The organism is Paenibacillus sp. NPDC056579, from assembly GCF_042793215.1.
Lineage (GTDB): Bacteria > Bacillota > Bacilli > Paenibacillales > NBRC-103111 > Paenibacillus_S.
On the sequence record NZ_JBHTVD010000002.1, the window covers coordinates 229,507 to 287,177 of the forward strand.

53 protein-coding genes (1 of these 53 running past the window's edge) are annotated in these 57,671 nt (G+C 51.8%); 31 read left to right on the forward strand and 22 right to left on the reverse strand.

All coding sequences use genetic code 11. The annotated features are described in order from the left end of the window. The coding region (locus ACFQ88_RS08555; protein ID WP_379453820.1) for a hypothetical protein at positions 1-246 on the reverse strand (246 nt) is incomplete at its 3' end. Between the two features lie 808 nt (positions 247-1,054). Here ACFQ88_RS08555 and ACFQ88_RS08560 point away from each other — a divergent pair. The 7 genes from ACFQ88_RS08560 (at position 1,055) to ACFQ88_RS08590 (ending at position 6,976) form a co-directional block, all read left to right on the forward strand. Beyond that, positions 1,055-1,813 (forward strand): IclR family transcriptional regulator, encoded by a 759-nt coding sequence (locus ACFQ88_RS08560; RefSeq protein WP_239632784.1) that lies wholly within the window; start codon positions 1,055-1,057, stop codon positions 1,811-1,813. A 24-nt stretch (positions 1,814-1,837) separates the two neighbouring features. Next, positions 1,838-2,611 carry an SDR family NAD(P)-dependent oxidoreductase gene (locus ACFQ88_RS08565; RefSeq protein ID WP_239632786.1) on the forward strand — a complete coding sequence of 258 codons (774 nt, stop codon included), beginning with the start codon at positions 1,838-1,840 and terminating at the stop codon, positions 2,609-2,611. A gap of 94 nt (positions 2,612-2,705) precedes the next feature. Further along, the gene (locus tag ACFQ88_RS08570; RefSeq protein ID WP_379453821.1) at positions 2,706-3,623 is read left to right on the forward strand and encodes a fumarylacetoacetate hydrolase family protein; all 918 of its coding nucleotides are present in this window, start codon (positions 2,706-2,708) and stop codon (positions 3,621-3,623) included. Between the two features lie 185 nt (positions 3,624-3,808). After that, positions 3,809-4,129, forward strand: coding sequence for a UxaA family hydrolase (locus ACFQ88_RS08575; protein ID WP_239632789.1), 321 nt, complete (start codon positions 3,809-3,811; stop codon positions 4,127-4,129). Positions 4,130-4,155: 26 nt separating this feature from the next. Next, positions 4,156-5,316: a UxaA family hydrolase gene (locus ACFQ88_RS08580; RefSeq protein WP_239632791.1), complete on the forward strand. Its 1,161-nt coding sequence runs from the start codon at positions 4,156-4,158 to the stop codon at positions 5,314-5,316. A gap of 48 nt (positions 5,317-5,364) precedes the next feature. Further along, positions 5,365-6,159 carry an SDR family NAD(P)-dependent oxidoreductase gene (locus ACFQ88_RS08585; RefSeq protein ID WP_239632793.1) on the forward strand — a complete coding sequence of 265 codons (795 nt, stop codon included), beginning with the start codon at positions 5,365-5,367 and terminating at the stop codon, positions 6,157-6,159. 223 nt (positions 6,160-6,382) lie between these two features. Further along, positions 6,383-6,976, forward strand: a complete 594-nt coding sequence (locus tag ACFQ88_RS08590; protein WP_379453822.1) for a hypothetical protein — start codon at positions 6,383-6,385, stop codon at positions 6,974-6,976. 52 nt (positions 6,977-7,028) lie between these two features. Here the strand turns inward: ACFQ88_RS08590 and ACFQ88_RS08595 are convergent, their stop codons facing one another. After that, entirely contained in the window at positions 7,029-7,865 is an 837-nt protein-coding gene (locus ACFQ88_RS08595; protein ID WP_379453823.1) for a hypothetical protein, read from the reverse strand. Between the two features lie 137 nt (positions 7,866-8,002). On the opposite strand from ACFQ88_RS08595, the gene ACFQ88_RS08600 reads away from it, so the two are divergent. Continuing rightward, positions 8,003-9,061 (forward strand): LacI family DNA-binding transcriptional regulator, encoded by a 1,059-nt coding sequence (locus tag ACFQ88_RS08600; RefSeq protein WP_379453824.1) that lies wholly within the window; start codon positions 8,003-8,005, stop codon positions 9,059-9,061. A 62-nt stretch (positions 9,062-9,123) separates the two neighbouring features. Continuing rightward, entirely contained in the window at positions 9,124-12,306 is a 3,183-nt protein-coding gene (locus ACFQ88_RS08605; protein ID WP_379453825.1) for an alpha-mannosidase, read from the forward strand. A gap of 103 nt (positions 12,307-12,409) precedes the next feature. Here the strand turns inward: ACFQ88_RS08605 and ACFQ88_RS08610 are convergent, their stop codons facing one another. The 6 genes from ACFQ88_RS08610 to mtnK form a co-directional block, all read right to left on the reverse strand. Continuing rightward, positions 12,410-14,716: a hypothetical protein gene (locus ACFQ88_RS08610; RefSeq protein WP_379453826.1), complete on the reverse strand. Its 2,307-nt coding sequence runs from the start codon at positions 14,714-14,716 to the stop codon at positions 12,410-12,412. Positions 14,717-14,744: 28 nt separating this feature from the next. Next, the gene (locus tag ACFQ88_RS08615) at positions 14,745-15,926 is read right to left on the reverse strand and encodes an ABC transporter permease (RefSeq protein WP_379453827.1); all 1,182 of its coding nucleotides are present in this window, start codon (positions 15,924-15,926) and stop codon (positions 14,745-14,747) included. Then, positions 15,923-16,657: an ABC transporter ATP-binding protein gene (locus ACFQ88_RS08620; protein WP_275590458.1), complete on the reverse strand. Its 735-nt coding sequence runs from the start codon at positions 16,655-16,657 to the stop codon at positions 15,923-15,925. The genes ACFQ88_RS08615 and ACFQ88_RS08620 overlap by 4 nt, the downstream gene beginning before the upstream one ends. Positions 16,658-16,684: 27 nt before the next feature. Then, on the reverse strand, positions 16,685-18,391 hold the full coding sequence (locus ACFQ88_RS08625; protein WP_379453828.1) for an efflux RND transporter periplasmic adaptor subunit: 1,707 nt from the start codon (positions 18,389-18,391) through the stop codon (positions 16,685-16,687). Positions 18,392-18,787: 396 nt separating this feature from the next. Continuing rightward, positions 18,788-19,873 carry an S-methyl-5-thioribose-1-phosphate isomerase gene (mtnA, locus tag ACFQ88_RS08630; protein WP_239632811.1) on the reverse strand — a complete coding sequence of 362 codons (1,086 nt, stop codon included), beginning with the start codon at positions 19,871-19,873 and terminating at the stop codon, positions 18,788-18,790. A 121-nt stretch (positions 19,874-19,994) separates the two neighbouring features. After that, positions 19,995-21,200 carry an S-methyl-5-thioribose kinase gene (gene mtnK, locus ACFQ88_RS08635; protein ID WP_379453829.1) on the reverse strand — a complete coding sequence of 402 codons (1,206 nt, stop codon included), beginning with the start codon at positions 21,198-21,200 and terminating at the stop codon, positions 19,995-19,997. A 266-nt stretch (positions 21,201-21,466) separates the two neighbouring features. Between mtnK and ACFQ88_RS08640 the strand changes: the two genes are divergently transcribed. Continuing rightward, complete coding sequence (locus ACFQ88_RS08640; RefSeq protein WP_379453830.1) at positions 21,467-21,658, forward strand: hypothetical protein; 192 nt, start codon at positions 21,467-21,469, stop codon at positions 21,656-21,658. 157 nt (positions 21,659-21,815) lie between these two features. Next, the gene (locus ACFQ88_RS08645) at positions 21,816-23,459 is read left to right on the forward strand and encodes an S-layer homology domain-containing protein (protein WP_379453831.1); all 1,644 of its coding nucleotides are present in this window, start codon (positions 21,816-21,818) and stop codon (positions 23,457-23,459) included. A gap of 65 nt (positions 23,460-23,524) precedes the next feature. Here ACFQ88_RS08645 and ACFQ88_RS08650 read toward each other — a convergent pair whose 3' ends face one another. Then, a complete protein-coding gene (locus ACFQ88_RS08650) occupies positions 23,525-23,698 on the reverse strand; it encodes an asparagine synthase (RefSeq protein WP_239632826.1) in 174 nt (57 codons plus the stop codon). A gap of 155 nt (positions 23,699-23,853) precedes the next feature. Between ACFQ88_RS08650 and ACFQ88_RS08655 the strand changes: the two genes are divergently transcribed. The 7 genes from ACFQ88_RS08655 to ACFQ88_RS08685 all read left to right on the forward strand — a co-directional run bounded on the left by ACFQ88_RS08655 (position 23,854) and on the right by ACFQ88_RS08685 (position 31,182). Beyond that, complete coding sequence (locus tag ACFQ88_RS08655) at positions 23,854-24,438, forward strand: DUF1802 family protein (RefSeq protein WP_239632828.1); 585 nt, start codon at positions 23,854-23,856, stop codon at positions 24,436-24,438. 178 nt (positions 24,439-24,616) lie between these two features. Next, complete coding sequence (gene sufC / locus ACFQ88_RS08660; protein WP_239632830.1) at positions 24,617-25,447, forward strand: Fe-S cluster assembly ATPase SufC; 831 nt, start codon at positions 24,617-24,619, stop codon at positions 25,445-25,447. Positions 25,448-25,476: 29 nt separating this feature from the next. Then, a complete protein-coding gene (sufD, locus tag ACFQ88_RS08665) occupies positions 25,477-26,781 on the forward strand; it encodes a Fe-S cluster assembly protein SufD (protein ID WP_239632832.1) in 1,305 nt (434 codons plus the stop codon). Continuing rightward, a complete protein-coding gene (locus tag ACFQ88_RS08670; protein WP_379453832.1) occupies positions 26,778-28,004 on the forward strand; it encodes a cysteine desulfurase in 1,227 nt (408 codons plus the stop codon). The genes sufD and ACFQ88_RS08670 overlap by 4 nt, the downstream gene beginning before the upstream one ends. Next, positions 27,991-28,419 (forward strand): Fe-S cluster assembly sulfur transfer protein SufU, encoded by a 429-nt coding sequence (sufU, locus tag ACFQ88_RS08675; RefSeq protein WP_239632836.1) that lies wholly within the window; start codon positions 27,991-27,993, stop codon positions 28,417-28,419. Before ACFQ88_RS08670 ends, sufU begins: the two co-directional genes overlap by 14 nt. Before the next feature lie 73 nt (positions 28,420-28,492). Then, positions 28,493-29,890 carry a Fe-S cluster assembly protein SufB gene (gene sufB, locus ACFQ88_RS08680; RefSeq protein WP_239632838.1) on the forward strand — a complete coding sequence of 466 codons (1,398 nt, stop codon included), beginning with the start codon at positions 28,493-28,495 and terminating at the stop codon, positions 29,888-29,890. Positions 29,891-30,039: 149 nt separating this feature from the next. Beyond that, positions 30,040-31,182, forward strand: a complete 1,143-nt coding sequence (locus ACFQ88_RS08685; protein WP_379453833.1) for a C40 family peptidase — start codon at positions 30,040-30,042, stop codon at positions 31,180-31,182. A 49-nt stretch (positions 31,183-31,231) separates the two neighbouring features. Here the strand turns inward: ACFQ88_RS08685 and ACFQ88_RS08690 are convergent, their stop codons facing one another. The 3 genes from ACFQ88_RS08690 to ACFQ88_RS08700 form a co-directional block, all read right to left on the reverse strand. Beyond that, positions 31,232-32,284, reverse strand: a complete 1,053-nt coding sequence (locus tag ACFQ88_RS08690) for an HD-GYP domain-containing protein (RefSeq protein WP_379453834.1) — start codon at positions 32,282-32,284, stop codon at positions 31,232-31,234. A 164-nt stretch (positions 32,285-32,448) separates the two neighbouring features. After that, positions 32,449-33,519, reverse strand: a complete 1,071-nt coding sequence (locus ACFQ88_RS08695; RefSeq protein WP_379453835.1) for a ThiF family adenylyltransferase — start codon at positions 33,517-33,519, stop codon at positions 32,449-32,451. A gap of 16 nt (positions 33,520-33,535) precedes the next feature. After that, a complete protein-coding gene (locus ACFQ88_RS08700) occupies positions 33,536-34,225 on the reverse strand; it encodes a molybdenum cofactor biosynthesis protein MoaE (protein ID WP_379453836.1) in 690 nt (229 codons plus the stop codon). Between the two features lie 115 nt (positions 34,226-34,340). On the opposite strand from ACFQ88_RS08700, the gene ACFQ88_RS08705 reads away from it, so the two are divergent. Next, complete coding sequence (locus tag ACFQ88_RS08705) at positions 34,341-34,796, forward strand: molybdopterin-binding protein (RefSeq protein WP_379453837.1); 456 nt, start codon at positions 34,341-34,343, stop codon at positions 34,794-34,796. Positions 34,797-34,826: 30 nt separating this feature from the next. Then, complete coding sequence (locus tag ACFQ88_RS08710; protein WP_379453838.1) at positions 34,827-36,278, forward strand: bifunctional metallophosphatase/5'-nucleotidase; 1,452 nt, start codon at positions 34,827-34,829, stop codon at positions 36,276-36,278. A 302-nt stretch (positions 36,279-36,580) separates the two neighbouring features. On the opposite strand, the gene ACFQ88_RS08715 is transcribed toward ACFQ88_RS08710, so the two are convergent. After that, positions 36,581-37,393 (reverse strand): undecaprenyl-diphosphate phosphatase, encoded by an 813-nt coding sequence (locus ACFQ88_RS08715; protein WP_239632850.1) that lies wholly within the window; start codon positions 37,391-37,393, stop codon positions 36,581-36,583. 216 nt (positions 37,394-37,609) lie between these two features. Between ACFQ88_RS08715 and ACFQ88_RS08720 the strand changes: the two genes are divergently transcribed. From ACFQ88_RS08720 to ytvI, 4 genes are all read left to right on the forward strand, one after another. Then, positions 37,610-38,701, forward strand: a complete 1,092-nt coding sequence (locus tag ACFQ88_RS08720) for an HD-GYP domain-containing protein (protein ID WP_239632852.1) — start codon at positions 37,610-37,612, stop codon at positions 38,699-38,701. Between the two features lie 151 nt (positions 38,702-38,852). Then, complete coding sequence (yfkAB, locus tag ACFQ88_RS08725) at positions 38,853-39,977, forward strand: radical SAM/CxCxxxxC motif protein YfkAB (protein WP_379453839.1); 1,125 nt, start codon at positions 38,853-38,855, stop codon at positions 39,975-39,977. A gap of 106 nt (positions 39,978-40,083) precedes the next feature. Next, positions 40,084-41,421 carry a hemolysin family protein gene (locus ACFQ88_RS08730; RefSeq protein ID WP_379453840.1) on the forward strand — a complete coding sequence of 446 codons (1,338 nt, stop codon included), beginning with the start codon at positions 40,084-40,086 and terminating at the stop codon, positions 41,419-41,421. A 24-nt stretch (positions 41,422-41,445) separates the two neighbouring features. Beyond that, a complete protein-coding gene (ytvI, locus tag ACFQ88_RS08735; RefSeq protein WP_239632858.1) occupies positions 41,446-42,492 on the forward strand; it encodes a sporulation integral membrane protein YtvI in 1,047 nt (348 codons plus the stop codon). 150 nt (positions 42,493-42,642) lie between these two features. On the opposite strand, the gene ACFQ88_RS08740 is transcribed toward ytvI, so the two are convergent. Next, the gene (locus tag ACFQ88_RS08740; protein WP_379453841.1) at positions 42,643-43,332 is read right to left on the reverse strand and encodes a C40 family peptidase; all 690 of its coding nucleotides are present in this window, start codon (positions 43,330-43,332) and stop codon (positions 42,643-42,645) included. Positions 43,333-43,460: 128 nt separating this feature from the next. Between ACFQ88_RS08740 and ACFQ88_RS08745 the strand changes: the two genes are divergently transcribed. From ACFQ88_RS08745 to ACFQ88_RS08755, 3 genes are read left to right on the forward strand one after another with little or no spacing between them, the layout of a single operon-like run. After that, a complete protein-coding gene (locus tag ACFQ88_RS08745; protein WP_239632862.1) occupies positions 43,461-43,667 on the forward strand; it encodes a spore coat associated protein CotJA in 207 nt (68 codons plus the stop codon). Between the two features lie 20 nt (positions 43,668-43,687). Further along, a complete protein-coding gene (locus ACFQ88_RS08750) occupies positions 43,688-43,957 on the forward strand; it encodes a spore coat protein CotJB (protein WP_275590460.1) in 270 nt (89 codons plus the stop codon). 42 nt (positions 43,958-43,999) lie between these two features. Then, a complete protein-coding gene (locus tag ACFQ88_RS08755; RefSeq protein ID WP_379453842.1) occupies positions 44,000-44,569 on the forward strand; it encodes a manganese catalase family protein in 570 nt (189 codons plus the stop codon). A gap of 272 nt (positions 44,570-44,841) precedes the next feature. On the opposite strand, the gene ACFQ88_RS08760 is transcribed toward ACFQ88_RS08755, so the two are convergent. Further along, complete coding sequence (locus ACFQ88_RS08760; RefSeq protein ID WP_379453843.1) at positions 44,842-45,018, reverse strand: hypothetical protein; 177 nt, start codon at positions 45,016-45,018, stop codon at positions 44,842-44,844. Positions 45,019-45,316: 298 nt separating this feature from the next. On the opposite strand from ACFQ88_RS08760, the gene ACFQ88_RS08765 reads away from it, so the two are divergent. Beyond that, a complete protein-coding gene (locus ACFQ88_RS08765; RefSeq protein WP_239635310.1) occupies positions 45,317-45,955 on the forward strand; it encodes an HAD family hydrolase in 639 nt (212 codons plus the stop codon). 344 nt (positions 45,956-46,299) lie between these two features. Continuing rightward, complete coding sequence (locus tag ACFQ88_RS08770) at positions 46,300-46,818, forward strand: C40 family peptidase (RefSeq protein WP_239632980.1); 519 nt, start codon at positions 46,300-46,302, stop codon at positions 46,816-46,818. 95 nt (positions 46,819-46,913) lie between these two features. On the opposite strand, the gene ACFQ88_RS08775 is transcribed toward ACFQ88_RS08770, so the two are convergent. Further along, positions 46,914-47,987 (reverse strand): CapA family protein, encoded by a 1,074-nt coding sequence (locus ACFQ88_RS08775; RefSeq protein ID WP_239632982.1) that lies wholly within the window; start codon positions 47,985-47,987, stop codon positions 46,914-46,916. A 261-nt stretch (positions 47,988-48,248) separates the two neighbouring features. Between ACFQ88_RS08775 and ACFQ88_RS08780 the strand changes: the two genes are divergently transcribed. Then, complete coding sequence (locus ACFQ88_RS08780; RefSeq protein WP_379453844.1) at positions 48,249-49,019, forward strand: YheC/YheD family protein; 771 nt, start codon at positions 48,249-48,251, stop codon at positions 49,017-49,019. 135 nt (positions 49,020-49,154) lie between these two features. On the opposite strand, the gene ACFQ88_RS08785 is transcribed toward ACFQ88_RS08780, so the two are convergent. Both ACFQ88_RS08785 and ACFQ88_RS08790 read right to left on the reverse strand, forming a co-directional pair. Further along, positions 49,155-50,189 carry a C40 family peptidase gene (locus ACFQ88_RS08785; RefSeq protein WP_379453845.1) on the reverse strand — a complete coding sequence of 345 codons (1,035 nt, stop codon included), beginning with the start codon at positions 50,187-50,189 and terminating at the stop codon, positions 49,155-49,157. A gap of 347 nt (positions 50,190-50,536) precedes the next feature. Continuing rightward, complete coding sequence (locus tag ACFQ88_RS08790) at positions 50,537-51,583, reverse strand: YheC/YheD family endospore coat-associated protein (RefSeq protein ID WP_379453846.1); 1,047 nt, start codon at positions 51,581-51,583, stop codon at positions 50,537-50,539. A 270-nt stretch (positions 51,584-51,853) separates the two neighbouring features. On the opposite strand from ACFQ88_RS08790, the gene ACFQ88_RS08795 reads away from it, so the two are divergent. Continuing rightward, the gene (locus tag ACFQ88_RS08795; protein WP_239632986.1) at positions 51,854-52,636 is read left to right on the forward strand and encodes a YheC/YheD family protein; all 783 of its coding nucleotides are present in this window, start codon (positions 51,854-51,856) and stop codon (positions 52,634-52,636) included. A 156-nt stretch (positions 52,637-52,792) separates the two neighbouring features. Here ACFQ88_RS08795 and ACFQ88_RS08800 read toward each other — a convergent pair whose 3' ends face one another. The 4 genes from ACFQ88_RS08800 to ACFQ88_RS08815 form a co-directional block, all read right to left on the reverse strand. Continuing rightward, positions 52,793-53,977: a YheC/YheD family endospore coat-associated protein gene (locus tag ACFQ88_RS08800; protein ID WP_379454356.1), complete on the reverse strand. Its 1,185-nt coding sequence runs from the start codon at positions 53,975-53,977 to the stop codon at positions 52,793-52,795. Between the two features lie 6 nt (positions 53,978-53,983). Next, positions 53,984-55,348: a YheC/YheD family endospore coat-associated protein gene (locus ACFQ88_RS08805; protein WP_379453847.1), complete on the reverse strand. Its 1,365-nt coding sequence runs from the start codon at positions 55,346-55,348 to the stop codon at positions 53,984-53,986. A gap of 117 nt (positions 55,349-55,465) precedes the next feature. Beyond that, positions 55,466-56,695 carry a YheC/YheD family endospore coat-associated protein gene (locus tag ACFQ88_RS08810; RefSeq protein WP_379453848.1) on the reverse strand — a complete coding sequence of 410 codons (1,230 nt, stop codon included), beginning with the start codon at positions 56,693-56,695 and terminating at the stop codon, positions 55,466-55,468. Positions 56,696-56,713: 18 nt separating this feature from the next. Then, positions 56,714-57,671 carry the 3' portion of a YheC/YheD family endospore coat-associated protein gene (locus ACFQ88_RS08815; protein WP_379453849.1) on the reverse strand. It continues 419 nt past the right edge of the window, so the window shows 958 of its 1,377 coding nt (coding positions 420-1,377); its start codon lies beyond the right edge, outside the window; the stop codon is at positions 56,714-56,716.

A 57,671-nucleotide genomic window follows, 5' to 3' on the forward strand; every position in this document is an offset into this window, starting at 1 on the left:
CGCCTCGAGCCCAGCTGTAAGAAGGAAAAACCGTGTTACAGAGTCTCGGAGAAGCAGCATCGTGCCTGAGCCACCGCTGTAACGCGGAAAATCCGCTTTACAGTGACGGTCGAGCGCCTCAAGCCCGACTGTAACACGGAAAAACCGCGTTACAGAAAAGAAGCAGCGTCGTGCCTGAGCCATCGCTGTAACGCGGAAAATCCGCTCTACAGTGGCGGTCGAGCGCCCCAAACCCGATTGTAACACGGAAAAACCGCGTTACATAGTCTCGGAGAAGCAGCATCGTGCCTGAGCCTAGCTGTAATACGGAAAAACCGCTTTACAGCGGCGGTCGCACGCCTCAAGCCCAGCTGCAAGACGGAAAAACCGCGTTACAGAAGCCCGGCATAGCAGCATCGTGCCTCAGCCTTAGCTGTGTAATCCGGAAAATCCGCTCTACAGCGGCAGTCGCACGCCTCAAGCCCGACTGTAACAAGGAAAAACCGCGTTACAGAGTCTCGGAGAAGGAGCATCGTGCCTGAGCCATCGCTGTAACGCGGAAAAACCGCTTTACAGCGGCGGTCGAGCGCCCCAAGCCCGACTGTAACACGGAAAAACCGCTCTACAGCGGCGGTCGCATGCCTCAAGCCCAGCTGTAAGACGGAAAAACCGCGTTGCAGAAGCCCGGCATAGCAGAATTGTGCCTCAGCCTTAGCTGTAACGCGGAAAATCCGCTTTACAGCGGCACGACTCCCTGCACACAAGCTCTGCCTGTAACACACCGCGTTACAGCCCCGTCTTCAACCACCTCTAACGCCACAAACCTGCGCCACATCAGGCTTCCCGCCCTCACTGCCACAGCACCGTGATCCGGCTTAAAATTCCGTTGACATATACGTTGACGCGTTGTACGATGAAGTTGTCAAATATACAAAACTGTGGTTTTGTATATTAAACCGCGGCGACAATACATTCGATAATTTACTGCAGTGGTCGTTGCAGATCGTACTATTTCATAGAGGCAATGCTAGACTAGCACCGCTAGTTTTGGTTTTTGGACCCGCCAGGAGGACGCATGGACAAGAAATATTGGGTACCCGCCTTAGAGAAGGCGGACGTTATTCTTCAAGCGATTTCCGGGCAGCCTTCCAAGCTGAAGCTGATGGATTTGTCGAAGCTGTCGGGTATTAACAAGAGCTCCATGTTTTCGCTGCTGAATACGCTCGAAGCGCTGGAATGGGTCGTCCGCGAAGCGGAAGGCACGTACTCGCTCGGCTCGAAGCTCGGCTTTCTCGGAAACGTATACTTCAAGCAGTTCAGCTTGATCGACCGGTTCCGCAAGGAAGCATCAATTACGAAGCATACGATTCAAGAGACGATTCAGCTGGCGAGACTCGAGCAAAGCGATGTGCTCTATTTGGCCAAGGAGGAGATGCCTTCTCCGGTAAGACTGGCCTCCGAGCCCGGGATGAAGCTTCCTGCTCATGCAACGGCGCTTGGCAAGGTAATGCTCGCGGCGCTTGATTCTGACAAGGTGAAAGCCATGTATCCCGACGAGCAGCTTCACAACGGATTGACCCAGCATACAATCAAATCGAGAGACGAGCTGCTAGGGCAGCTGACTCAAATTCGTGCGGAGGGCTTCGCCTGCGATTTGCAGGAAGCGGTGATGGGCTTTTGCTGCGTAGCCGCTCCTGTGCTGGACGCCCAGGGGAACACCGTGGCGGCAATCAGCTGCTCGATGTTCCAGCATGAATGGGAGCAAAAGCGAAGTCAGGCGCAGAAGGAAATTTGCGCTTTGGCCGCGAGGCTGTCCCAAGGCACTTGTAATTAAACATTTTGGAAGGGTGTGTAGGCAATGAGATTGCAAGATAAGGTGACATTGATTACCGGTTCCGGTTCGGGTATCGGCAAAAGCTCCGCTTTGCTGTTCGCGAAAGAAGGAGCGACGGTTATCGTCAACGATTTGCTTGAGGAGAAAGGCCAGGAAACGGTGGAGGAAATCAAGCAAGCCGGCGGTAACGCTATGTTCCTTCAAGCGGATGTAACGAATCCGGATTCCGTAAAAGCCATGGTCGATCAAGCGATCGCCGCTTACGGCCGCATCGACGTACTGTTCAATAACGCAGGAGTCAGCGGCGTAGGCGCCATCCACGAAGTGGAGCCTGACGCTTGGGACCGCGTTATCAACATCAACATCCGCGGCGTGTTCCTGCCTTGTAAATACGTGCTTCCTCACATGATGGAGCGCCGCAACGGTTCGATTATCAACATGTCCTCCTGCATCGCCGAAATCGGTCTCGCTCGCCGCGCATCGTATTCCGCTACGAAAGGCGCCGTCCTTTCTTTGACCAAATCGATGCAAGTCGACTACGCTCCTTACCAAATCCGCGTGAACGCATTGCTTCCGGGCACAATTTTGACGCCGTTCGTAGAGGATTACTTGAAAAAATCGTACACGAACCAGGAAGAAGCCTACGCTTCGCTGAAAACGCGCCAGCTGAGCGGCGACCTCGGCAGACCGGAGGACGTTGCGAAAGCGGCATTGTTCCTGGCATCCGACGATTCGAAGTTTATGATGGGCTCCCCGCTCTATATCGATGGCGGCGTTGTATTCGGCAAGAACGCCTAATATAAAAGAAGACTTTCGATTAGGGCCGGTTAACGTCCGCCGGTCTTAGCAATCCGCAATAAAATCCAACAATTTTAATTGGAGGTATGAACTTATGAAGCTTCTTACTTTTATCGAAAACGGCCAGCAAAAGCTTGGCGTAAAAACCGAACAAGGCGTAGTACATATTGCCGCTGCGCTGCAGGCTGTTCCTGCTGCTGCCGGTCAATCCGTGCCGCAAAATGTACATGAGGTGATCGAAGGCGGAGCAGCATCCGTAGCCGCGCTTCAAGCTTATGTCGACCAGGCGATTGCTGCTGCGGGCGGCGCATCCGGATACATTTTGAACGAATCCGATCTGACTCTCGGACCTGCCGTTACTCACCCTAACAAAATCATTTGCGTGGGGCTGAACTACCGCAAGCATGCGGAAGAAACGAACGCTCCGATTCCGCAATATCCGATTCTTTTCAACAAATTCAACAATACGCTGACGGGCCACGGTGCGGACGTTCCTTTGCCGGTGAAAGTATCGAGCAAGGTCGATTACGAAGCGGAGCTTGTTATCGTTATCGGTAAAACCGCGAAATACGTTTCCAAGGAGAATGCTTTGGATCACGTATTCGGCTATTGCAACGTGAATGACTTGTCCGCACGCGATCTGCAGATGCGCACGCAGCAATGGCTGCTCGGCAAGAGCTGCGACGGCTTCAGCCCGCTCGGACCTTACCTGGTTACAGCCGATGAAGTCGGCAACCCGAACGATTTGTCCATCCGCTGCATCGTGAACGGAGAAGTACGCCAAAACTCCAACACGGCGGACATGATTTTCCATTGCGATGAGATCGTAAGCTACATTTCCCAGCACATGACGCTGGTTCCTGGCGACATTATTTTGACAGGTACACCGGAAGGCGTTGTGCTCGGTTTGCCTGAGGACAAGCAAGTGTATTTGAAGGACGGCGACGTTGTAACGATCGAGATCGAGAAGCTGGGCTCCTTGACGAACAAAATGGTAGCGGAGCAGGCTTAACCGGAAGCCGGTGCATGCTCGTTAAGATATTGGAACCGACCGGTACCGGATTAAAGGGGAGAAAGCGTACAAGCTTGTGGCTTACAAAAAGCCGCTCCCCAGCCGGCCGGAGGATGAGGTTCAACGGAACGTTTTAAACAGCAAGTGAGCTTCGCTCATGCATTACTTTTAGGAGGTCTAGGAGAATGGCAGCACATCAAATCGAAGCAGGTGCCGACGCATTGGTTATGGATGCACGGGATCATGTAGCAACGGCAATCAAGGATTTGCAGCAAGGTCAGAAAATTACGTATCGCGTTCAAGATCAGGTTCAGGAAGTCGAGCTGCTCGACAATGTACCATTCGGCCATAAAATCGCGATTGTAACCGTTCCGGAAGGTACGGATATTCGCAAATACGGTGAAGTTATCGGACGCACAACATCCGAGATCAAAGCGGGCCAGCATGTGCACGTTCACAATGTCGAAGGCATCCGCGGCCGCGGCGATCAAGCGGTAAAAGCATAAGCGTCAACTTAAGGGAGGATATAATCATGGATCACATGATGGGATATAGAAGACCGAACGGCGATGTTGGAATCCGCAATCATTTGCTCATTATTCCAACCGTTATTTGCGCCAACCAGGTGTGCAGCCGTATTAACCAAATGGTGCCGGACACGGTGGCCATCCCGCATCAGCACGGATGCAGCCAGATCGGCGCGGATAAAGAGCGTACGTTCGAAGTTTTGGCAGGTACGGGTAAAAACCCTAACGTAGGCGGAGTTATTATTATCAGCTTGGGCTGCGAGGTTATCGACCCTAACGAATTGGCCGACGCTATTCGCCCTACAGGCAAGCCGGTCGAAGTATTCGACATTCAATCGGTCGGCGGTTCCGTAAAAGCGATTCAATACGGTGCCGAGCTGGCTAGAAAAATGCGCGCCGAACTCGATGCCATGACACCGGAGCCGATTCCTTTCAACGAGCTGATCATCGGTGTAAAATGCGGCGGTTCCGACGCGACGTCCGGCTTGGCTTCCAACCCGGCTCTCGGTGCGGCTGCCGATACGCTCATTCAACAAGGCGGCGGCGTCGTTATCGGCGAAACTACGGAAATTATCGGGGCCGAGCATGTATTGGCATCCCGCTGCGCAACGCCTGAAACGGAAAAGCAGCTGTACCATATCGTTGACCGTTTCGAGAAAGAGGTTGAACGGATGGGCGCCGACATGCGTGGAGGAAACCCTAGCCCGGGCAACATCGCAGGCGGCTTGACGACGATCGAGGAGAAATCGCTTGGCTGTATCAGCAAATGCGGTAACGCTCCGATCCAAGGCATCGTCGAGTATGCGGAGCAGCTTCCTAAGCACGGCTTGTACTTCATGGACTCCCCTGGTAACGACATTGAATGCGTATCCGGTATGGCAGCAGGCGGTGCTCATCTCGTATGCTTCACAACCGGCCGCGGTACGCCTACGGGCTCCGCAGTTATTCCGGTTATCAAAATTACCGGCAACAAACGGATGTTCGAGCGCATGAGCGACAATATGGACGTGGATGTCAGCGACATGCTCGAAGGCACTTTGAGCCTCGAAGACGCGGGCGATAAGATTTGGCAGGAAATTCAAGAGGTTGCGAACGGAAAGCTGACCAAAGCGGAAGTACTTGGACATACCGAATTCAGTATTAACCGGATCGGACCGAGCCTGTAAGACAAATATCGTAAGCGCAAGCGTTTATAGCAGCAGGAGGATTCACAGATGGCTAGACTACAAGGCAAGGTTGCCCTGGTAACAGGCGCAAGCCGCGGGATCGGAGAAGCAATTGCGATTCGTCTTGCGGAAGAAGGCGCTCATGTAGCGGTAAATTACACTTCCGACCGTTCCAAGGAGCTGGCGGAGAAGGTGAAGGAGCAGGTCGAAGCTCTGGGCTGCAAAGCGATCACCGTTCAAGCCGACGTTGGAAACAAAGCGCAAGTGGAAGCAATGTTCAAGCAAGTCGAGGAGCAGCTCGGGGACGTGGAAATTTTGGTCAACAATGCCGGAATTGCTCCGTTCGAGCCATTTATGAAAGTGACGGAAGAAACATGGGACCGAACTTTCAATACGAACGTGAAGTCGATTTTCGTCGCCTCCCAGCTGGCTGCGATGAAAATGATTCCGAAGCGTTACGGTAAAATCATCAACGTATTGTCAACGGCAAGTCTTGTCGTTACCAGTCCGGTCATTCCGCACTATCAATCGTCCAAAGCGGCAGCCAACATGCTGACCAAAGGGATGGCCATCGAGCTTGGCAAATATAACATCAACGTCAACGCGGTAGGGCCAAGCACAGTGGATACCGACATGTGCACGGACTTCCTGGCCGATCCGGGCATTCGCGCCAAGGAAATCGAAGCGAATCCGATGAAACGCCTTGGCACAGCCCGCCAAATCGGCGACGCGGTGGTTTTCCTGGCTTCCGACGAAGCTATGCAGATCAACGGTCATTTGCTGATGGTAGACGGCGGCCTGACAGTCAAAGCGGCGCAGCCGGAAGATCATATGGAGCATTAATAGTAAGGATGCTTACTAAAAAACTACAGCAAGTCCTTCGATTGTCGAAGGGCTTGTTTTTATTTCCCAATATACGGTTAATAGGTTTGACAACGAATCGACACAATCGACATGGTTCGACTTATTTAGACATAAAATCTAATAGTCTCCTAATATTTGCCTCAAACTTTCTAAAAGTTTATCTCCTATAGTAGAACTATGATCAGCAAACGAGGTGATTTTTATGAAAGACATTCAATTATTGCACAAAGGCAAAGTATACCACGGGCAAGTAGGCTATGATCAGCCGGAACTGATGGAAGTAACCGTAATGGAGGAGCCTCATCTTCCGGACGGTGATTCGGTTTTGTGCTTTGATTTTAAACGGCGCCAAACGATGCGAGTTTTGCATAACTTCCAATCGAAGGTAATACTTGCTCCTGCGGATTCGGAGCTATTCCATATAAAGGCAAGCTCAGGCAGCAAGGCGGAGGAATGGCTTGTCGAGGAGAGTGCTACGTTCACGAATTTTAAACTCAACACCTATGGAACGATTACGGACGATTTTAAAATTTCCGCCGTACGGATTTCCGATGTCAGCCGGTTTGGTATTGGGTTTGAGGTGAATGATTTTTCCATTAAAATGCACCACGTTTATAACAGCATGATCATTTGCGACGAAGAATGCATTTATCCCAAGCTTATTGTGCGCTATGCCCACATTTTAGAGAAGACGATCCGCTACGGTGCGGAAATTCACAGCATTTCGTCCGGAGATCTTAACAAATTACGCTACTACGTAGCCATGCAGCAGTTCAAGCATACGATGCTGGTGTAAATAGATGATGCCGAAACCCAGGCAGCCTTTACGAAGGCGCCTGGTTTTTTTCTTAGGGGGCTTTCGTAATATCAGCTTTCATCAGCGTCCATTGATGGTACCGCCACTTCCACAAGGAGAAGGCGCTTGCGATAGTATCGTCTGGAGAGATGCCTCCGATGCTTTGGATGCCGTGCAGCTCGAAGGCTCCATCGTTATCAACGTCCATGGGCATAAGCTCGCTATATGAGCCTGCGACAATGCTTTTAGGCTTTAGCAGCCTGCCGTTCCGGTAAAAGCCCGCTGCATTGTAACGAGCCTTGTGCTGCTGAATATCGAGCATATACGATTGCATCGTATCTCTGATCGTCAGCTGCAATTTGTACGTATCCTTGAGCGAGCCGGTGACGTTCAATGGAGATGGGAGCGGCAGACGAACCGGTAACCCGCTGCTTAAGGAATATAGTGAGACAGACGCAGCTGTCCGATCCATGCTCACTGTGCTCACAAAGAGGTCGTTCACTTTGTCGGCATTGAAATCTGCGAGCAGAAACCGCGGATCATAGCCTCCTTCCGTCATGACGGAGGTGAGGGCGGATTCAGATTCGGCACCACCGCGCAATATCCGGACTGTCAGACGATGATAATAAAGGCTGTCAGCATCATGCCTGGATCCTATCAATGTGATCGTATCGGCAAGTCCGTCTCCCGTTACGTCGTTCTGCTCCGTTTGCAAAACGATCGTACTGCCTCCGGAGGCGGATAACGGCTCTATTCCCGTCATGCGGAGATCAGCGGGCGGCGGAAAGGCTCCAGCTATCGGCAGGGAAACAGCGCACATTCCTGAACCGGCCAAAAGAAGCAGGCTGATAACCTGCAGAAGTCCTGCAGCCGTCTTGAATCGTTGCAATTGAGAGCAGCTCCTTCAAATGATGTTAAGATCTCCTCTCTAGTATGGATAATGTTGCTAACAATATTAGCATCTCGTAAAGTTATTATTGCATCTGGTTATAACACGTGTTATGTTGTTCCTAGAGGTGGATGGATATGGCAAAAAGAGTAACCAGCTTCGACGTCGCCAAGCTCGCCGGAGTATCGCGAAGCGTCGTTTCTGCGGTACTGAACGGAACGCCGGGTATCGGGGTTAGCGAGGAGAAGCGGCAGGCGGTATTGGATGCGATCCGGGAATTAAATTACCAGGTCGACGCGCAGGCTCGGGGAATGAAGACCGGCCGCAGCTACAGTCTCGCGGCTTATGGGAATGTGACGAATCCGATGTTTTTGCAGGTGCTGGAAGGAATGCAGGCGGCGTGCGCCGCACATGGCTATCACGTGCTGCTGTACCCGTCAGGGACCGCGCCTGGGCAGCGGATCGAAGGGATGCTGGACTTGTTTTTGCAGCGTCGTATTGATGGGATTGTGGCGCTGGATCGGCCCCATTTGGTCAATGAGGAATGGGTGAAGGCCGTGCGGGAATATCGGCTGCCTTATATCTCCGTAGAAGGGTATCCCGACGAGACGGACATTCCTTCGGTACTGATGGATTACGAAGAAAGCGTCAGACGCGCACTGGATTATATGTGGAGCCGGACCGGGCTTGCCCCCGTCTATTTGGAGCTCCATCACGGGACGCCGCTCGGCTATGGCGATCGCCAAAGAAGACAAGCTTACGTGGCGTGGATGACATCGCACGGGCTGCTGCCTCAAGTATTTTCCGAAATCGACGGCTCCTGGAACGAGCGGGCGGACTTTTGGCGGCAATGGGTCAAGGAACGACGGCTCGGCTCTGCAGCTGTATTGACGAACTGGTCGCGTGGTGCGGTATATGTAAGCCGTGCCGCTCAGCTGGAGGGCATCGGGGTAGGACGTCAGCTGCATGTCATGGCTTGCGACAATACGGAGCGGATCAACCAGCATATGTTTCCGGCAATCACGTCGATGGAGGTTCCTTACCGCGAGATGGGGGAGCTGGCGGCGGCCCGGCTGCTGGAATATATCGACGGACGAAGGCCGGTGCAGGACAAAAACGGGATTTGGGTTACCGCCCAATTCGCAGAAAGAGATAGCGTCGGGAGTAATTCGGACAGTTTGGAAGCAGACGTTTAAGAGGAAAATAATAATTTTTTTTCAGTGATTATAACACGTGTTATAAAAGGGGGATTGCGACGATGTTATTTACGTTGGAGAAGCTGGCCGCACGTTTGCAGGAGCTGGCGGAGTTTAGATATAGGGATAAAGTGCGGATTCCCGTGTTTGAAAGCTTGGAGGATCCCACAGGGACGGTTGGAGAACAGCCTGTGCTGCCTTTGTCATTGAATGAAGCAGCGGGAACGATGCGCCTTGGGGACCGCTGGGAAGGAAGCGACCGCTATGTATGGCTCGCGGCTGAAGCGGCGGTTCCTGTGGAATGGAGCGGCCGCCAGCCCGTAGGCCGGTTTGACTTCGGAAAGACCGGCGGGGGCAACAATTCCGGCTTCGAATCCTTGTTGTACGTCGACGGCAAGCCGTACCAAGGCGTAGATACGAACCATCAGGAAGTGTTTCTTGATAAGGGAACCATCGGGAGAACCGTCCAGCTATGCTTCCGGCTATGGTCCGGCATGGGCGGGTATCGGCCGGGCGCGGTGCAGGAGCACCAGCTGAAGCGGGCGGAGCTGTGCTGGCTGGACGCGGATGCTGACGATTTGTACTATACAGCCCGTGCCGCTTTGGACATCGTTCAACTGCTGAATGAGCACGCAGCCGAACGCGCGATGCTGCTGTCTGCCGTTAACGAAGCGTTCCTGCTGATCGATTGGTCCGCACCGGGATCGGAGCCGTTCTATGCATCGTTAGCGTCCGCTTCCGCTTCCCTGCGTGCCTCCGTTGCGGTACTGCCGAAGTATCATCCGGTAGCGGTCCGCTGCATCGGGCACACGCATATTGACGTAGCTTGGCTCTGGAGGCTCAAGCATACGAGGGAAAAAGCGGCCCGCTCCTTTTCGACCGTGCTGCGTTTGATGGAGCGGTTTCCGGATTATATCTTTTTGCAGACGATGCCGCAGCTATACGACTATATCAAAACGGACTATCCCCAAATCTATGAACAGATTAAGGAACGTGTACAGGAAGGCCGCTGGGAAGCGGGCGGCGGGATGTGGCTCGAGGCGGACTGCAACTTGACCTCGGGAGAGTCGCTTGTACGGCAGCTCTTGTACGGCACCCGTTTTTTGCGGGCGGAATTCGGTGTGGAATGCACCTACTTATGGCTTCCGGACGTCTTCGGCTACAGCTGGGCGCTGCCGCAAATTTTGCGCAAGTCGGGCATCGATACGTTCATGACGACCAAAATAAGCTGGAATCAGTACAACCGGATGCCTCATGACACGTTCCGTTGGAGAGGCATTGACGGCACGGAGATTTTGACGCATTTTATTACAACGCCCGATACGGCAGGGGGATGGCTGTACACTTATAACGGCGACGTAACCGCCCGATCGGTGGCCGGCATTTGGGAGTCGTATCGCGACAAGTCTTTGAATCGCGAGCTGCTCCTGTCCTACGGGTATGGCGACGGCGGAGGCGGCGTCAATCGTGACATGCTGGAGCTGCGCAGAAGGCTGAACGAGCTGCCGGGCGTCCCTCATGTAACGACAGGACGTGTCGACGAATATTTTGTCCAGCTGCAGCAGACAGTGGCCGAATCCAAGGAATATGTGCATACATGGGACGGGGAGCTGTATTTGGAGCTTCACAGAGGCACTTACACGAGCCAAGCTTACAATAAACGAATGAACCGCAAGCTGGAGCTGCTTGCCCGTGAAGCGGAATGGATGGGATTATGGGGCGGCATTCAGCGGGCGGACTGGTCTGTCGTTGCCAATATGGAGCTGGAGGAATCCTGGAAAATCATCCTGCGCAACCAGTTTCATGATATTATTCCCGGCTCCTCGATTCACGAAGTGTATGAGGATTCAAGACTCGAATATGAGGAAGCGGAACGGTTATTGCAAAGAGCATGGCGTCAGGCTGAAAAAGCGTTGACCGGGGCGCCGGCGGCGGAGCCGGAGCCGGGAGTATACACGGTCTGGAACAGCGCAGGCTGGCAGCGGGACAGTCTCGTATATGTGAGCGATATGGATCTGCCCGGAAACGTGCAGCAAGGAAGCTGGGAAGACGGGGACGGTCAAGCGATTGCGAGTCAACGCGATGGTTCCGGCTCAGGATGGTGGGTTCGGGCAGCCGGCGTGCCTTCCTTGGGGAATGCGGCTATCCGGTTCGTGAATCAAGGCGATGCCCAAGCCGTGCAGGAGCCAAACAGTCCGTTCCGGAAGCTGGATAACGGCAGCGGGATCGAAACGCCGTATTACAAGCTGCATTGGAACGGGGACGGGCAGCTGACGTCGATTTGGGATGTGTCGGCGGGGCGCGAAGTGTTGGCGGAGGGAGCTTGCGGCAACATGTTGCAGGTGTTCGAAGATAAGCCGAAAGGCCGTCACGAGGCTTGGGATATCGATATTTTTTATCAGGAGAAAATGGAGGAAATCCGTGAGCTGCGATCGGTTGAGATGGTAGAAACCGGTGCGGTTCGCGCCGTAGTACGGTTTGTATGGGGATATAAAGCGTCCGAGGTGCGGCAGGACATGATCGTGTACGCAAACTCCCGGCGCATTGACTTTCATACGACCGTAGATTGGCACGAGCAGCGCAAGCTGCTGAAAGCCGCGTTCCCGGTAGAGGTACGTTCAACGGAAGCAACCTACGATATTCAATTCGGCAATGTGAAACGGCCTACTCACTGGAATACGAGCTGGGATTACGCGCGCTTCGAGGTTGTCGGTCATCAGTGGGCCGACTTGTCGGAGCGCGGATACGGAGTCAGTCTGATGAACGATTGCAAATACGGCTATGACATCAAGGACAACCAAATGCGCCTGACGCTGCTGAAATCGGCTATGGTGCCCGATCCGCAGGCGGATCAAGGGCTTCACGAGTTTACATACTCGCTGCTTCCGCACACGGGGGATTGGCTTGATGGGGGTACGGTGCAGGAGGCATGGGACTTAAATGCCCCGTTAAACGTCTGTATCGGAAGCACGGAAGCGCTCGATTCATTATTCCGGATCGAAGGCGGCTATGTGCAAGTTGACGCGGTGAAGAAGGCGGAGGATGAGGAGCGGATTGTGCTCCGGTTCCACGAATACGGCGGGCAGCGGGGAACGGTCGAGCTGACTAGCGCCTATCCGATTGTGAGCTGGCAGGAGTGCGATCTGATGGAGCGTCCGATCACGGAGCCGTCCAGTGAGCCGATCATCAAGCTCCATATCAAGCCGTACGAAATTAAAACGGTTTTGATCGACTTGAAGCCTTAAAACCTTACCTAATAAAAAAACCACCCTCCGAGGAAAGGCGCTACTGCCATAAAAGCAGCGCGCTGTTCCTGGATAAGGTGGTTTTTTCGTTTTGCATAGTAAATTAACTAGGTTTATCCGTCAATTGCTTCACCAGTCGTTTGGCAGGCCCATTCGCTGTTTCGATGGTTTCGTATACGTTGATCACCATGTTGTTATCGAACTGCTCGGTCTTGATATCCGAGAAAGTAACCTTTTGGCTGCCGGTAATAAGCTTGCTCGTTCCGGTGAAGGTCATGGACTGAGATCCGAGCACACGTCCTAGCGAATCCACCAGCTCGAACTCCATTTTCGAGAAGTTTTGGTCCACGACGACCGTCTCTTTGCGGTTCACTTCCAGATCCAGGTTCAGCTCATAGACATAGCCGGATTTGTACATTGTCGCTATGCTGAAGGCATGGAACGTAACTTCGAACGGATAGAAGCTGATCACTTTATCGGACGATTCATTCTGCACGGCAACCTGGTACGATCCGATCGTCAGTTTGTTCGGCGCCGCCGACTTCGGATCGATAACGTTCAGAGCGAGGTTGGCTCCGGTTTCGTTCGTAGGCAGCAAATAAGAATAGCTTACGATGTAGCTGGTATTCGGCATAATCGTCGTTGCGGTGGACGTTTGCTTGACTCCCGCAAAGGACTGCCCGCTGCTGTTCACCAGCTCGGTGCCGATATTCGGCATGGCGAGCGTTCCGGAACCGCGGTTCGTAATTTTATATTTGCCGATGGCCGTTTTATATCCGAGATCCTCGTTTTCGTGCATATGCAGCTCGACTAACGAGATTTCCAGATTCTTGTCAATCAGGCCGTTAGACGATAGCGTAAAAGGGGAACCCAGTGTATAAGGGCTTGCCTGCTGAGAGGCGCTGACGGATTGCTGAATGCCCTTCAGCTCCACCATCATGACCGGATAGCTGCTTACGCTAACGGTACTGCTTGTCTTATTGGTGCTGGCAGTATTGCTGCTCCCCGTCGTGCTGCTGTTAGCGGATGTATTGGAGCCGCTCGTATTGCTGGAAGAGCCCGATGCTCCGGATGCATTACTGTTGGAGCTGTTGGAGCTATTCGAGTTGCTCGAGCTGCCGGAATTGTTGGAATTGCTTGAACCGGAGCTGGAGCCTGAGCTGGATCCCGAGCCGGATGAACCGCTCGCTTCCATCAGCGCAAGCTTCACCGAGTTCGGATCGATTCCTTCCGGAATGACGACGGAATACGTATAGGCAGCGGTCTGGCCGGGAGAGATGTAGCCGCTTGCGACGGACAAATCCTGCACAGCCGCTCCCAGGCTTTCGTCGCCTATTTGATACGCCGCATCCAGATCAGGAATAGCTAAGATAGCCGAGCCGTCATTACGAACATTGACGGTAGTCTGGATCATCGTGCCGTCCGTTTGCTTGACGGCAATCGCTTTGGCTGCATTAAGCTTCAGCCCGTTGTCCGTGCCGTACATCGAATACGGCTGCTCCGAGCCGAGCGGTACAGCCGCCGTCATTCCGGACAAAGGCACGCTGCCCAGCACACGTTCTTCAGCGCTGTTGGAATAGTAGGCTTCGAGAGTCATAGACTCCGATTCGGCATTGCTCGGAACCGCCGTGCGGATCTTCAGCTTCGTCAGCTTATTCGGCAGCAGCGTCTCCTGGGAGCCGCTCACCAAGGCTCCGCTGTAGGTCATCGAATCCGTACCCTTCAGGCGGAATAACAGACTGGAAGGAAGCTGGAAATTCGATGAGCCCGTATTTCTTACGTATAAATCCGTATACAGATAGGTCGTGCCGTTCTGCGTCACTTTGTAGCTTTGGCCGAGACGCATGGCGACGAAAGCGTCCTGACTGTAATCCGAATCCACGTCCTTCATGGAGAGAAGCATCAGCTTGGAAGGGTCAAGCCCTCCGGATACGGCGGTGGAAACCGGCAGGTCCCCGATCGTTTGCATAAAGGAAGGGGCGTCCGAGTCCCATGAGAATAGGCGGACCTTCAGGTCCGATGCCGACAGGCCGGCAGCCGTCTGCGCGATGAAGCTGAAGGACTGGTCTTTCCCCGCATCGACGCGTGCGCTTTGCTTGCTTGTTAATTTGGCCGGGAAGCTGTTTCCTTGCCCGTCCACAACTTGTACGCCATAGCCGTTGAAGTCAACGGAGCCGCTGCTGCCGTTATGCATTTTCAGCGTAAACTGCAGGGCGGAGGAAGCCGATCCTGCGGTAAACACGGCGTTGTCGAGCGTAAAGTAAGTATCGGCGGCTACGAAGATGCCGGGCTGTCCGGCGGATGCGAGCGGCGCATGAACGAGAAGCGTGGTGCATACGGCAAGCGTTGCGAGCAGCGACGCCTTTTTTGTTTTTCTATTGTTGTGTTTCGATAATTTCCACGAGTTCAAAAAGGATCTCCTCCTATTTCGTTGTTGGTTAATCGGTGCGAAGAGCGTCGATAGGCCGGAGCTTGGAAGCTTTGTTAGCCGGATACAGGCCGAAGATCATGCCGACGCCGACGGAGAATAAAAACGAGTATACTCCTACTTCCAGCGACAGGACGGTCGGCTGCTTCGGATTGAAGTAAGGCCATGCCAGCGCCAAGCCGCATCCGAGCAAAAGGCCAATGATTCCGCCGAGACCGCTAATAACGGTGGCTTCAATAAGGAACTGCATGAGAATGTTCCTCCGTTTGGCTCCGATCGATTTGCGTATGCCGATTTCTCTCGTTCTCTCGCTGACCGTGACCAGCATGATGTTCATGATCCCGATGCCTCCGACCAGCAAGGAGATGCAGGCAACGCTGATCAGCTGGTTCGTCAGAGAGCTGGAAGCCTCGACTCTTGCTTTCATCAGCTCATCCTGGTTTGAAATCGTAAAGCCGGATTCGCTCTTGAATTTGTAGGTCAAATATTGCTTCATCGTCGCCTGAGCTTGGGACAGCTGGTCCTTCGTCGGCGCCTCCAAATAAGTGGTACGGATGTTGCCGAGCTTAAACGCTCTGCGGGCGGTCTCGAGCGGTACAAAGACCGAGTTGTCGAGAGAGATGCCTCCGCCCAGATTGGAGCCTTTCTCCTTGATGACGCCGATGATGGTAAATACGACGCCGTCGATATTAATGTCTTCTCCGATCGGATCGAGCGAGCCGAAATAGTCTGTCGCGACCGTGCTGCCAAGGACGGCTACGGGATTGCGGAATTCCATATCCGGATCGGATATGAACCGGCCGGCATTCATCTCGCCCTTCATCAGCGGCAAATAATTCGCGTTCGTGCCGACGACGGTGTATTTCTCCTGGCGCCGGTCGTATTTGATATTGGAGCCGCTCTTGACCATCGTCGGAGCGATCGTCTCTATCTCGGGGAGCAGCTCCAGCTCCATCAATTCTTTATAGTCGAGCTGGGTGGCACGGCCATTGCCCAGTGTGTTGACGACGAGCAGGTTCGTACCGAGACTCTCGTACTGCTTCTCGATCTGGGCGGATGTGCCCTGACCGATAGCGACCAGCGTGACGACCGAGCTGACGCCGATGATGACGCCGAGCATGGTAAGCATCGTACGCATCGGATTGTTGACGACGGTACGCATCGCCATGAGTAACAGTTCATACAGCTTCATACGGTCACCTCGGCTGGCTGCAGCTTCGGAGGTTCCTGGAGCAGAGGTCGCAGCCTCTCGTCTTTGACGATGATGCCGTCACGAACCGAAATGACACGGCGGGCATTTTCCGCAATGTGATTGTCATGGGTAATCAGCACGATGGTGTTCCCTTGATCGTTCAGCTTGATCATGAGCTCTAGCACTTCATTGCCCGTTCTCGAATCGAGCGCTCCGGTCGGCTCGTCGGCGAGAAGCAGCGACGGGGAGAGCGATAGAGCTCTTGCGATGGCGACCCGCTGCTGCTGACCGCCTGACAGCTCGCTCGGCTTGTGATGCCCGCGCTGGCCCATACCGAGCAGCTCCAGCATTTCCTGTGCTTTTTCTCTGCGCGCTTTTTTGCTGACGCCGGCATAAATCATTGGCAGCTCGACGTTTTCCAGCGCGTTTAATCTTGGAAGCAGGTTGAACTGCTGAAATATAAATCCGATCTTTTTATTGCGAAATTCAGCCAACTGGTTGTCGCTCATTTTCTCGGTAGCTACTCCATCCAGCAAATAGGTGCCGGACGTGGGAACGTCCAGCAGGCCGATGGTATTCATCAGGGTCGATTTGCCCGAGCCGCTCGGCCCGACGATAGCGACAAAATCGCCGGTGGTCACGGTCAGCGAAATATCGTTCAAAATACGCAGCTTCTCTACCCCTCGCTCGTATTCTTTGCAAATTTGTTGTAAGTCGATGATGGGTTTCATTCCGGGTCCTCCTTTCCGCAACAGCCTCTAGCGGTTACCGCCGCCGCCGGCACCTCCGCCACCGCCTTGGAAGCCTCCGCCCCCGCCGCCGCTTGGCATTATGATCATACCGCCGCCTGCGCCGCCACCTGCACCTCCGCCATTTTGGAATTGCTGGCGAATCCGGTCGATGTCGGCTTGGGTTCCGTTTTGCTGGGATCTGCGGACAGGTACCGAGACCTTGTCGCCTTCCTTCAAGCCTTCGGTAACTTCGATAAAGGTTTTGTTGCGAATGCCGATCTTGATCTCATGCTTCACTTCCTTCGTTCCGTCCGGGTTGACCAGCGTCACGTACCGTTTGCCTTGCTGCTGCTGCAGCGCTTCGATAGGAAGGAGCACGATGTCTTTTTTATCCTGAATGATGATTTCGGCGGTAGCCGTCATCCCGTTGCGAAGCTGTCCGTCATTCTTGACCGAGATGCCGACATCGAAGAACGTAACGCCGTTCGTAGTCGTACCGACGGTGGACACCTGATTAACCTCGCCTTGGTATACTTTGTTCGAAATCGAGTCTACTTTGACCGTTGCCTTCATGCCGACCTTGACATTGGTCAAGTCAAGCTCGTCGACCTGGATAGGCAGCTGCATATAGTCGAGGCTGGCTACGGCGCCAAGCTGTGTTTGGCCTTCGATCTTGGAGCCGGCCGGGTAGCTTGCCAGCACATTCGTTCTCTTATTGGCGAAATCGGTAGAGAAGACGCCGTCGAACGGAGCGGTAACGGTCAGCTGCTTCAGCTTATCCTGAAGATCGTTAATATTGATTTTTTGTCTTTCGATGGCCGCTTGCTTGTTCAAAATATCGTTTTGCAGCGAATCGTTAGTAATCGAGAGGAGGAGATCGCCTTTGTTTATGTAATTTCCCGTTTTGACAGGGAGTTCCCTGACAACGCCGCTTGCTCCCGATAACACGTTCTCAACCTTGATGAAGTCCAATGTCCCTTTGTCGTACGATTGAGCTGTTCTTCCTCCGAGAACGACGCTGCCCTTTACTTTCATCCCTGTGTTCAGCGTGCCGTCGTTTTTCACGGTTACTTCGACATCCAGCAGCTTCGAGCCTGAGGAATCGCCTTTAGGCTGTTGGCCGACGGACTGCACGACAGCGGTTTTGGTCAAGTTAAATCCGTCTACGGCCAGATCGATCTGGTCACCTGTCTTGAGCTGAACCGCATCCTCCAGCAGGAAAGGAAGCTTGGTCGTCATCGAGGAAAGATCGGAGATCGTACCGACTCGTCCGTTCTTGCTAATATTGGAGCCGACATCGGTATTGGCAGGCAAAGTCAGCGTACCGCTGATCGGTGCATAAACTTTAAGATGATTCGTTTGCTCCTGCAGATCCGATAGATCCTTTTCCAGCTGCTGCAAATTCACCTGAGCCTCCTGCAGGTTGGCTTCCAGGCTAAGGTCGGACATTTCGAACAAAACGTCGCCTTTTTTGACCTGCTGGTTTCTTGTCAAATTCATCGTACGGATCGTTCCATCAACTGGGGCAATAATATTTTGCACATCCCGCGCTTCAAACTGTGACGTACCTGATACGGAAGAGGTAATGGCTCCTTTTTTAATTTCCGATACCTTTTCTTGGGCGGCAGCCGCGGGCTTTTTTGTCTCTTTGGACAAGTAATAGTAGGTGCCGCCTCCGGCCAAAGCTAGTCCGATAATGACGGCTATCCATTTTTTGCTGCTCAGTAAAGCCATTTCTTACTTCTCCTTTCATACGGTTCAGCGTATGCTTGCTGTTTTATTCACTTTAGCAACGGTTTGTGAAAGAAGTGTGAATCCAAGCTTAAAACAAGATTAATTGTTAAAAATAGCGAAGAAATCGCATACATGAACCAATAAAGGAAAAAACGGGCAAATGTGCCCGTATTTCATTCATGGAGTGCAAAAATAGAAAACCTGACTCTCCTGTTGGAGAAGAGAATCAGGTTGTTCGTTTTTACTACATAGGAAAGTTTAAGCTCGGTAAAGCGATAAAGCGTACCGAAGATCTTTCCTATCGGCGATAAAACTTGCCATGCTTACGAAGCGAGTTTTGCTAAAGCAAAACTTAAGGTCGCTCATCCTCAAAGTACTCCGATAGGAGTGTTTTTCTCATTGCTCAGCGAACAGCTTCTGCAAATTTTCCTTAAAAGGCGCCCGTACGATGCCTTTCTCCGTGATGATTGCCGTCACGTACTCGTTAGGCGTCACGTCGAAAGCCGGGTTGTACACCTTGACTCCTTGCGGAGCCGTCCGTTTGCCGAAGCCTTGCGTAATCTCGTCTTCATGCCGCTCCTCGATCGGAATATCCGCTCCCGTAGGCGTGTTCAGGTCGATTGTGGAGATCGGGCAGGCGACGTAGAAAGGAATGCCGTGCGCTTTGGCCAGCACAGCGACGCTGTAGGTGCCGATCTTGTTGGCGACGTCGCCGTTCGCGGAGACGCGGTCCGTGCCGACGATGACGGCCTGCACCCAGCCCTTGCTCATGATCGCGCCGGCCATGTTGTCGCAGATCAGCGTCACGTCGACGCCGGCCTGCTGCAGCTCCAGCGCCGTCAACCGCGCGCCCTGCAGCACCGGGCGCGTCTCATCGGCATACACCTTAAGGTGTATGCCGCGCTCCTGCGCCAAGTACATCGGCGCTGTCGCCGTGCCGTAGCGGGCGGTGGCCAGTCCGCCCGCGTTGCAGTGCGTGAGGACGCCCATGCCGTCCTCGAACAAGGTCAGCGCGTGCTCGCCGATGAGGCGGCACGTCTCTTCATCCTCGCTCTGGATGAGCTTCGCTTCATCCAGGAGCGCCTGCTTCATCGCTTCCGGCTCGACAGCCGAGGAAGCGAGATCCTGGGCGCGCTGCTTCATCCGATCCAGCGCCCAGAACAAATTGACCGCCGTCGGGCGCGACGTCGCGAGATAATCGCACTGCTTGACCGTTTCGGCAAGCAGCTGCTCGAGGCCTCCGCTCACGTGGCGGATGCCGAGGTACACCCCATAGGCCGCCGAGATGCCGATCGCCGGCGCCCCGCGTACCGCCATTTGCTTAATGGCGTCCCAAACCTGCTCCGAGGTGGTCAGCTCGAGGTAGACGATTTGGTCCGGCAGCAGGCGCTGATCCAGAAGATCCAGTTGGTTGTCCGCAGAATTCCAGCGGACCGACTGCAGCCAATCGGCTTGGGTCGGTTTGTTCTCCGATGTGCTCATGATTGTTGTCTCCTTTGGATATAGCATGAAAAATGCGTAAAACTTCAAATCGTAAAAGCAGGAACAGCAGGATCAAGAAGCTGAAGCCGACAGTCCCCGCTTGAAGGTGTCATTGGGTTGCTTAGCGAACGGCTTTCCAGGCGATATCGATCAGCTCGTCGATAGACTTCGCTTTGCGGTGGTGCTTAATAAGCGACGTGCCGATCTGCAGGGCGATGCGCTGTGCGCGTTCTCTTGCAGCGGCATCCTCCAGCTTGTTAATGTCCGCCACCTGAGCGAGTCCGTGAACGCGGCGAACCGTCTTGCTGCCTGTATAGCCGAAGGTGTCTTGGAGCAGCTGCTGCATGTACCAGTCCTGGTAGCCCGGTGTTTTGGACACGCGGTCAACTCCATGCTGATCCCACAAGCTGCGGAATTCGCGTTCGAACACTTGCCATGTGTCGCGGATCGTTCCCGTCAAATATTCACGGTAGTCGGTTCGGGAGGCTTCGTCCTTGCTCCAGCCTTCTTGAGCGGCGAAGTTCAGCAGCAGGTTGGCGAACACGGCGCCGATATCGAAGCCCATAGGTCCGTAATAGGCGAACTCCGGATCGATCACCTTAGTGGAGTCCGGCTTGATGAAGATGCTTCCCGTATGCAAATCGCCATGCAGAAGCGCCTGCGCTTTGGTCAAAAAGCCGTTGCGCAAAATAGCCACTTCCAGGTGCAGCTCATGGTCGTTCCAGACCGCTTCCACCGCATCCTGAATAGCCGGAGGCACGTCATTCGTATCCGCGTTGCGGTACGGATCGTCAAATATAAGATCCTCCGTAATTTTGCACAAATCCGGGTTAATGAACTGCTGAACGCGGAGCTTTTTGTCCTGCTGGTTCATGCCCAAATCGGAAGTGTAGAACAGCGTATGGGCAAGAAAATGCCCGATATGTCCGGCGAACAGAGGATAGCGGTTGCCTTCGATCAATCCGCGGCGCATGATGACGTGATCGCTCAAATCTTCCATAACGGTCAGCGCCAAATCCTTTTCAAAGGTGAAAACATGCGGAACGAGATCAGGGCAGAGCGACTCCTGGATCATTAAAGCTTCACTTTCGATTCTGGCGCGGTCGAGCGAGAGCGGCCATGATTCCCCAACCACTTTGGCGTAAGGAAGCGCCTGTTTCAGGATAATGCTTTTGCCGGTGGACGGCTCTGTAATATGAAATACAAGGTTCAGGTTGCCGTCGCCGATTTCACGGCTCGTCAGCTCGCTTCCGGCTGTGAACAAATTCGGAATGCCTCTTGCGTATTCCACCGCTTCAGCTTCGGTCAATGCGTGATATGAAGACATGGATGGATTTCCTCCTTAGAATAGAATGAAGCAAAACTCGGCTTTCTCAGCCATTGTACATAGTCCGTTAAACTATCACCCCATAGTATAGCAAATTGTAGGCGGTTGGAATAGAGTTCGCTTCGGATAATTCACCGCAAATTCATCGGAATTATTTGTATTAGTTCTGCAGCCGTTTTTACAAAACCTTCACATCCCGATAATGTGCCCTTAATATGGCATCGTTACTATAATGGTAACTTGTCACTGCGGGAGGTTGACCGGCTTTGCAAATCGTGACCAAACTTTTATTCGCGGCTTTATCGCTATGTATCGTGCTGGCCCTCGGGATGCTGTCGGAGCCTGCTCCGTCGCCTGTCGCGTCCAATCCCATGAAATCCAACCAGCAGCAATATGATAGAGTACATGAAGCGCCGCTTATGGCAAAGCAGACAGGCACTGTTGCAGAAGGAAAATAAAGCCGTTGTACAGACGGCCTGATGCAGATGGATCATATAATCGGAAATTAGCAGAAGCACTCCTAGTGGGGCGCTTCTTTTTGTTGTCCGGATATTGGACAAATGATAAGATGGGAAATGGAAATAATTTCAAAACATAGAAGATGGAGGTTTACTCGTGGGGAACAAATTCATGCTTACCTTGCTTGTCGGATTAAGCGCGGCGCTGTGTTTGCCGGCAGCAGCTTCCGCAGATGTGATCAAGTATGACCTTCCTGCAAGGTCAAAGGAACAAATTAAAGCAAAATGGAGGGCATACAGCCCGAACCAGTTTCAAGGTGAGCCTTATGCTGAGAAGCCTGTGTTAACGGTTCCTTTCAAGGCCGGCCGCATAGCTCCTTCCTATTTGCAGGGCGGGGTGGCGAGAGCGAATTGGTACCGGTTTCTTAGCGGACTTCCGGAAGATTTGGAGCTGTCGGAAGAGCTGTCGGAGTCGGCTCAGCATGCAGCCGTAGTTACAGCTGCGACTTACGGCACAACCTTTCCTATAAAATACGCTCCCGATGAGATGAAAGACGGATTTTACAAAATGGCCAACCGGCTGGCCGACAGGAGCCAATTCATTTGGACTAACGACACGATGCCGAATCTGCTAGCAACCTCGGTTGACTATTATATGGATACTTCGGACATGTCGGCTAAAGAGCCTAATGCACAGAAATTGACCTCAGGGGTTCCCTTGCAGATTTTGAATCCGAAATTAAAGAAAATAGGTTTGGGGCTTGCTCCGGGTGAAGGCTTCAGATCGTATTCCGTTCTCTTTCTAGAGGATGACAGCCGCAACGCGGACTTCCGATATTCCTATATTTCATATCCTTCGCCGGGACATTTTCCTGCCGATCTGTTCCGGAACGACCAATCTTGGGCCATCCTGCTGAACTCATCACTGTTTCAACGGCCCATCCGACTTAACATCGAGCTGAAACGTCATTCCGATCAAAAAACATGGACTTTGAGGGAAGGGACATTAATTCTGGATCAACAGCTAATTGACGAAGCGTCCGGTACACAGCGCATCATGTTCAAACCGCGAGACTTGGATCCGATAAAAGAGGATGATACATTTACCGTCAAGGTAACCGGTCTTACAAAAGTGGACAAGGACGAAGCGGAGCTTAGCTACGACGTTCAGTTTTTCTATATCAACCGCCCGGCAGGCGAGCAAAATCCAGAATCCGCGGAACCGCCGAAGCCGGATGAAGCCGGGAGTGGAGCATCCAAACCGGAAACAAGCGGCAATCCGGGCACTGCCAAGCCCGGACCTTCCGTGAACCCGCCTGCGCCTGTAACGTTCAGCGATACGAAAGGGCACTGGGCCGAGGAGACGATACGATGGGGTGCGGAGAATAAGGTTGTCGACGGGTATCCGGACGGTACATTTCGCCCTGACCTCCAAGTAAGCGAAGAGGATTTTCTAAGAATGCTCTTAAAAACGTCAGGCGATGGAAACAACTCTGTTGATGAGCGTACAGAGACGGACCGTCTGTATGAAATCGCTGTGAAGAACAAGCTTCCTGTGAATGGAGCGAATGATGGATTGGTTCGCAAAGCGGCCATTACGCGGGAGAAGGTCGCCGAGCTGATAGCGGCAGCTACCGGCAATCCGGCCTTGAAGGATGAAGCCGTTGTCTACGTGTTGGCAAAAGCCTATGCGACCGGGAGAAGAGGGGCCGATGTCGATGGGTATGCCGGGCAGGAGCCTTTGACAAGAGCCGAGGCGCTCCAGTTTATTAAAAATTTGCACGATCAGCGGTCACCGTAACTGGAGGCATCTTTATAATAAGCTTAAGCAAAAACCCTGGCGGTATGCCGCCAGGGTTTTTGCATTTAATACATTTTGCCGTTTCTGCGGTGCTCGACCAGGTCGATGGCACCCAGCACGACATGTGCGAGGCCGAATCCGGCGACTGCAGCGGCAGCCATCGGATATTTGCCTCTCAGCGCAACACCCGAAGCCGTAACGGCCGTACCCAAAACAGCAGGAATGATTCCTTCTCTCATTGTTCATCCTCCTAGTATGTGAGTTTTGTGCACGCACCTTTAGAATCGGCTTTTTGTGTCGTTTTATGTCTGCCAACTGTTGCTTGATATTGAACATCATTTTATAATAAGTGTTTTAGGGATTAAACTCGGAGTTTGAAGGAAAGGATGGGATAATGGTGCAGACAATCCCTGTTGCTTTGAAAGAGTGGGCCGTCGCCATCGAAGCGCTTCGGAGCGGCCGTCAGATCCTGATCATGCGCAAGGGCGGTATTCGCGAGGAAACGAAAGATTTTCAGGTGGAGAGCGACAGCTTCTATTTATTTCCTACATATGAGCATCAGAAAAAGCAGCTGCTTCAGCCGGAGTATGAATCCGATCTGGACAAGACACTGGAGAACTGGAGCGCTGAGGATACGGAGGTGACCATCCGCTGTTACGCCGAGCTTGCGGAAGACATTCTCATTGAACATAAGGAACAATTGGACCGGCTGTCGGGACTTCATATATGGACGGACACCTTTGCCGAGGAAAGATTGAAATGGAAGCGGACCAAGCCGCTGCACTTGATGCTGCTGAGGGTTTACGAGCTGGACGAACCGGTCAGCCTTCCTATTAAACCTGATTATATCGGCTGCAAATCATGGATCGGGCTGGAGAGCGAGGCGTTAAGTCATACCGGACGGAAGCCGGTATTGGACGATGAGGCTTTCAGGAAGGCCGTGCAAAGCGTAAAATCGGCATTGTCCCAAAATGAATAAGAGTTAACTTTTTAAACAAAGATGTTTAAAAAATATGCCTTTTGGGACTTTATTGATTTGCTTCATTACGATATAATATAGTAACATTGAGAATCATTGATAATCAGTTTAGAATGATTATTAATAAAAAAGAATTACAATATTGAACGATTTATTTCAAAATGGAGGCAGAATAACAATGGCAAATGCACCGGAATTTATTATAGACGGTTTGAAAGCGACTGTCGAAGGCAAAGAGATTTTGAAAGGCTTGAGCCTGACGATCAAGGGCGGCGAAGTTCATGCGATCATGGGACCGAACGGTACAGGGAAAAGTACATTGGCCTCTACTATCATGGGCCATCCAAAATATGAAGTAACGGAAGGCGCAGTTTCTTTGAACGGTGAAGACGTGCTGGAGATGGCGGTTGACGAGAGAGCTAGAGCAGGCCTGTTCCTTGCTATGCAATACCCAAGTGAAATCGCCGGCGTAACGAACGCCGACTTCCTGCGCAGCGCTATTAATGCACGCCGCGGCGAAGGCAACGAAATCTCCTTGATCAAGTTCATCCGCCAAATGGAAGGCAAGATGAAAGAGCTGGAAATGAACCCTGAGTTCATGCACCGTTATTTGAATGAAGGCTTCTCCGGCGGGGAGAAAAAGCGTAACGAAATCTTGCAAATGATGTTGCTCGATCCAAGCATCGTTATTTTGGACGAGATCGACTCCGGTCTTGACATCGACGCATTGCGGATCGTTGCTACCGGCGTTAACGCTATGCGTTCCGAAGATCGCGGCTTCCTGATCATCACTCACTACCAGCGTTTGCTGAACTATATCACACCTGACTTCGTACACGTTATGATGCAAGGACGCATCGTGAAATCCGGCGGTCCTGAATTGGCTCAGCGTCTGGAGAACGAGGGCTACGACTGGATCAAGGAAGAGCTGGGCATTGTCGACGAGACGGTGGGACAGGAAGAAGAAGAATTCAAAGTTCCAATGAACACGACAGCTCCGAAATACTAATAAAATAATCGATGACGGAGGAATTACTCATGAGTACACAAACTATTCTTCCAATCGATCGGCAAGCCATCGTGGAGCTGTCCCAATCGAGACAAGAGCCTGAATGGATGACCAATCTTCGCGCCGAGGCGCTGGAGTTGGCAGGATCGTTGGAATTACCGAAGCTGGAAAAAACGCGAATCGACCGTTGGAATCTTCGTTCTTACGGAAGCTATAAGCAAGAAGCCGCATTAAGCAGTCTTGCGCAGCTTCCCGAATCGGCCAAAGTGCTGCTGCAGGACGAAAATGCAGAAAATTTGCTGGTGCAAAAAAACGCTGGCATAGTTTATCACAAAGCTTCCGAGCAGCTCGAGAAGCAAGGCGTCATTTTCACAAGTCTCGAAGAGGCTTTGACGAAGCATGCCGATTTGGTAAAACCTTATTTCGGAACGGTGGTAGGCAAAGACGAGAATTTGCTGACAGCTCTTCATACAGCGGTATGGAGCGGCGGCGTGTTCTTGTATGTGCCGAAGAACGTTCAGGTTGAGGTTCCGGTTCAAGCCTTGTTCTTGACCGACGACTCTGAAGCGAGCTTCTCTCCTCACGTGCTTATCGTGGCGGAACAAAACTCTTCGGTAACCTACGTTGATAATTTCGTGTCTGAAGGCGACCTGAATCAATTGGTGCTGAACGGCATTGCGGAAGTTGTTGTGAAGGCTGGAGCTACGGTTAACTTTGCATCCGTTCATAATTTGAACAACACCATTACGGACCTGACTTACCGTCGCGCCGTGGTGGAAAATGATGCAATGATTAATTGGGTTATCGGCGAAATGAACTACGGGAATGCTATGTCGGATACCACTTCGGTACTGAAGGGTAACGGCTCCAATTCCGATGCCAAGATCATTTGCGTAGGCACAAACGATCAGAAGCTGAACGTAACGACTCGCGCCGTTCATTTTGGCAAAAGCTCTACGAGCGGCATGATTACACGTGCGGTTATGCGTGATGAGTCGACAGCGATCATTAACGGGATTACGAAGATTGAGAAAGGGGCTACAGGCGCAAACGGCGAGCAAACGGAGAAGGTGCTTATGCTTAGCCCGAAAGCCCGCGGAGACGCCAATCCGATTCTTCTAATCGATGAAGATGACGTTAAGGCAGGACATGCTGCGAGCGTAGGGCAAGTGAACCCGGAACAAATTCACTATTTGATGTCCCGCGGTATTACCCGTGAGGAAGCTCAACGTCTAGTCATTTACGGCTTCCTGGCTCCAGTTGTTTCGGAAATTCCTATGGAGAAGGTTCAGTCCCAGCTGCAAAGCCTGGTAGAAAGGAAGCTCGGACAATGAATACGTCGGAGATAAGGAAACTATTCCCCATTTTGCATCAGGAAGTCAATGGTCATCCGTTAGTTTATTTGGATTCGGCGGCTACTTCGCAAAAACCGGTATCCGTAATTGAAGCGGTAAAGCATTACTACGAGTGGGATAACGCCAACGTGCATCGCGGTGTTCATACGCTCGGCTCCCGTGCTACGGATGCTTATGAAGGTGCCAGAGAGAAGGTTGCCAAATTTATCAATGCGAAGTCGGCGGAGGAAATTATTTTCACCCGCGGCACGACCAGCGCGCTGAATTTGGTGGCATCGAGCTTTGCACGCTCCGCATGCGGCGAGGGAGACGAAATCGTCCTTACTCCGATGGAGCACCACAGCAATCTCATACCATGGCAGCAAGTGGCCAAAGCGACCGGTGCTGTCTTGAAATATATTCCACTGCAGCCGGACGGATCCATCCGTCTGGAGGATGTGGAGCAAACAATTACCGACAAGACAAAAGTCGTGGCCATAACCTATGTTTCCAACGTCCTCGGAGTTATCAATCCGATCAAGGAGATAGCAGCTATAGCTCATCGTCACGGCGCCAAGCTGGTTGTCGACGGTGCGCAAAGCACGCCTCACAAGAAAGTGGACGTACAGGATCTGGATTGCGATTTCTATGCGTTGTCGGGTCACAAAATGTGCGCTCCTACAGGCATCGGCGCCTTGTACGGCAAAAAAGCGCTGCTTGAGCAAATGGAGCCTGTAGATTTCGGCGGAGAAATGATCGATCATGTGGACTTGTATGAGTCGACATGGAAGGAGCTCCCTTGGAAGTTCGAAGGCGGCACTCCGATTATTGCCGGAGCGGTTGGACTTGGAGCGGCCATCGATTTTCTGGAGAGCATCGGTATGGACGAAATTTTCCGTCATGAGCAGCAGCTTACCGCTTATGCGATCGACCGCATGTCGCAAATCGAAGATTTAACGATTTACGGTCCTCGGACTAACCGTGCCGGAACCGTAACGTTTAATTTGGGGGATGTTCATCCTCACGATGTGGCGACGGTTCTCGATGCGGACGGTGTCGCTGTTCGTGCCGGACATCATTGCTGCCAGCCGTTGATGCGTTGGTTGAACGTATCGGCTACGGCCCGCGCCAGCTTCTATCTATACAATACAGAAGATGACATTGACCGGTTGGTGGCTTCACTAATCAAAACAAAGGAGTACTTCGGTCATGCAATTGGATGATTTATACCGCAGAGTCATTATGGATCATTATAAAAATCCGCGCAACCGCGGTACGTTCGATGATGAAGCCGTTACTATCGACTTGAACAATCCTACGTGCGGCGACAAAATTCAGCTGCAAATGCAGGTGGAGGACGGCAAGGTGAAAGCTGCCAAATTTGTCGGAGAAGGCTGCTCGATCAGCCTTTCCTCCGCATCGATGATGACCGACGCTGTCAAGGGCAAAACGCTGGAAGAAGCGTTTGCTATGGCGGAGAAATTTTCCGGTCTGATGAAGGGCGAAGCCGTGGAGTTTGAATATGAAGATATCGAGGCTCTTTCCGGAGTGAATAAGTTTCCTGCCCGCATCAAGTGTGCTACACTGGCATGGAATGCGCTTCGCAAAGGGATCGAACAGGCAAATACGAAACAATAACATAATCGAAAGCCGGAACAGACTGCATAAGCAGTGCTGCTCCGGACTTTTCACTTAAGGAGGTTGGCGAACCATGGCTAAGAAAATGCCGGAAATGGAAGATTATAAATATGGCTTTCGCGACGAGCATAAAGCGGTATTCCAAACGGGAAAAGGGTTAACCCGCGAAATCGTTGCCGAAATTTCCAAAATGAAGGGCGAGCCGGAATGGATGCTCGATTTTCGCCTGAAATCGCTGGAGCAGTTCGAGAAAATGGCTATGCCTCGTTGGGGCGGCAATTTGGACGATCTGGATTTCAACGATATCCAGTACTATGTAAAGCCATCCGAGAAGCAAGGCAAGACGTGGGAAGAGGTTCCTACGGAAATTAAAGAAACGTTCGACAAGCTTGGTATTCCGGAAGCGGAGCAAAAGTTTTTGGCCGGCGTATCCGCGCAATACGAATCCGAGGTTGTTTACCACAGTATGCAAAAGGATCTTGAAGAGCAGGGCGTTATCTTCACCGATACGGATACGGCTCTTAGAGAATATCCTGAGCTGTTCAGAGAATATTTCGGAACGGTTGTTCCTCCAAGCGATAACAAGTTCGCGGCATTGAACAGCGCAGTATGGTCCGGAGGCAGCTTTATCTACGTGCCGAAAGGCGTCAAAGTAGAAATTCCGCTGCAAGCTTATTTCCGCATCAACTCCGAGAACATGGGTCAGTTCGAGCGTACGCTGATCATTACGGACGAAGACAGCTTCGTACACTATGTCGAAGGCTGTACAGCTCCTATTTACAGCACGAACTCGCTGCACAGTGCGGTCGTAGAGATCATTTGTAAGAAAAACTCCCGTGCCCGTTATACGACGATCCAAAACTGGGCGCCTAACATTTACAACCTCGTTACCAAGCGTGCGGTTGCCGAAGAAAATGCAACTATGGAATGGGTTGACGGCAACATCGGCTCCAAGCTGACGATGAAATATCCGGCTGTTGTACTGAAAGGCCGCGGAGCTAAAGGCATGGTGCTTTCCATCGCCGTTGCCGGCCGTGGACAGCATCAAGATGCAGGCGCGAAGATGACGCACCTGGCGCCTGATACGACTTCCACGATCGTCTCCAAGTCGATCAGTAAGCACGGCGGTAAAGTAACGTACCGCGGCTTGGCTTCCTTCGGACGCAATTCCGCAGGCTCCAAAGCGAATATCAAGTGCGATACGCTGATCATGGATAAGGAATCCACTTCGGATACCATTCCTTACAACGAAATCATGAACGACAACATTACGTTGGAGCACGAAGCTACCGTATCCAAAGTATCCGAGGATCAGCTGTTCTATCTGATGAGCCGCGGTCTGACGGAAGCGGAAGCGACTCAAATGATCGTTATGGGCTTTATCGAGCCGTTCACGAAAGAGCTGCCGATGGAGTACGCGGTAGAGATGAACCGACTGATCAAGTTCGAGATGGAAGGCTCCATCGGTTAATAGCATTTGACATAAGCACGGCACTTTCCCTTGGGAGAGGCCGTGTTTTTTTGCAATTTTAGCGTGTTTTCCAGCTTTCACATGGTATAGGTCTGCCCCCGTTTCCTCATATTATGACGTGAGGATTAGGATGGGAGGACCACAGTCTGATGAGATTATACGGAAAAAAGCGGGCTCTAGGCATACTTGTTTTGTCATGTACGGCTGTTATGATAAGCGCGGCTGTCGCTGGATGTACTGCGCGGAAGGATGCCATCGAGCAGCCGCCGAAAAGCGCTTCTCTGCAATATACCGGGGGTCGGACTGCGGCGGGGAATGAGGGGCGAATCGGCGAGTTTATCCCGGTACACGTATGGGACGGGAAGGAGTATGTGACGGCGAACGACCTGGCACGTAGTTTGGCATTTCGAGCGCATTGGGATGCGATACATAGCAAATTTGCGATGGGAGATTATGATGCGGCTTTCGTATGGACGGTGGACTCGGTACAGGCGGAGAAGGGAGGCGGAATCGTAACCCTCGCCGAACCTCCGGTATTAATGAATTCACTGTTCTACATTCCGGTTTCGGCATTACCCCTCATGTTTCAAGATGAATTGAGCTTTGAACGCAAAGGCGAAGGGATCCTATTTCATTCAACGGAAGACACATCTGAGCAGAAAGCGGATACGCGGGAGGCGGCTTTGAATCCGGATTGGGATTTTGCTGACGATCCGGGCGATCCCTTCAAAGAAGCGGAGGAGAGCACGGTAATGGCCGGAGAGTGGGCGATTAGCGATCCACTGCCTTCATCGGAATCTGCAGAGGGTACAGAGAGAACGGGCTATGCCCTACCCCCCTCACGCCACATGGAAGGGAGCAGAGCCATTACTGCCGCTTCCCGGTTAACCAATATAAATGAGCTTGTTACCGATGCGAAGCGGTATCTAGGGACAGGCTTTGCCTTCGCTGCCCCGCCCTATCCTGAGTCCGGCCAATTTGACTGCTCCTCGTTTACTCAATACGTTTATGCACGTCATAGTCTTTCGTTGGCTGATTCCGCCAGGGGACAAGCGGTTCAAGGAGAGGAAGTGAGTAAAGAACGGTTAAGAAAAGGCGACTTGCTGTTTTTTCATGTACCGGGGCGATATCTGGCGGCTCATACGATCGGTCATGTAGGGATTTACGCCGGAAACGGGCAGATGCTCCACGCGGCGCCTTCTCCTGAGCAGGGTGTTCAATTAACGGACATTCGTACGCCATATTGGAAACAGACGTTTGTCAAGGCGGTAAGGGTCGCAAATCGGAAGTAAAACAACAATGAGCCTTGCTCCTTATGGAAGGAAAGGCTCATTATGCTTGTTAGCGCATGTAAATTTCCTGAATCTCCAGCTCGTGATGATCGGATAAATTGATAAATTGGTCATTGATTTGAATCAACGGTCTAAAAAAGTCGGTAGGATGAGTCATGATTATGATACCGCTTTCACCGTTGTTCAACAAAACTTTTTTCCCAATAAAATTCGGTATCATATGACGGATGAATACTTGGGTGATCTTCGCATCCAGCTTGCCGAAGCTCAACTGATGCAATTCTTTCAGCACTCGCAACAGATCCTGCTTTTGCTGATAAACTCTGTTGGAAATCATCGCACTGTAAATATCGGCGACGGCAACGATTTTGGAAAACGGATGAATGTCTTGGCTGCGCAGAGCGTTCGGATAGCCGGATCCGTCCAGACGTTCGTGATGCTGCAGGGCAACCAGGGCAATGGGCTCGGGAAGCTGCGACTTCATTATCATTTCGTAACCGTATTCGGTATGCCGTTTCACTTGAGAGAACTCGTCTGCCGTTAATCGGCCAGGCTTTTGGAGAAGATTATTGTCGATGCGGCTCTTCCCGATATCATGCAAGTATCCGGCTTTTCCTACGAATACCGCTTCTTCCTCCGATTTCCCCATCCATTTGGCAATGTAATATGAAATCATGCCAACCTGTACGCTATGCTGGTACGTATAGTCATCTTTATTGTTCAAGGTAAGCAGTAAGGATACGACGTCTTTTTCCTGCTCGATATGATTAGCCAGCGGAGCGAAGCTTTGATCGACAAGCTCTTTGCTGATTTTGCCCTCTTGCAGCATTTGTTGGAACAATAGCTTGATGCCGCCGACCGCTTCTTCATAGGTTCTTGCTGTTTCGTTCTCTTGCGGGATCGCAGCTGCGGGCTTCTCCTCGGGAGATTTACCGTCATAACGAAGCATAATATCTACATAGTCGATGTCGTGCCGCTGCAGTTTATCGATATCGTCCGCATTTAATACGGTATTTGCAGAAACGACCAGAAGCCCGTTCCAATTAAACACGTCTGAACCGGTGCGATCCCCGACCTTTAAATCCATAACTGAAAATCTCAAGCCGTTTCCTCCCAACTTTCTTCATCTGCTTAACGCGTTAAACAAAATAGTAATTTCATGTTACCAAGAATGCATTATATTGGCAACAGATAACCCGGGATTTTGTCGAAAAGATGGGAGGAAAGGCCCAGTTTTATAATGGGTTTAATCTATTTTTATATCCGTTACATCCCGATATAACGGCTGTACAAACTTTTGGCCGCTACCGGGTCATCGGTGCCCTGAACCATCAGCCGGCCGTCGGAAAACAAAACAAGGGTCAGCGTATCGGTAGGATGGAACTTCAGCAGGAACGGATTCAGCTCCACCCGGCCGAGCGGTCTCCATTTGTCCGCCCATTCGGACAATACGAAGGCTGCGGGTTGAACCGGCTGGATTTGCACCGAGTTTCTGCCGCACAAGGTTTGAATCGTATCCTCAGCCGCTTCCTGCTGCAGGTATTCGTACCTGCCCTGTCCGCACGCAGGACAGTCGGCTTTGCGGGCCTTGCTTACGTCGACCGCGGCGTGCTGGTTGTACCATAAGTCCCAGTGAACCATCTTGCGGTTCAATTGGGCGTGCGCTCCAACCAGCAGCTTGAACGCTTCGGTCGCCTGATGCGAGGCGACCGTATGAATGATCGGCCCGATGACGCCGGCCGTATCGCATGTTTCGGTCGTTCCCTGAGCAGGCGCCTGCCCGAACATGCAGCGCAGGCAGGGCGTTTCGCCGGGAACGACGGTCATGGAAACGCCGCGGGAGCTGACCGCGCCGCCGTAAATCCACGGGATGCCGTGCTTCAGGCTCACGTCATTGATCAGAAAGCGGACGGCGAAGTTGTCCGTGCCGTCCAGAATAAGATCGACATCCGTAAGCAGCGTCTCCGCGTTGGCGGGATGCAGGTCGGCCACCACCGGTTCCAGCGTAACCAGTGAATTGGCCTGCTGCAGCCTTCTGGCTGCGGCCATCGCTTTCGGCTCCGATGAAGCGGCATCGGCTTCGTCGTACAGCATTTGGCGCTGCAGGTTGCTCGCCTCCACGAAGTCGCGGTCGATCAACCGGACGAAGCCGACGCCGGCCCGTACCATATGGTTGGCCAGTACGGTGCCGAGAGCGCCCATCCCTACGATGGCTACCCGCGATTGCATAAGCTTGGCTTGGCCCTGCTCGCCGATCGGGGCGAAGAGCAGCTGGCGGGAGTAGCGTTCCATAGCTGCAGGGGCGTCTGAAGCGTGATGTTGTTCCGAATGCTCCATCTGTCTAGATTCTCCTTTATGTCAGGGGGTTCCACGGACCTAATTGATGTCCCTTCCATTCGGAACCGTCCTCCCAAATTTCTTTTTTCCATATCGGCACGATTTGCTTGAGCCGTTCGATGGCATACCGGCTAGCCTCGTATACCGCGTCGCGGTGAGGCGAAGACACAGCAATAACGACGCTGATCTCGCCGATATCGACTTTTCCCAGACGATGGGTAATGGCGCAGAGCGTGCCGTTCCAGCGCTCGGCAATTTCGACGACGATTTGCTCCATCGTCTTGAGGGCCATCGGCTCGTAAGCTTCATATTCGAGCAGGCATGTCCGTTTGCCGTGCGTCCATTCGCGCGTCGTACCGGTAAAGGTCAAGGCTGCGCCATGATGGGGGTGAAGCACCTTCGACGTGACCGATTCGACGGAAATCGGATCATAGGTGATCTCGACGCGGGCAGGCTGGCCTCCCGAGACGGGAGGGATGATGGCGATCTCGTCCCGTTCGCCGATGATCTGATCGTCCGCAGCGTAGCTGTGGTTCACGGCCACGAAAGCTTGCTCGAGCGACCCGGCGGCTTGCGGGTACAGCTCCATAAGCCGCTGCTTAAGCAGTGGCGGCGTTAACGGAGTGGCAGCGTCCCACTCCATAGCAAGAACCGCTCCGCCCAATTGCTCGGCCAGACCGGCAAAAATGTACAGCTGCAGTTTCATTTTCTTCACTCCATCGTTTTATTACAGCATACCATAATTTTAGCGGAAAATGGTATAATAGAGGGCGGCTGGACAACGGAGGGAATGAATCCAATTTGGGACTGGAGGGATTATAATGAAAATTAATATCTACGACGATCTTATCGGTTACGAGCAATGTTCTGTAGCGGAGATGAGTGAGCTTGCCCCGGTGCATCTGTCATTGGATGAGCGGGTGCCGGGAGTGCCGGGACGGGCTTTCGAATTGAAATCGTGGCATCGGGCATGGAAGCAGCGGCATGAAACGGACGAGTCTCGCGAGCCTGTGGTAATGAAGGTCGAGGCTGTTGACGAGTTTCAAGCTGCCATTCCGTGGGAGCAATTGAACAAGGCGGTGTTCCTGTACGAGCTGGACGGGAAGCCGCTGCAAAAAGGATTTCCAATACGTCTCTATGTACCGGATGGCAGCAGCGAATGCCTGAATGTAAAAAGCGTCGTGACCATCCGTTTTCTCTACGCAGGAGCTGCCGGGGAAGCGACATACGGCTTCAAAAACAGCGTGTCCATAGAGGACCTGAGGCAGAAAAAATAGACGGATACGTGCAGAGGGAGCTGGCTTTTCATGAGTACACCGCATTTGCGGCTGCGTATCCTTCATTCCAACGACATCCACAGCCACTTTGAGCAGATGCCCGGAATTGCGGCTGTGTTTCAGGAGCTGCGGGATGAGGCGGGGGAAGAACATACGCTTACGCTGGATATAGGCGATCATATGGACCGGATGCGGCCCGAAACGGAGGCAAGCGGAGGGAAGTTCAATCTCGAGATCATGGCGGCGACCGGCTATGAAGCCGTTACTTTGGGAAATAACGAGGGCTTGACCTTTACGCGCGAGGCGCTTGCCGAGCTGTACGGCGGACAGAACGGGCCGGCAGTATTGGTTTGCAATCTGCTCGACGCCGAGACGGGAGCCGTACCGTCCTGGGGAGCCCCGTATCATATTACGGAAAAAAGCGGGCTCCGAATCGGAATGATCGGCGCAACCGCTTATTACGACAAGTATTACCGGCTCCTCGGATGGGATATACTGCAGCCGCTTCCGGTTATAAAGGAGCTGGTACAACAGCTGAGACCGCAGGTTGACGTCATCATTGTCCTGTCACATCTCGGCTTGCGCCAGGACGAGCTTATAGCTGCGGAGGTAGACGGCATTGACGTCATTTTAGGCGGACACAGCCATCATTTGCTGGAGCAGCCGCTGCACATTAACGGAGCTCTCGTTTGCGGAGCGGGCAAGTTCGGCCAATACATCGGCGTTGTGGACATGGAATTTCATCCGGAGACTCGCAAAGCGGTAAGATCGGAAGGGTATGTGCGCAAAGTGGACGGGCAGCGGACGGACCCTGTAGTGGCGGAAACCACTCGCCGATTACAGGACACGGCACGTCGAATGCTGGACGAGGAGGTCGCTTATCTGGCGCAGCCGATCCATATGGACTGGAACCGGGAAGCGCCTCTCGGGAATATGCTGGCGGCCGTTCTGCGCAAGTGGACGGATGCCGATATCGGTATCGCGAATGCCGGTCAGCTCCTGGATCACCTCGGCAGCGGGAAAGTTACCGCGGGTAGGCTGCTGGACATTTGTCCATCGCCCGTCAACCCGTGCCGGATCACGATTACCGGAGAGCTGCTGTTGCAAGCGCTGGAGGAATCGCTGCTGCCGGAATTTCAGGAGAAACCGATCTACGGCTTTGGCTTTCGCGGCAAAGTGCTGGGCATGCTGAATGTGGACGGCCTGAGCATTCATTATGACGGTACGGCCCCGCCGTACAGCAAAATCAAGAGCGTATGGATCGGCGGAGAGCCGTTAGTACCGGACAGGACTTATAAAGTAGGGACGCTCGACATGTTTACTTTCGGCATCGGCTACTTGTCCCTTTCGAAGGGCACGGACGTGAAATATTTCCTGCCTGAATTTTTGCGGGACATCATTCGCGGGGAGCTGAACGATAAGTCGGCGATACGGGACGGTGAAATAAGAAGATGGATCCCTGCCCATGAAAAAGACTGTTGAGACATGGGCTCAACTGTCTTTGGCTATCGTGAAACCCGATCTCTTGAAAATGCTAAAGAGGGGCAGGCGGGGTATCTCCTGGAAGAGCATAAGCGACCGCCTTTGTTTTCAGAAAATTACCGCTAGAATGCGATAAAATAATGATTTTCTGAAAACAACAGCGGCTGGAGGGAGGTACCCCGCCGAGGCACCCTTACAGCTTTTTCAGTTCTAAGGGTTTCACTACAAGCTCAGACTGTTGAGACATGAACTCAACAGTCTTTTTTTCTTCCCATTCAACGAGGGCGAGGCTGACTTATTAGCTATATATACAAATAGATGATGAACAGCGCAGCCAGAATGAAGCGGTAATAGGCGAAATAAGTCAGCTTCATTCGGGAGACGAGCTTGATGAACGTGACTACCGCCAACAGAGCAACAATAAAAGATACTATAAAACCTGTGATAAAAAAGCCGATAATATCTGGTGTAAACAATTTATATGCTTTGAGCAAAGATAGGCCGGACGCGGCGAACATGAGAGGGATCGCTAATATAAAAGTAAAATCCGCCGATGCCCCTCTGCTTACTCCGGACAGCATACCGCCGGCGATCGTAGCCCCTGAACGGGAGAAGCCGGGCCAAATGACGGCCAATATTTGATATAAGCCGATATAGAACGCTTGCCGGTAAGTAATGTCGTCGAGCTCCTGAGCCGTTTTCTTGGAATCGGATTTTTCCGCCAGGATCAGCAGCGCGCCTCCGACGATAAGGCTCAAGATGACCGTCTTCGGAGAAAACAAATGCTCTTCGATCCAATCGTTCACCAGAAGCCCTGCGATACCCGCAGGTAAAATCCCGATGAGGATGTGGAGCAGATTAAGCTTGTTTTTACCTGACCGAGCCGGATCCTTCTTCAGCCCGAAGAGCAGCAGAATCCGATTCCAGTAAATAACGACTACGGCCAAGATGGCGCCAAGCTGTATGACGACCTCGAATGTCTTCATAATGGCATCGTCCTCAGGAATGCCGAGCAGCGCTTGTGTCAGTATCAAATGTCCGGTAGAAGATACAGGCAAAAACTCGGTAAGTCCTTCTACGATGCCCATAATGATCGAAACCCAGTAACTTAACATAACTGCCTCCTGCTTCAATTAATGCGAACTTCTTTATTGTAGCTTGTTGCTGGATGTCCATCAATACTAACGTTGGGGCCGTTTTCAGGTGCTTTAGAGGCCTCATCCAAGAGCGATAATGTCGAAAAATGTAAATTAATTATTGCTCTTTTGCAAGTTATCCGATACATTAGGCATAGAATATTTCTTTACTTTGAAGAAAGAAGACGTGGTTGAATGCGGTTGCTTCCTCTTGGCTTGGTTCGTCCCGGAATGAAACTGGGAAGAAAAATATATAGTGAAGACGGCTTGACGTTATTGGGTGAACGTGTCGAATTATCGCAAAGATTGATCCAGCGCTTGAGCGAGCACGGAGTCGATTTTGTATACATCGACGATCCTAGAACGAATGATATTAGCATTCAGGATATGATCAGCGATGAGACCCGGCTTAAAGCGACCTCGGAAATCCGTTCCTCGTTCCGCAGGATGATGGAGGGCGCCGTTCTCCGCAGTACATCCAACCACCTCCATCTCGGCAAAACGTTCGGGAATGTCATGAAAATGATTATTGACGATCTGAGCGGGCACCAGGACGCGATGATCATGCTGACCAACATTTGCGTAATGGACGATTATTTGTTTCAGCATTCCTTGAATGTTTGCATCTATACGACCATGCTGGGAATGGAATATGGCTATAGCCGGGAAGAATTAATGACGTTAGGGCTCGGTGCGCTGCTTCACGACATCGGAAAGACGCAAGTCCCTTTGGAGCTCCTGCGCAAAAACAGCAAGCTGACGGATGATGAGTTCACAAGTATCAAAAGGCATACCGAGTACGGGTTCAGAATATTAAAGGATGAGCCGAACATTCCGCTGCTTGCGGCCCACTGCGCCTTCCAGCATCACGAACGTCTAAACGGGAGCGGCTATCCGCGCGGCATCGTCGGAACCGACATTCACGAATATGCCCGCTGGATCGGGCTGGTCGATTCCTATGACGCGATGACGACGCACCGGGTATACCGCAAGGCGATGCTGCCTCATCAAGCGCTGGAAATATTATTTACCGGTACGGATACGCTGTACGAGAAGCAAAAGATCGAGCTGTTCCGCGATAAAATCGCCATTTATCCCATCGGCGTTTCCATTACGTTAAGCACGGGTGAAAGCGGCACGGTCGTCGGCCTGAACAAAATGTTCCCGCAAAGACCGATTGTGCGGATATTGAAGGATGAAGAAGGTCAGGAGCTGAAGGCGCCGTTCGACGTAGATTTATCCGAGAAGCTGTCCGTTATGGTAACAGGAGTTAACGATACCGTTTAATCGTTTCATATAGAGGAAGCACGAACCGGCCCGGGATCCCCGGGCTATTTTGCATTGGGGACGGATTTCCCCGGTTTGGTTTCATTTTCATGCGTCATACGATACAATAGGTGGTAAAAATACTTTATACAGTCAGGTGTGAAATTGAAGCATGATAGATAATCAGATTCCCGTACTACCAGCATTAACGCCCGAAAACGACCCTTGGGACCCCATTCGATCTCTGGAGCGGCACGGCAAGCATAAGCTGACCAGCGTCGAATTGACGGTGACCAATCTGTGCAACATGCGGTGCGAGCATTGTGCGGTAGGCGAGACACTGACGATGACCGAGGGACCGCGTATTCCTGTGGCGAAGATTCTGCAGCAGCTGGAGCAGGTGGAGCATCTGGAGACGATCAGCATAACCGGAGGAGAGCCAAGCTATCATACAGCAACGGTACGGGATTACATTGTTCCGATTTTGAAATATGCGCGGGAGCGAGGCGTCCGTTCCCAGATCAATTCGAATTTGACACTGGATCTGGCGCGGTACGAACTGCTTGCCCCATATCTCGATGTAATGCATATATCCTTCAATTATTTGAATGCGGACGACTTTCATCAAGTCGGCTTCGTCCGTTCGGGAAGGCCGGTTTCGAGCGAAACGGCTGTGAAGATGTACGAACGGATGGTGGAAAATACGATTGCGCTCAGCAAAGGCGGCATGTTCGTCTCGGCCGAATCGATGATCAACTACCGGACGCATGAGAAGCTGTCCGAGATTCACCAGCTTATCGTGGAGATGGGCTGCAGAAGGCACGAGGTGCACCCGATGTATCCAAGCTCCTTTGCATCCAATTTGCCCGTTCTGTCGCTGGAGCATTTCCGCGCTGCCATTCACCGGCTGCTGGATACAAGAAACCGCGAGCTGTGGATGCTGTTCGGTACGCTTCCGTATTATTCGTGCAGCACGAGAGAAGAGGATCAGCGCATGATTCGGAGATTGCGTGAAGAACCTAATGTTACGGTACGCAACGATCCGGATGGACGCAACCGGCTGAACGTCAATCTGTTTACCGGCGATGTGTATGTAACGGACTTCTCCGATGTGCCGCCGCTCGGCAACATTCATACGGATACGCTGGAGCAAGTATTCGAACGGTGGGGCCGCCATCCGCTTAACGGATCGGTTAGCTGCCATTGCCCCGCGGCACGGTGCTGCGGACCGAATTTGCTGGTTGTGGATACGTACTACAAAGAGATTGATTTTACGAAACGCAAGGCGGTTATATAACGCAGGCTTTACCGGAAAGGGCTTCGTATTGAAGCGGCGGCACTTGACGATCGTTTCGGGATTGCCGCCGCTATCCTAGCTTGAATAAGAAGGGGTATGAGGTTCAGTGGGCTTAGAATGGGGTTTAATCTTACTCAACGTCCTGCTGGTGTTGGTGCTGGTGCTGCTGAACGGCTTCTTCGTCGCTGCCGAATTTGCATTGGTGAAGGTAAGGACGACAAGGCTTCAGCAGCTGCAAAATGAAGGAGTGGGCAAAGCCAAATACGCCCTGGCCGTTACACGAAAGCTCGACGCTTACTTGTCAGCGACCCAGCTTGGAATCACTTTAGCTTCGCTTGGTCTCGGCTGGGTCGGCGAACCGGCCATTTCCCATCTCATTGTCGATCCGTTATTCACCATGCTGGGCTGGAGCAACGAGTGGTTCAGCTCGGCGCTCTCGGTATTTATCGGCTTTGCGACGATCACGTTTTTGCATATCGTGCTGGGGGAGCTCGCTCCCAAATCGTTTGCGATCCAGAAGTCGGAAGTGGCCGCTCTCTGGCTGTCCGGCCCGCTGCTGTTGTTCTACAAGGTGTTTTTTCCTGCGATTTGGGTGCTGAACGGCGCCGCGAACCGGCTGCTCCGCCTGATCGGGGTCCAGCCTGCGAACGAGCACGATGCGGTGCATACGGAGGAAGAGATTCGGATATTAATGAATCAGAGTGCGCGAAGCGGGCATATCGACAAGGACGAAATGGCTTTGTTCGATAACATTTTCGAATTTTCCGATCGGGTCGCGAGAGAAATCATGCTGCCGAGGATGGATATGGAGTGCTTGTACGCGGAGCGGACTTTTGAGGAAAATTTAAAGACCGTGTACCGAACGAAGCATACCCGTTATCCGGTTGCTCGTAAAGACAAGGATACGATACTCGGGTTCGTACATATAACCGACTTATTGACAGCCGATCCCGATGAGGATCACGACTTGACCGCGTTTATAAGACCGGTGCTGATGGTGCCGGAATCGATGGAAATCAGCCATGTGCTGAAGCTGATGCAGCGCAAGCATTCGCAGCTTGTCATTGTGGTGGACGAGTACGGCGGAACGGCAGGGCTTTTGACGGCCGAAGATATTTTGGAAGAAATCGTGGGAGAAATGCATGATGAATTCGACGAGAATGAACGTCCGAGCATTGAGAAGAAGGGTGAAGCATATTCTGTAGACGGGCGCGTATTGCTCGAAGACCTCGATGAGCTCCTGACGCTCGGTATAGAAGACGAAGAGATCGACTCGATTGGCGGCTGGCTGTTCACGCAGCTGGAGGGAGCGGTATCGAAGGGGAAGAAGCTTCTGTACGGATCGTTCGAATTCGAAATTGCCGAAGTGCGGAGGCTCCGTATTATGAGGGTACTCATCCGCCGTCTGGAGCAGGAGAACATTGCGGATTACGAGCTTGAATAAAGGGTAAAGGGGAATTGCCCGGGTATGTCGTTAAGAACGATTCTGTTTTGCGCTATCGGCGTCGTATTGCTGTACGGGGTGTTCACAATCGGTTTTCCTTTTTTGCTGGCTATGCTCATCGCCATCTTTTTGGAGCCTTGCGTTCAATGGCTTATGAAGCTGGTTAAAGTGAAACGGATGTGGGCCGCCGCGCTGGTATGCACTTTGTTCACCGGATTGATGCTAGGCTTTCTTTATTTGATCGGGTTTAAAATGGTTTCGGAGCTGATACAGTTTTGGAAAAATGCTCCCGACTATCTGAACAACGCCAAGCTGTTCTTCGAGGATACGACGGCAAAGACGAGATTGCTATACGATTCGCTGCCGGCCGGTATGGCGGAGCAGCTCGAAGCATGGCTCGAGTCCGGCGTCAGCACGATTACCGACAATGTGAAAGGCATCGTTACGGCCGTATCGGCTTACTTCCTGAACATTGCGAAGACGATCCCGAATTTGTTCATTTTCTTCGTTGTCTTCATTATCGGACTGTACTTGATATCGATCGGCTTGCCGGGCTTGTACCAGTCATTCCTCAATTTGTTCGAGAAGCCGTCGCAGACGAAGGTCGTATCGGTGCTTAATGACCTGCGAAGAGCCATCCTCGGCTTTCTGTTCGCCCAAGTGCTGATCAGTCTGTTAACCTACATCGTAACGCTTATCGGACTGCTGTTCTTAAGAGTAGACTACCCGCTGGCTATCGCCCTGCTGATAGTGATAGTTGATGTGCTGCCGATTCTCGGAACGAGCGCGGTGCTCATCCCTTGGGCGTTGTACAGCATCCTTACGGGCAATATTCAGCTGGCGATCGGCCTGCTCGTGCTGCTGTTCTTCATCATGATCTTCCGCAAGCTGATCGAACCGAAAATTATCGGGGATGCGGTAGGCATTAACGCTCTGGCGGCATTGATGAGCATGTATATCGGCTTCAAGCTCATCGGCGTGGTCGGTCTAATTTTTGGACCGATCCTGATTATTGTGTATCAGGCACTGAGGAGAGTCGGCTTGCTCAAAATCAATATCAAGCTGGATTAAGATAAACGCTTACACGATAATCCGTTCTTTCATTAGATAAGCAAGCCGTTGAAGCCGGACTCATGGAGTAGACCGCATACATTAAGCGCCAAGCCGCTTAAGCGGACAATTCCTGCGGAGCCCGGCTTAAGCGGCTTTTTTCATCCAATGTCAATAGCGTCTCGCACCGAGATATTTGGGGCCCCAATAGCTGTTATCGAGCTTTTGTATGTAGACCCCCATCGATCTTGTAGCCGATATGAATTCGCCGTTGCCGGTATACATTCCGACGTGGGATACGACGCCGGGCTCGTTCAATCCGAAGAAGACCCAGTCTCCCGGCTGGAGGTTTGCGCGGCTCACCGCGGTTCCCATCCCGGCCATTTGTTCCGAGGACGTCCGCTCGAAGGAGAGGCCGAACTTTTGGAACATGAAATAAATGAATCCTGAGCAATCGAATCCCGAAGGTGTAGTGCCTCCCCATACGTAGGGGACACGCAAGTAGTTGTTCGCGTCTTTGACTATCTGCTGCTTCACGACGGCGCGCGACAACGCTTCTTGAGTTGCGGCGTTGGCTGTGCCGGTGACGGGCAAGCTGTAGGCTTGCTGAAAGCTGCGAACCGCTTGCGCGGTGATCGTTCCGAAATAAGAGGTAATATTTGGATATGTAAAGTATCCTAGAGCTTTCAAACGGCTTTGCAGCGTACCGATGGCATTTCCCGACATGCCTTGGGATAGAGTGGCGGTTTGTGCTTCCGTTGCCGCGGATGCAGCGGCTTGAGCAGACAGGTTGTGCAAAGGCAGACTGGAAGTAACAAGGATCAGAGCGGCGGCGAGACTTTTTGTAAACGCTTTCTTCACGTTGTCAATATTCCCTCCTTGGCGGTTTTTCCTGCAATTTCGGGTATTGTTCTATTTTATACTCATAATGGACAGGGCCTCAATGTATAAATATTGGTAGCAGTTCAACATAAGAAGGAGGCATCCATGTGCACACTTCTCAAGTAAGAGTATGGTATCCGTATCGGGGTCCCTGTGACCCGTGTCCGCCGATTGTCGCCAAGACGTATTCCACGCCGCCGCAACTGTTTATGTGTTTTCAACCGATGAATTTGCCCCAATTTTCGCCGCAGGAAGCATTGAAGCTAGGCACGCTCTGGCCCGCGCTCTACAGTCCTTACGAACCGGGATGCTAGGAGAGGGGAGATGAATTGGTATGGATAAACATAAACAAATGCCGGAGCAGTATTACGCGCTGCTGCAGGAGCTGCAGGCGGTAGATTTCGTACTGGTGGAGCTAACTCTCTATCTCGACACTCATCCGCTCGACAGCAATGCATTGAATCAATACAATCATTGCACGCAACAACGAATGGAGCTGGCTCATGAATTCGAAATGCTGTACGGACCGCTCCAAAGCTTCGGCCGCAGCTTTTCTCAATATCCTTGGCAATGGAACGACACCCCCTGGCCTTGGCAGGTGTGACGAGACCGTATCAGCAAAAAGCGAAGGGAGAGGAGCAACGGCATGTGGATTTATGAGAAAAAGCTGCAGTACCCTGTCAAAGTCAGCAAGTGCGACCCTCGTATGGCGAAGCTGCTGTTGGAGCAATACGGTGGAGCGGACGGTGAGCTGGCCGCAGCGCTTCGCTACATGAACCAGAGATATACGATACCGGACAAAATTATTGGTTTGCTGACGGACATATCGACCGAAGAATTCGCTCACCTTGAGATGATTGCGACGATGGTGTATAAGCTTACGAAGGATGCAACGAGGGAGCAGATTAAAGCGGCGGGACTCGACCCGCATTATGTAAGCCATGACCGGGCTTTATTTTACGAGAATGCTTCGGGCGTTCCATGGACGGCGGCCTATATTCAAGCGAAAGGCGATCCTATAGCGGATTTGTACGAGGATATTGCCGCGGAGGAAAAGGCGAGAGCCACCTACCAGTGGCTGATCGATATGACGGACGACGTGGACCTGCAGGACGGATTGAAGTTTTTGCGCGAGAGGGAAATCGTACATTCGCTGCGGTTCCGCGAAGCGGTCGAAATTTTGAAAACGGAGCAAGGCGCCAAAAAAGTATTTTAATAACCGAGACGGAGCCTGGTTATTGCCGAACAAGCTGTGTAACGATTGCTTTGACGCAGGCTTGTCGGCAAGCCAGGGTTCAATCCCCTTGATAACCTACTCAACCAGCATGCACTGCCTCACTCCTTCCTCCCAAGCAGCACATTAGCAAAGCCCTCCTTTAGAAAGTCTTCATTGGTATGCTCTATCGGATCATCCAGCCCTTATCGGCAACTCCACATACGGCAAACGGCAAAAGAAAGAGCAGCCCGCAGGCTGCCCATGGAAGGGGATTACCTAGAAAAATAGACGATAATGCCGATTACAATCACCACAAGAATAAGGATGAACCAAAAGCTTCTTGCTTGCGACCCGGACGATGACGGCTTGCTCTTGTCGGCTGCCGCAGGGTCCTCGACGGAAGTCAGGAACGTTCCGCAGTATTTACAAACAATCTCTCCTTCACTCATCTTTTCATTACACTTTGAACAAAATTTCACCATATGCATCACTCGCAATCTGATGGGATTTTGTTGAAAGAAAAGCGTTCGTCGTTCCTTACATATGTATGGTTCGCAGACCATTTCATCCATATCGAAAAGTGAACAAATCAGCTTGTTCGGATTTCGCAATCAGATCGGACACCCCTTCTGGATTTATTAAGAAAGTATGTTTGACTTTGGGGGGAAATCGTGTTTGTATAAAAAGGAAATGACCACAATCAGGAGGGGACAAGCTTTGCAACCAACATTACAAAAGCCGGAAGCCATGCTGTTCGATCTGGACGGCACGCTGTTCCAGACGGAAACATTGCTGCTGCCGGCATACCACGCGACCTTCGACCAGCTTCGGTCCGAAGGATTGTATACAGGGGCTACGCCGCCCGAGAGCGAAATATTAGGCAGCCTGGGGATGCTGCTTGAGCATATTTGGCAGCGGGTTATGCCGGGTGTCGATGTGCAGGTGCACCGCCGCGCCGACGAGCTGCTGCTGGACTATCAGATCCGGGGTCTGGAGCAAGGGGAAGGGAAAATGTACGACGGTGTCGCCGAAACGTTAGCGGCGCTTCGCGAGCAAGGAATCCGTTTGTTCGTCGCGAGCAACGGGCTGGAGGATTACGTCAAGCGAGTTATCGAGCATAAACAGCTTGCTCCTTTATTTGAGGGATTGTATAGTGCGGGAGAATTCCGGACCCGCTCTAAGGTAGATTTGGTCCGCATGCTGCTGGAGACATACGGCGTGAAGTCGGCATGGATGGTCGGAGACCGTTCCTCGGATGTCGAGGCCGGCAAGATGAACGGATTGCCCGTCATCGGCTGCGATTATGCGGGATTCCGCAAAGAGGGCGAACTGGAGCATGCGGATGTTCGGATCGGCCGGTTTAGCGATATTTTGACTTTGTATTAATCATAAACAAGGGGAATGCACAGCTTTCGGGAGCTTCCCGACATGCAAAAGAGCCTGGGTTTACAGGCTCTTTTTTGTTTGCTTTTTTTGCCGGTTATTGCTTGAAATCACGCTGTTTTAAGAAAAATCGGCATTATAGCATACCTAGTTTGATATTACAACTTAAGAATTATTCATTTGGGAAAAATCTCTACGATCCAGCCGGGGCGAAAGCCGCATGACTGCTGGTTTTCTTGGATGTCGAAGTGTGTCGAATTAAGTCGTAATTCCAATTTTTAGAGGGTTCTGTTAGCCCGAAGTTTGTATTTATAATACACGTGACACTAATAAGAGGAGTGAGTTACATGAAAAAAGGAATGAAAACAAAACTTCTGGTATTGGTATTGGCTATGAGCATGCCTATTACAGGATTCGTACAAAGCGCCGATGCAGCTACTTCCGCTGATGCGAAAAGAGATAAAATCGTAAAAACTGCGTTGTCTCTTGAAAATAAAGTTCAATACGTGAACTGGAGAGACCGTCAAGAAGCGCATGCGCCATATAAAACGGACTGCTCCGGATTTACCGCTTTGGTGTACAAGCTGGCCAATGTCGGCGTAACCCTCGTCAACCGGGACGACGACGCTCAAGCGAAGGTAGGTCAAAAGATCGCATGGGGCAACTTTAAAAAAGGCGACCTGATTTTCTTCGGTAAAATGGGAAGCTCTAAAACAATAAGCGATGTCGGCCATGTAGGGATCTATATCGGAGACGGCAAAATGATTCATAATCTGAATTCTTCCCGTGACGTTACCATCACGAACATTTATACAAACAGCTACTACAAATCCAGATTTACTGTCGCTAGACGCGTCATTAAATAGTATCCGGGTGCTGTAGCTAATATAGAGCAGCCTTCGATCCTTCCAACAGTCTGCGATTCCTCACGGAATTGCGATTATTGGAAGGTTTCTTCATTTTAAATCATTTTAAACTCCGGAGGATCGGAATACTTCGTAATATGGCGTTTCACATGCTGATACATCGCCTTCATTCTCTCCGTTTCGCCGCTGCTGGATCCTATCTTCTTCTCCACCGCTTTGCCGAGAGGGACAACACGGAAGCCGTTCTTGACCGATTTGACCCACGTCGGAATGAAGTCTGTATTCATGATCTCGATTCGTCCGTCGTCATGCTTGCGGACTTTGATTCTTGTGATAAGACCCGTTAGCGTATGGTCGTTCCGGTACAGTCTGGTGGAGATGAAGTTCCCTAAGGAATAAATAGCGAATCTTCTTCTGGTAACTCCCGTATGATCCTTCACTTCTTGCATAATGGCCGGCTGAATGACATGCGAGTGCGCGCCGAGAACGATATCCGCCCCGTATTTAAACAGGATGCGCACCCAGTTTCTTTGCTCGTCTATCGGCAATTTGCGGTATTCTCTTCCGAAATGCATACATACGATAATAAGATCGACGTTTCTTGCCTTCAGCCGCTTCAGATCCGCAATCATTTTATTCGTGTCGATCAGGTTGACGGCCCACGAATGATCCGATGGAACGGGCATGCGGTTGGTCCCTTTGGTATACGCCAAGAAACCGATTTTGATTCCCTTCACATTCTTGATCAGCAATTCTCTCGATTCGTTATATGAGCGATAAGTGCCTGTATGGGCGATTCCCTTCGCATCAAGCACTTTTAATGTCCGTTTCAGCCCGCTGATCCCGCAATCCACACAATGGTTGTTGGCAGTGCTGAGTACGTCAAAGCCGAGGTTTTTCAAAGTACCTGCGAATTGATCGGGGCAATTGAACAAAGGCCATTTCGTCTTGGGATTTCTGCGGGGCACAAGATAGTCTCCTATCCCGGGTCCGGAAAAGGTAGTTTCCAGATTGCCGATAGTCAGATCGGCTTCCCGCAAATAAGGGGCCACGGGCTCAAATATTTCATCAAAGGAAAAGTTTTTGTCGCCGGAAACTTTGGCTGATCGAATAATTCTTGTTTTGATCAAAAAGTCCCCTACCGCGGCGATCGTAATTTCCGTACTCATGACTCATCTCCGTTCTTATGACTGTAGTCGTCTGCAGCGCTCTCCGTAGTATGGAACCGCATAATATCATATGACTTGGAGTCTTGTCCGGGTTAAGCCGCAGCGCCCAATTTTACCTCAGGCGATAGCACAGCCCGTCCGGGCGGGCATAATAAACCTATGCCTATCACTCTTTGTCAAAGGGGAGAATACTATAAATCACGTCTTCCTAGGAGGTTAAGACGTGCTACCGCTGTTAATCATCACGGAGGAGATCCCACAGTGAAAGGAAATTTGCTGAAATATCCAGGTAGGAAATGGTCGAAGCATGAGTCGCTTTGGAATGAAGAAGGCCTTCGCCCCCATTTGCCGGTTACGGAACTGTTTACGCCCCAATCTTTCAAGAAAATGATAGAACAGCATCCCGTCGTGTTTCTCAAGCCCGATTTGGGAATGAGGGGACAAGGCATTGTGAAGGTATCACGCGTTAAGGAAGGCGAATGCACGATTCAGACCGCCTCGAAGACCTACAAGAGGAGAGGCGCATCATCTGCTGCCCGCAGACTCAATAAGCTGATCGGAGGCAAGAGGTACATTGTGCAGCAAGGAATTGACCTGATACGGATCAAAGGCCGTCCAGTCGATTTCCGTATTCTCTTGCACAAGACGAACGGGAAGTGGAAGTTTTTTGGCATTATGGGAAAAGTGGCGGCCAAAAACCGGTTTGTGACGAACTACGCGCGCGGCGGGAAAGCAATTAGGCTGCAGGAAGCACTTTCGAAGGCGTTCGGTAATGAAAAATTGGGAGACGTTAACTGGGATGAACGGTTGAAAAGCTTGTCGCTTCAGCTTGCCGAAGCTTTACAAAAATACTATCCTAACGTGACCGAGCTGGGACTCGATGTCGCAATCGATGCCGATCAACGTATATGGCTGCTGGAGGCGAACACAAGGCCTCAATACCAATTATTCAGGCATCATGCTAACCGGGGGCTTTACGCCCGTATAGCCTCATCTGTACGCTCCGTAAGAGCCGCTAAACAGCAAAGGTAGGAGAGACCCGATAGCGATCCTGAGCGCACTTGACAGCCAGCTGGTATTCCAGCTGGCTCGAGCCGCGAATACATAAGCAAAAAAAGAAACGCCGTTTGGATTCAAACGACGTTTTTTCGTCTACGGATGGATATACTATTCCGTAACGACTTTAGTATATTTGCTGTTCGTTGTTATGTATACCGTCTTGCCATTCCATTTGACTTGATACCAATAGGAATTATATTGTTTAATCAGTTCGGCTTTTTGTCCCAATTGCAATCGACCTACCGCGTCGGAAGCGGAGCTTGCGGATGCTTTAAACGATACCCAGCCGTTTTTCGTTACAACATATTTCTTCTGCTCAGCCGGCGGCTTCGGAGTCGGCGTCGGCGTAGGCGTTGGTGTCGGAGTTGGTGTTGGTGTTGGTGTCGGTGTTGTCGTGCCTGGCTTCCATGCCGGAACCGTTTTTTGCGGAGGCAGCACATACGATTTCGGAATGACAGGTGCGTTGGCTGTTTTGCCGGCCATACCGGTAAATGCCGCTTCAGGAAGAACGCGTCTTGCGGAATGGAACTTCTCTCCCCACCAATAAGACCAGCTGTCGATGGTTCCTAAGCCTGTAGGGTTGCCGTCATCTCTCGTGCCGAGAACGACAGGTTGTCCATCGCGATTTTTACCCATATAAATGGCTACGTGGGTAATATGATCGCTCTGCTGCCAGGTCAAGATGTCGCCGATCTTCAAGTTGTCCACGCCGGTCAGCTGCCATTTGCCGTTCACTTGCTTCTTGCCGACGCCCGCTACTTTCGTTCCGACGGAATCGTAATTTGCGGAAGTGCCGGTAATATTGAAGCCGAAGTCTCCGAATACGAGCCGGGTGAATCCGGAGCAATCTTCATATCCGTATTTGCCGTAGGCATCGGTTCCATGTCCATATACAAAATATCCGTTTTCCATATACCAAATAGCTCTATCTACGATTTGATAAGCCAGCGTTCCTTCGGAACCCGCGTAATTTTTACGGAAATCAGCGACATTGTAAAGCTCGTCCTTGACGTAACTGTCAGCGTTAATGTACTTGTTATATTTGGCAATGGCACCCGAAGTAGAGTAACTCGCACTAGCGGAAGCTATTCCTGTTATCCCCAGGGACAAAGCCAACGTTAAACTGATGATCCTTTTCTTCACTTTACCATCTCCTTCACTGAGTTGCATAACCTCTCCTGAATTGGGTTACTTAGCCATCATAGCAAGATTTGCTAAAGCTTTTCACTGGTATATAGTGCCAACCAACGCGAAATTTCTTCAATTTGGAAATCGGTTTATGAAAATAATGGACGGTAAGGGTATCCCTAGCCAAACGAGGAAATGGCTAGTCCCTTTGTCGGCGCTGATTGAAGCCAGGTTATATCCTCTTGTATTTATGAAAAACGGGCCGGACCGGCTGTAATAAATTAACAATGCTATGTATCCCATTCTGCGGCCTCGGGAGTTGGGGCTTATCAGGCAGAACGGGCTGTTCGTCATTCTTGACCTCATTTGGCTTTCAGCATATGTCTCGCGTTCTGATACGGCAGGCGGAAGCTTTGCTCCCAGGCATTTTGGCCGTACACCATCTTCATGATCGATTTGCCCGGCTTAATATTGACCTCCAACAGCCATAGACGCCCGCTCGAATCGACAGCGAGATCGATGCCAAGCTCCGATAGGCGGGTATTATAGGATTTCTCCATATAGGGCGGAATGTAAGAAGCCACCTCGGCGATCGATTTCGTTAATGCCTCGGCTTTCTCGTTATTGAATTGCTTTTTCAGATAACGCTCCACATCGTAAGCGTGTCCTCCGCTTTTAATATTGGAGGTGATAACGCCGCGCTTCCCTTCCCGCACAGCGGTCCCTGTAGTCTGCCATTTCCCTTCGCCGTTTTTTTGAGCGAGTGCACGGATGTCATATACGCTTCCCTCACTATTGCGAATGTCAATCCATTTTTGCATAATATGGCGGCCTCCGCGGCTCAGCACACCGTGCAGAAAGGAACTGAGGCGGGACAGCGGCAAATGGACCGTCTTCTTGTTGTTCTGCTCCACCTGGAAACGGTTTTTATCCATCGTGACCCTGATAATGCCTCTGCCGCCCCAGCCGTTGATAGGCTTCAGCATCACGCTGCGGTGCTTTTCCAAAAAATCGGAGAATTGCGCGCTCGTTTGGACGCGTTCGGTCGGCAGGAGGTAAGGCTTCAGAAACGATGAAGCTACCAAGTGCTTTTGTATTTTGCTTTTGTTGCCCAAACCGTAAGCGGTGAAGCGCAGCTCCTTATGTGCCTTCACCAAGCTCGCTTTACGCAGGGAGGATGGGGGATAGAAGCCGATATCCAGATTGATCTTCGGATACGATGCGTTCTTCTTCGACCAGCCGCCATCCCGATAGAGATAGCCCCGGATTTGCTTGTTGTGTAAATCGACGCCTTGAGGGGTATACAGCAGCACTCCGTCAAACGATTCCCCTATTGCTGCCCGGGCATGGCGGCGGAAATGGTCCGGGTTCTTGATTGCGTGCGTCATAATGCCCAATATTTCGCTCATACTTACTCTCCCGTCTATGTTGTTCCGTCCTAGTTCATTTGGTCCCGATGCCGTCGTTTCCAAGCAGGGGCCGCAACATATTATATGAGCAGGTCACTTGTCCCGCGTAATGGTGTCAGCCCAAATTTACCCGTCCTTATCCGTTAGCGGAAGCTGTGAATGTTAACTTGGCCATGGTACTCATTGGCTATGGCTCGAATAGTATAAATAACGTTAGTGACAGCTAATGGAAGGCTTGCACCCGCTGGTATTCACACGGAGGAGATTGAGTTGAAAGGAAATTTGCTTAAGTACCCCGGAAGAAAATGGTTGAAGCACGAGGCGCTGTGGAGCGAGCCTGAGCTTCGCACCTATTTGCCGGAAACCGAGCTGTTCTCGCCGCAATCGTTCAAGGAGATGGTCGGACGGCATTCCGTCCTGTTTCTCAAGCCGGACCTTGGCATGCAGGGGCAAGGCATCTTGAAGGTGACCCGCGGCGGTGAAGATGCATGCACCATCCAAACGGCTTCCCATACGTACAGGTTCACCAGTTTGCATACCGCGGCTACGAAGCTGGAACAACGATTCGGAGAGAAAAGGTATATTGTACAGCAAGGCATCGACCTGATTCGATTCAAAGGGAATCCGGTCGATTACCGTGTGCTTCTGCTTATAAGTGCTAATGAGAAATGGAAATTTTACGGCATTATGGGCAAGGTTGCCGCCAAAAACCAGTTTGTGACGAACTACAGCAGCGGAGGCAAGGCGATCGGGCTGCATCAGGCGCTGGCGCATACGCTTCGCGTTTCCAAGAAAGACGCTCCCAAATGGGATGAGCGGATCAAGGTGATGTCGTTCAAAATCGCTGAAGGGATGAAGCGGCATTTTCCCAACATCACCGAGCTGGGGCTGGATCTCGCCATTGATACGAAACAGCATATATGGCTGCTGGAGGCGAACACGAAGCCGCAATTTCAGCTGTTCCGGTTTCACTCCGATCCCCAGCTGTTCGGCAAAATCGCCAGCTCCATCCGTTCCCTCAGATCGACGGATGAGGCAAAAGAAGAGTCATAGATCCCATCCGTCATTCCGGATTCCTTCGGCATGACGCCGTAAAGGAGAGAGCCCCGCGATAGCATTTGCTGTCCGGGGCTCTCATCTATTCTGTCGCCATGAATCCGGCAGGGAGACTTCAGTGGCTCTCTGTCTCCCGCCGGACGGTCATGGCGGTTATCTTGCTTTGGAGGTGGAGTCTTTAGCCGCGTTTCGTTTCACGGCACCGCTGGATAAGCGGGGGGCTTTGGTCGGCTGTTTGGCTAAATGGATGCTGTATTGGATCAGGTTATCCAATGATTTTTTCCGTATATGGGGCTCGTCGAACTTCATCGGTTTGGAGTTGGCTTCGAAGAACCAGATTTGGCCGTTGTTATCCACGCCCAAATCCATAGACATTTCGCCCAGCATCGATTGGCTGGCTCGCTCTATTTGCTTGGCGATGATCAGAGCGGACTTCTTGGCGCGGTTTAATATTTTTTTGCTGCCCGCGGGACCGAATCCCGACTCCAGCAGCTTGACGGGATCGTCGATGGAGCCGCCTCGCGGAACATGAGTCGTAATGCTCATTTTGCCCGCAAGTCTTGCGCCTACTCCGGCAATGGTCCAGCGGCCTTTGCTGTTTTTTTGTACGAGAACCCGTAGATCATACGGACGCTGCTTGTAGTTGGCCAAGGTGATGCCCTGCTGGATAATGTAATCCTGCGATCCCATCATTTCACGGATTTGGTTCCATAGTTGGGGAATGTTCGAATACCGGGAAATATGGCTTTTCGTTTTATCTTGAACGCTTAGCTCGTATCGGCGGGCTTTGGCGTTTTTTTCATAGATTCGGCTTACCTTCATGATCCCCTTGCCCGCTTTCCCGCGGATCGGCTTGAGATAAAGATTGGGATGCTTCAGCAGAAGCGATTCCAAATCCGCATTCGTTGTCAGCTTTTGGGTGGCCGGGATTAACGATTGCGTGTTCTTCGATTTGTTCAACCATTCGAATAAAGTCCACTTGTTGAAGAAGGTTGGATTGAAAAAACGGATTTTTCTATGCTTTATGCATGCCTGTAATACTTGCTGAACTTCGGGAAGCAGCTCGTATTTGCGGAACGGAATCCGGTTATAAATGACGTGCGGGAGAGGAAGCAGCTCTTTTCTCCACTTATTCGTTTGAGAGTTATACGTATACCCGATCGCCTGATTGCCCATCAGCTTGAATTCGGCTGTCGTCATTACGTAAACCAGAACTCCATATTCTTCGCCGGTATGAATCAAATCGATAAAATTTTCCTGATTTCCGCGAAAAACCCGTTTTTGATCGGCGTACGTGAGAATGGCCATCGTAGGACGTTGGTTTTCGTGTAGTTCGATGTCCACTCAGGTCTCCCTCCTTGCTCGAAATCGGCTAAGGTACTGGCAGTAGTCATGAATGTACTGCACAGATGCCTTACCTTCTCCTTTGAGTGCCGGATGCTTGAAGATGGAACGTCCAGGCTTGGAATTCGCTTCGAACATCCAGATCCGTTCGTTATGATCAATACCGAGGTCGAAGCCAAGCTCGCCCAACGTATGACGATCGTTATCCTCTATCGTTTCAGCCAGCTTGATCGCCGCTTCCTTGGCGGAGGTCAATACTTGGTCCGCCCGGGCTCCGAATATTTGCTTCATCACCTGCTCCGGAGTCATCAGCTGCCCGCCGGTGCGCACGTGGGTCGTCACGCTGCCTTTGCCGGCTTTCTTGGCACCGATCCCCGCAACCACCCACTGGTTGCTGATGTTCTTGGTCAGGTGGAAGCGAAAATCGATCGGGCAATTGTCGATTTCGATCAGGCGAATGCCTTGCTGCGCCACATAATTGCTAAGCTTGGCATTACTGCTTCTCAAATGCTGCATCAAGCCGTCGAATTTGTTGAACCGGAGCAGCACATTGCGGTTGCCTTGCCGGTAACGCGCGTAATAGCCGCGTTTCGGATTGTACGTAAGACGGTAGATCCCGAAGCCCAGACTGCCCGCTGTCGGCTTCAAATATATAAATTTGTGTCTATCCAACATCTCTTTTATTTGGATTGAGGAAGGATTGATGTGCGATTCAGGCACATATTTGAACGCATCCGTTCCCTCGAGCAGATTGTAGATATCCCATTTCTCGAAAAAAGCCCAGTTGAATAGCGGGATGTTCCGTTTGACAAAGCGCTGTTTGAATTCGTTCATGGATGGCAGTTTCTCCGATTTGCGGCTCGGCAGCCGGTTATAGACAACATCCGGCAGAGGCACGGTTTTGCGGTACCAGCCGCCGTCCTTTCGCGCGAACGTCCCGGTTACCGTAGCTTGATCCCAGTTCACGTCGCGCGGGGAGAAGCCGAAGAAGAACGAGCGGCCGGAAGCGACGCGAACGAACTGACGGATAAATTCCGTGCGCGACCCGAAAGGGTTGGAGCTGTTCGATACGCTGGTCAATATTCCGATCAACGGACCAATGCGGATGTCCTTGCCGTTATTGCAAATGATCAATGTCGAGTCCAAGCTTGGAATTTTGAGCTGGGACATGATAGCGAGCGGCACATACAAATGGCTGCCTGGTTTTTTCAACAGCTTGAAACCTGTGGAGGCGGTTTTATTGCCCAGGTGAAGGGTCACGGTTCTTGTTTTCGCCAGCTTGAGGGTTCTCGCCAATTCACTAGTCAAGTAGATGACTCTTTCCTGTCTCTGCGTCACATGAATCGTGCAAGTTGTCAAACTCATGGGTATCCTCCTAAAAAAGCTTTGCGACAGCAAAGCTATCTCCGTAGCAGCGCGAGCGTGCGCTGCGATCCGGAGGAAAGCTTACTTCGTAAGCGATGTTTCGTCATCGGGCCGGCTCTATTGGGATTTAGCCGGCCTTGGTGTGTTCTTAAGGCTGCGCGCCGGATTCAACGTCTCTCGCGAGCGGATCAGATAACGGGCATACAGCACCGGATTGGCCAATGCTTTATTCCTTGCCGCATCGTCATTAAGATGGGCGAAGATGGCCCGGCCCGGCTTGGAGTTGACCTCCAATATCCATATTTGCCCATCGGTATCGACTCCGAAGTCGATGCCGAGCTCTGCGAGCCGCCCGTGGCATTGCTCGAGCGCCTCCGGAATTTGCATGGACAGCCGTTCCAGCTGCTCCCGGATGATCTTGGCCTTTTCGGTTCCGAATTGGCCTTCGATGTAGGCGAAGGCGGGTTCGACCTGGCCGCCGCCGTGCAGGTTGGAGGTCAGGCTGCCGGATTGCCCCTTGCGGACCGCCATGCCGGTCATTTGCCAGCGGCCGTTGCCGTCCTTTTGCACAAGGGAGCGTACGTCGAACGCTTCGCCGGAGCTGCCGTGCAGCTGCAAATACTGCTGCAGCAAGTAATCGCGCTTTGCCGTGAAGCGGCGCAGCCAGCGGAGCAGCTCCGCCTTGTCGGCGAAGCTGCGCTTGATGCGGCGATTGCGCGCATCGCGCCCGCGCACGGTAAACGCCGTCGGGGCGGTTTCCGCGCTCTCGGGCGCGACGGAGTCAGCCGCATGCAGCCGTGCTGTCGTAGCGGAAGCGGCGGTGCGCTGCACGAGCAGCACGCCGCGGCCTTGCGATCCGGCTTGCGGCTTCATGAGCACCGTGCCGTGCTCCTGAAGCCATTCGGCCGCAGAGCGCACGCTGCGCATCACTTCCGTTTTCGGCAGGTGCATATCGAAACGGCCGTCTTTCTCCAGCATTTGCTGGACTTCCCATTTGCCCTTGAGGCCGCGCCCGAGAAAATGGATGGACGGAAAGAGCTGCAGCCTCCGGACCGTTTCGCGGTATTCCACATATTGGCCCCGATTCGTAAAAAAGCAGCGGTCGTACACGACGCTCGGCATAGGGCATTCATGCGGTCTCCACCTACGGGTATTTTTATCGTACACAAAGCCTGTGACCGTGCCCTCGGCCCAGCGGATGCCTTGCGGTGTAAATACAAATACAGTGAATCCCGATTTTGCGCCTATCAGGCACAGCTTTCGATAAAAGTCACGATTGTAAAAGGGGGGATTCCCTTCCGTATGAGTGGTCATGATGCCCAATGCGTGTCGGGACGTCGGTGCCATCATGAGATCACCTCGATTTTAAAATTTGGCCGCATAACGGGAATACTGAATGACTCTTTTCACGGATGGACGTATTTTTATTTCGTCCGATAAAGCGGCATTGTCTTCCTTGGACGGCTTCGAGTTGACTTCCAGCAGCCACACATTCCCCTGCGTATCCATCGCGAGGTCGATGCCCAGCTCGGCAAAATGCGCAGGGATATTCGTTTCAATGCCCTTGGCGATAGCTAAAGCCGCTTTGCGCAGCTTCAAGGAGCCGCCGGTGCCTGTTGGAGAGTTCGAGCGGGCGAGCGCTTCCTTCACCGTCGACAGGCTGCCTCCGCGAGCAAGATTGGAAACAAAGTGATGGTTTCCGGCAATTCGGGCTACGGTGGATGTGACGACCCATTGACCCAGCTCATTACGTTGGACTACAGCGCGGAAATCAACTGGATGTCCGTCTACGGAAATGAGATTCACGCCTTGCTGGATTTGATAGCGTCTTTGTTTGATTTTTCCGGCAAAAGCGGAGAAGAGCTGAGACAAATTCGCATAGGTTTGTTTACGGGCGCCGTTAACATTGGTAATATGACAAATATAGGATTGGCTGCTGGTTCTCGTGATCCGGATGATGCCTTTGCCAAGGCTGCCGGAAGCCGGCTTCAGAAATACAACGCGGTATTTGCCGCACATATCCTTCAAGGTTTGATAATTCCGCAGATGATGGGATTCGGGCAAATACTGATGCAGTGAGCTTTCCTTGTTCAATGCTTCGAAGACCTCGGTCTTATTTAAATATTTTTCGTTAAACAGGGCTGCATTGTGATGCGTTTTGGCATGACGAAAAAACTGCTGGACGCTGGCCATGTTTTCCAACTTGCGGGACGTCAAGCGGTTATAAACGACATGAGGCATCGGAAAGGTATGCTTCGTCCATTTGCCGCCGGTCAAGCGCCATCCCTTTATTGTATCGCCTGAGTTTCCCAGTTCGTTCGGG

What these genes read in the sequence shown, in the direction of transcription:
- ACFQ88_RS08625 (WP_379453828.1), bottom strand. Translation starts at nt 18,391, where the DNA reads ATGGCTTTACTGAGCAGCAAAAAATGGATAGCCGTCATTATCGGACTA.
- mtnK (WP_379453829.1), bottom strand. Translation starts at nt 21,200, where the DNA reads ATGTCTTCATATCACGCATTGACCGAAGCTGAAGCGGTGGAATACGCA.
- sufC (WP_239632830.1), top strand. Translation starts at nt 24,617, where the DNA reads ATGGCAAATGCACCGGAATTTATTATAGACGGTTTGAAAGCGACTGTC.
- ACFQ88_RS08695 (WP_379453835.1), bottom strand. Translation starts at nt 33,519, where the DNA reads ATGGAGCATTCGGAACAACATCACGCTTCAGACGCCCCTGCAGCTATG.
- ACFQ88_RS08805 (WP_379453847.1), bottom strand. Translation starts at nt 55,348, where the DNA reads ATGAGTTTGACAACTTGCACGATTCATGTGACGCAGAGACAGGAAAGA.
- sufD (WP_239632832.1), top strand. Translation starts at nt 25,477, where the DNA reads ATGAGTACACAAACTATTCTTCCAATCGATCGGCAAGCCATCGTGGAG.
- ACFQ88_RS08790 (WP_379453846.1), bottom strand. Translation starts at nt 51,583, where the DNA reads ATGAGCGAAATATTGGGCATTATGACGCACGCAATCAAGAACCCGGAC.
- ACFQ88_RS08700 (WP_379453836.1), bottom strand. Translation starts at nt 34,225, where the DNA reads ATGAAACTGCAGCTGTACATTTTTGCCGGTCTGGCCGAGCAATTGGGC.
- ACFQ88_RS08620 (WP_275590458.1), bottom strand. Translation starts at nt 16,657, where the DNA reads ATGAAACCCATCATCGACTTACAACAAATTTGCAAAGAATACGAGCGA.
- ACFQ88_RS08580 (WP_239632791.1), top strand. Translation starts at nt 4,156, where the DNA reads ATGGATCACATGATGGGATATAGAAGACCGAACGGCGATGTTGGAATC.
- ACFQ88_RS08685 (WP_379453833.1), top strand. Translation starts at nt 30,040, where the DNA reads ATGAGATTATACGGAAAAAAGCGGGCTCTAGGCATACTTGTTTTGTCA.
- ACFQ88_RS08755 (WP_379453842.1), top strand. Translation starts at nt 44,000, where the DNA reads ATGTGGATTTATGAGAAAAAGCTGCAGTACCCTGTCAAAGTCAGCAAG.
- sufU (WP_239632836.1), top strand. Translation starts at nt 27,991, where the DNA reads ATGCAATTGGATGATTTATACCGCAGAGTCATTATGGATCATTATAAA.
- ACFQ88_RS08670 (WP_379453832.1), top strand. Translation starts at nt 26,778, where the DNA reads ATGAATACGTCGGAGATAAGGAAACTATTCCCCATTTTGCATCAGGAA.
- ACFQ88_RS08615 (WP_379453827.1), bottom strand. Translation starts at nt 15,926, where the DNA reads ATGAAGCTGTATGAACTGTTACTCATGGCGATGCGTACCGTCGTCAAC.
- ACFQ88_RS08585 (WP_239632793.1), top strand. Translation starts at nt 5,365, where the DNA reads ATGGCTAGACTACAAGGCAAGGTTGCCCTGGTAACAGGCGCAAGCCGC.
- ACFQ88_RS08775 (WP_239632982.1), bottom strand. Translation starts at nt 47,987, where the DNA reads ATGAGTACGGAAATTACGATCGCCGCGGTAGGGGACTTTTTGATCAAA.
- ACFQ88_RS08705 (WP_379453837.1), top strand. Translation starts at nt 34,341, where the DNA reads ATGAAAATTAATATCTACGACGATCTTATCGGTTACGAGCAATGTTCT.
- ACFQ88_RS08765 (WP_239635310.1), top strand. Translation starts at nt 45,317, where the DNA reads ATGCTGTTCGATCTGGACGGCACGCTGTTCCAGACGGAAACATTGCTG.
- ACFQ88_RS08710 (WP_379453838.1), top strand. Translation starts at nt 34,827, where the DNA reads ATGAGTACACCGCATTTGCGGCTGCGTATCCTTCATTCCAACGACATC.
- ACFQ88_RS08770 (WP_239632980.1), top strand. Translation starts at nt 46,300, where the DNA reads ATGAAAAAAGGAATGAAAACAAAACTTCTGGTATTGGTATTGGCTATG.
- ACFQ88_RS08810 (WP_379453848.1), bottom strand. Translation starts at nt 56,695, where the DNA reads ATGGCACCGACGTCCCGACACGCATTGGGCATCATGACCACTCATACG.
- ACFQ88_RS08570 (WP_379453821.1), top strand. Translation starts at nt 2,706, where the DNA reads ATGAAGCTTCTTACTTTTATCGAAAACGGCCAGCAAAAGCTTGGCGTA.
- ACFQ88_RS08650 (WP_239632826.1), bottom strand. Translation starts at nt 23,698, where the DNA reads ATGAGAGAAGGAATCATTCCTGCTGTTTTGGGTACGGCCGTTACGGCT.
- ACFQ88_RS08760 (WP_379453843.1), bottom strand. Translation starts at nt 45,018, where the DNA reads ATGAGTGAAGGAGAGATTGTTTGTAAATACTGCGGAACGTTCCTGACT.
- ACFQ88_RS08575 (WP_239632789.1), top strand. Translation starts at nt 3,809, where the DNA reads ATGGCAGCACATCAAATCGAAGCAGGTGCCGACGCATTGGTTATGGAT.
- sufB (WP_239632838.1), top strand. Translation starts at nt 28,493, where the DNA reads ATGGCTAAGAAAATGCCGGAAATGGAAGATTATAAATATGGCTTTCGC.
- ACFQ88_RS08720 (WP_239632852.1), top strand. Translation starts at nt 37,610, where the DNA reads ATGCGGTTGCTTCCTCTTGGCTTGGTTCGTCCCGGAATGAAACTGGGA.
- ACFQ88_RS08715 (WP_239632850.1), bottom strand. Translation starts at nt 37,393, where the DNA reads ATGTTAAGTTACTGGGTTTCGATCATTATGGGCATCGTAGAAGGACTT.
- ACFQ88_RS08750 (WP_275590460.1), top strand. Translation starts at nt 43,688, where the DNA reads ATGGATAAACATAAACAAATGCCGGAGCAGTATTACGCGCTGCTGCAG.
- mtnA (WP_239632811.1), bottom strand. Translation starts at nt 19,873, where the DNA reads ATGAGCACATCGGAGAACAAACCGACCCAAGCCGATTGGCTGCAGTCG.
- ACFQ88_RS08655 (WP_239632828.1), top strand. Translation starts at nt 23,854, where the DNA reads ATGGTGCAGACAATCCCTGTTGCTTTGAAAGAGTGGGCCGTCGCCATC.
- yfkAB (WP_379453839.1), top strand. Translation starts at nt 38,853, where the DNA reads ATGATAGATAATCAGATTCCCGTACTACCAGCATTAACGCCCGAAAAC.
- ACFQ88_RS08605 (WP_379453825.1), top strand. Translation starts at nt 9,124, where the DNA reads ATGTTATTTACGTTGGAGAAGCTGGCCGCACGTTTGCAGGAGCTGGCG.
- ACFQ88_RS08600 (WP_379453824.1), top strand. Translation starts at nt 8,003, where the DNA reads ATGGCAAAAAGAGTAACCAGCTTCGACGTCGCCAAGCTCGCCGGAGTA.
- ACFQ88_RS08565 (WP_239632786.1), top strand. Translation starts at nt 1,838, where the DNA reads ATGAGATTGCAAGATAAGGTGACATTGATTACCGGTTCCGGTTCGGGT.
- ytvI (WP_239632858.1), top strand. Translation starts at nt 41,446, where the DNA reads ATGTCGTTAAGAACGATTCTGTTTTGCGCTATCGGCGTCGTATTGCTG.
- ACFQ88_RS08590 (WP_379453822.1), top strand. Translation starts at nt 6,383, where the DNA reads ATGAAAGACATTCAATTATTGCACAAAGGCAAAGTATACCACGGGCAA.
- ACFQ88_RS08560 (WP_239632784.1), top strand. Translation starts at nt 1,055, where the DNA reads ATGGACAAGAAATATTGGGTACCCGCCTTAGAGAAGGCGGACGTTATT.